We start from the raw sequence: 45744 nt of genomic DNA, 5'->3' as shown, positions 1-45744 counted from the left end.
GTCCCAACTCGCAATGACGGATGGCTGCCATCACGCGCTAATCGGACGAGCCTCCCATTGCCTGCAGCACCGCGGCGCAATGCCGCGCAATCATGAGTTCCTCATCGGTCGCGATGACGAACACATCGACGGCACTGTCGCGGCCATTGATACGATCGTGCGCCGCATCGTTGGCAGCGGCATCGATGCGCACACCGAGCCAGGCGAGACGCTCGCCGATCTCGCTGCGAATCTCCTTGCTGTGCTCGCCGATGCCGCCAGTGAAGACCAGACAATCTATCCCCTGGAGCGTCGTCGCCATCATCGCGACGTCCTGCGCCGCACGGAAGGTGAAGAGATCGATAGCCTCCCGCGCCGCAGCCTCGCCGCTTGCAAGCAGCGTGCGCATGTCGGCGGAGAGGCCGGACACGCCGAGCAGGCCACACTCGCGATAGAGCAGGTGCTGCACCGCCTCGGCCGACATCTTCTCGTGCTGTTGCAGATAGAGCAGAACGCCGGGATCGATCGTGCCGCAGCGCGTGCCCATCACCAGGCCATCGAGCGGGGTGAAACCCATCGTGGTGTCAACGCTGCGGCTGTTGCTCAGCGCGCAGAGGCTCGCGCCATTTCCGAGATGCGCGATAATGGTGCGTCCCGCGGCCAGCTCCGGCGCGATCTCGGCCAGACGTCCTGCGACATATTCGAACGAGAGGCCGTGAAACCCATAGCGCCGGAGGCCGCGCTCCTCATAGCGCCTCGGAATGGCGAAGCGGCTCGCCGGCGGCGCCAGGCCATGATGAAAGGCAGTGTCGAAGCAGGCGATCTGCCTCAACTCCGGCCGGATCGCCCGGATGGTGTGGACCGGCGCCAGGCACCGCGGCTGGTGCAGCGGCGCAAGCGGCGTCAGCGCCTCCAGCTTCGCGCAGACATCCTCCGTCAATTCGGCCGGCCCTGAATAGTCTGGCCCACCGTGAACGATGCGATGGCCTGCGGCACGCAAGTGGCGCTCGCCAAAATGCTCTTCGATAAAGGCGAGCACGTAGGCGAACAGATGATCGCTATCGGTATCTGATCCTGTCCGTTGCTTTTCGAAGAGGTCCTCGCCCGCCGGGTTCTTCACGATGAGCCGGGGCGTCGTCTCGTGCTCGTCGAGCAGCCCCTTGCAGAGCAGGACGGGATCCCGCCCTGACAGCTCGAACAGGCCGAACTTGATGCTCGACGATCCGGAGTTGAGAACGAGAACGGTGTCCGACATGGCTTGATGTCAATCGCCGGCTTCTGCCGGAGTCTTGCCGTCCGCGCTGTTGTGCCAGACCCAGTCGCGAATCTCCGGCATGTCCTCGCCATGCTCGCGCACATAGTGTGAATGCGCGATCAGCGCGTCGCGGAATTGCTGTTTGACCTGCGCGGCCCTGGTCGCGAGCCCAGGGACACGCTCGATCGCCTCGATCGCCAGATGAAAGCGGTCGAGCTCGTTGAGCACGACCATATCGAACGGCGTCGTCGTGGTGCCTTCCTCGGCAAAGCCGCGCACATGCATGCCGGCATGATTGGTGCGGTTATAGGTCAGCCGGTGGATCAGATAGGGATAGCCGTGATAGGCGAAGATCACCGGCTTGTCGCGCGTGAACAGGCTGTCGAAGTCGCGATCGGACAGGCCATGCGGATGCTGCTCCTTCGGTTGCAGCGTCATCAGGTCGACGACGTTGACGACGCGGATCTTCAGCTCGGGCAGCGCCTTGCGCAGCAGGTCGACGGCGGCGAGCGTCTCCAATGTCGGCACGTCGCCGGCGCAGGCCATGACCACGTCGGGCTCGCGAGTTGCGTCTTCCGTGCCCGCCCATGTCCAGATGCCAATGCCGGCATCGCAATGTGTGGCGGCGTCCTGCATGGAGAGCCATTGCGGCGCCGGCTGCTTGCCGGCGACGATGACGTTGATGCGGTTATAGGTGCGAAGGCAGTGATCGGCGATCCAGAGCAGCGTGTTGGCGTCCGGCGGAAAGTAGATGCGGACGATATCGGCCTTCTTGTTGGCGACGAGATCGACGAAGCCGGGGTCCTGATGGCTGAAGCCGTTGTGGTCCTGGCGCCAGACATGCGAGGTCAGGAGATAGTTGAGCGAGGCGATCGGGCGCCGCCACGGCAGATCGCGCGTGACCTTGAGCCATTTGGCGTGCTGGTTGAACATGGAATCCACGATGTGGATGAAGGCCTCGTAGCAGGAGAAGAAGCCGTGCCGGCCGGTGAGCAGATAGCCTTCGAGCCAGCCCTGGCACAGATGCTCGCTCAACACCTCCATCACGCGGCCGTCCTGGGCGAGGTGCACGTCGTAAGGCTCGGTCGGCTCCATCCAGACGCGTTCGGTGGCCTCGAACACCGCCTCGAGCCGGTTTGACGCGGTCTCGTCCGGTCCCATGATGCGGAAGTTGCGCTCCTGCGCGTTGAGGCGGATGACGTCGCGCAGGAACCTGCCGAGCTCGCGCGTCGCTTCGCCGGTGACGCCGCCAGGCCGGGGCACCTCGACCGCGAAGCTGCGGAAGTCCGGCAGCTTCAGCTCTTTCTTCAGCAGCCCGCCATTAGCGTGCGGATTGGCGCCCATGCGGCGGTTGCCTTCGGGAGCCAGCGCCTGCAGCTCGAAGGCGAGCGCGCCGTTCGCGTCGAACAGCTTTTCCGGCTCGTAGCTGCGCATCCAGTCTTCGAGCACTTTGAGATGCGCTGGATTCTCGCGGCAGGAGGAGACGGGCACCTGATGGGCGCGCCAAAAGCCCTCGACCTTGAGCCCATCGACTTCCTTGGGGCCGGTCCAGCCCTTCGGGCTGCGCAGCACGATCATCGGCCAGCGCGGTCGCTCGACCGCCTTGCGGCCGTCGCGGGCGTGCTGCTGGATCGAGCGAATGCTGGCGAGCGCGACGTCCAGCGCATCGGCCATGGTCCGGTGCATCAGCTTGGGATCGTCGCCCTCGACGAACAGCGGCTCGTGGCCGAGCCCGCGAAAGAGCTCGCGGATCTCCGCGTCGCGCATCCGCCCCAGCACGGTGGGATTGGCGATCTTGTAGCCGTTGAGATGCAGGATCGGCAGCACCGCGCCGTCATGCGCCGGGTTCAAGAACTTGTTCGAGTGCCAGCTCGCCGCGAGCGGCCCGGTCTCGGCCTCGCCGTCGCCGACCACGCAGGCCACGATCAGGTCCGGATTGTCGAACGCCGCGCCATAGGCATGGACCAGCGCGTAGCCGAGCTCGCCGCCTTCGTGGATCGAGCCCGGCGTTTCCGGCGCGGCGTGGCTCGGGATGCCGCCGGGGAAGGAGAACTGCCGGAACAGCTTGCGCAATCCGTCCGCGTCGCGCCCGATGTCGGGATAGATCTCGCTGTAGCTGCCTTCGAGATAGGTGTTGGCAACCATGCCCGGGCCGCCATGGCCGGGACCGCAGACATAGATCATGTCGAGGTCCAGCGTGCGGATGACGCGGTTGAGATGGGCGTAGATGAAGTTCAGCCCGGGCGTCGTACCCCAATGGCCGAGCAGACGCGGCTTGATCTGCTCGGGCCGCAACGGCTCGCGCAGCAACGGGTTGTCGAGGAGATAGATCTGGCCGACGGAGAGGTAGTTTGCGGCACGCCAGTAGCGATCGAGGAGATCGAGGTCGCTGCTCGCCGCGGCCGATTGTCGTTGATTTGTCATGTTCCTGCCGACTTTCACCCAGCGATCGTCACCAACCATGTTCCGGCGCGATCGATCCCTGCCGGATCGCCGGACCTGGATGTTGCGTGAGGTCAAAGGCGCGCGCCCGAACATTGGGCAGCGCTACTGTGCATGGGGTTGTTTTCGCGTTTTTTGTTCTCGTTCTTGATTTGTTCCTGCCGCATGCTATCTTGGCTTCATGAGTCGAGCATCCTCTCGTGCCCTCAAGCACCCGCCGGTCACGGCGCCCTCCGAGCCGGCGGGTGCGCCTTCAGATATTCCTGCCGCTTTCCCCGAGCTTGCCGTCGCGATCGACCGCGAGCGCAGGCGAGGGCGGGGCGCGCAATCCAACGCCAGCGGCCGCTTCGAAGCCGAGGCGCGCGTCGCCTTCGACGACGGCTGGCAGAGCCTGGATGAGCTGCCGCCGTTCACGACTACGGTCGGGCTCGACACCTCGCGCAAGGTGATCACCCGCAACGAGTCGCCCGACATCGGCTTCGACCGCTCGATCAATCCTTATCGCGGCTGCGAGCATGGCTGCGTCTATTGCTTCGCACGGCCGACGCACGCCTATCTCGGCCTGTCGCCGGGGCTCGACTTCGAGTCAAAACTGTTTGCCAAGCCGGAGGCGCCGGCGCTGCTCGAGAAGGAGCTCGCCGCGCCCGGCTACGAGCCGCGGATGATCGCGATCGGCACCAACACCGATCCCTATCAGCCGATCGAGCGCGAGCGCAAAATCATGCGCGGCATTCTGGAGGTGCTGGAGCGTGCCGGCCACCCCGTCGGCATCGTCACCAAGTCGGCGCTGGTGACACGCGACATCGACATTCTCGCGCGGATGGCCAAGCGCAGTCTCGCCAAGGTCGCGATCTCAGTGACCTCGCTCGATCCGAAACTGGCGCGCACAATGGAGCCGCGGGCTTCGACGCCGCCGAAGCGTCTGGAAGCACTGAAGCAGCTGTCGGATGCCGGCATTCCGACGACGGTCATGGTCGCGCCCGTGATCCCTGCGCTGAACGATTCCGAGATCGAGCGCATCCTGGATGCAGCGGCCCATGCCGGCGTCAAGGAGGCCTCCTACGTGCTGTTGCGGCTGCCGCTCGAAGTCCGCGATCTCTTCCGCGAATGGCTGATGGCGAACTATCCGGACCGCTACCGCCACGTCTTCACCCTGATCCGCGACATGCGCGGCGGGCGCGACTACGATTCGAAATGGGGCGAGCGGATGAAGGGCACCGGTCCGATGGCCTGGACCATCGGCCGCCGCTTCGAGATCGCCTGCGACAGGCTCGGCCTCAACAAACGGCGCGCGAAGTTGACGACGGATCATTTTGCCAGGCCGAAGCGGAACGGCGACCAGCTCAGCCTGTTCTGATGAGCCGTTGAATAACGGGAATTGTCCGGGGTTCCCTGTTGCGCAGGCCGCACCGCTTGCGCAGGATCCCGGCCATGATTCGGGACAAGTCCGTCAACAAGCCGGCCAAGAAGGCCACGCCCCAGAAGCCTGCGAAGACCACGGTTGGCAAGGCCGAGGCCAGCAAGACCGACGCCAGCAAGGCGACCGAGGTCAGCAAGGCGACCGAGGCCAGCGAGGCCGAGGCCGGCAAGAGCGCAGCCAAGACGGGCATTATCGCCATCGCGCCGCCGAGCTTCCGCCGCGAGCGCGCGCTGATCAAGCGCGGGGTCTGGCCGGTGGCTGGCTGCGACGAGGCCGGCCGCGGGCCGCTCGCCGGGCCGGTGGTCGCGGCCGCCGTGATCCTCGATCCCGCCCGTATCCCGCGCGGCATCGACGATTCCAAGCGGCTGACGGCGGAAGAGCGCGAAAGACTGTTCGACAAGATCTGCGCGACCGCGCAGGTCTCCGTCGTCGTCGCCTCGCGCTCGCGCATCGACCGCGACAATATCTTGCGGGCGTCGCTGTGGGCCTTGAAGCGCGCGGTGGGCGCGCTGCCCGAGGCGCCCCGCCACGTCTTCGTCGACGGCCGCGACCGGCTCGATACGGCGTGCGATTGCGAGGCTGTGATCGGCGGCGACGGCATCGTCCTGTCGATTGCGGCGGCCTCGATCATTGCCAAGGTGACGCGCGACCGGCTGATGTGCGCGCTGGCGCAGGACTGTCCGGGCTACGGTTTTGAGCAGCACAAGGGCTATGCCGTCCCGGAGCATCTCGACGCGCTCGACCGCCTCGGCCCCTCCGTCCACCACCGCAGCTTCTTCGCCCCCGTCGTCGCCGCCCGCGCCAAGCACATGCCCTGGACCGTCGAGCCGATCCCGGACTTGTTCGCGGTGACCGAGGTCGACGCGGAGCTGGAAGCGGACGTCGAAATCGACGCTTCAGCGAGGCTCTAGGGTCTCGTCCCGCAGCTTCCGCATCGTCATGGCCGGGCTTGACCCGGCCATCCACGTCTTTGCCGCCTGCTCCGAAGAACGTGGATGCCCGGGACAAGCCCGGGCATGACGGGCAGACGGTCGTTGCCACGACGCGCAGCGCCCTTTATCAAAACAGTCGTGAGCGATTAGGGCCGGCTGCACGGGTTGGCTGCATCTTTCGGACGTTGCATGCGGTTTACCTCCCTGGTCATCGAGCTCATTCGCGCCCGGCCGCGGCTGATCGTGTGGATCGCCGTGCTGTTGCAGGCTGCGATGTGGCTGTTCGTGGCGCTGGTGTTCTACCGCAGCCCACCCGGCAACCTCGCGACCCTGCTCGCGTTCGGCCGCGAATATCAGGTCGGAACCGATCTCGGCCCGCCTCTGGCAGTCTGGCTCGCCGACATCGCCTATCGCGCTGCCGGCGGCCACATGTTCGGCGTCTATGTGCTGGCCGAGCTCTGCGAGATCGCGACCTTCGTCGCGCTCTATCATCTGGCGCGCGCGGTGGTCGGCGCCCAGCAGGCGGTGCTCGCCGTGCTCTTGACCATGACGCTGCTGGCCTTCTCTTCGTCCGCGCTCGACTTCGGTCCGCTGGTGCTGGCGCGCCCGCTCTGGGCGCTGCTCCTGCTGCATTCCTGGCAACTGATCGGCCAGCGCCGCGGCAATGGCTGGTTCGCCTGGTCGATTGAAGCCGGGCTGTTGCTGCTCACGACGCCCGCGGCGGTCTTTCTCTTGCTGCTGCTCGTCATCTTCGCGCTCGCGACTGCCGGCGGCCGCAGGACGCTGCGGGCGCTCGATCCGTTGTATGCGCTGGTCGTGGTCGCGGTGCTGGTGCTGCCTTATGCCGTCTGGCTGATGCGTGCCGAGACGTTTACCCTGCCGGCCTTGCCGCAGCTCTCGGAATTGAATGGCCGCGCGCTTCACGCGTCGTGGTTGCTCGGCGGCCTCGTGCTGGGCGCGGTGACGATCCCGGTCCTGGCCTTCCTCAACAGCGGCTGGTTCGCCGGCAAGGGCGACGAGGCACCGATCATCTACCGGCCGCGGGTCGAGCCGCTCGCGCGCAACTTCGTCTACTTCTTCGCGCTTGCGCCGGCGCTCGGCGGGATCGTCATCTCCGGTCTGTTCGGGTTCGACGGCGTCGTCGGCGGTGCCGGCGCCGTGCTGCTGATGTCGGGGCTTGCCGTGGTCGTGGCGGCCGGCGATCTCATCCCCATGCGCCGCGCGCGGTTGTTGCGCACGGTGTGGGCTGCCGCCGTGGCGGCGCCGGCTGCCGGCGTCGTGCTGGCATCCCTGCTGCTGCCCTGGACCGGCACCGGCGAGATCGCGACCTCGATGCCGGCCCGCGAAATCTCGGACTTCTTCGACGAGAGCTTTTCCCGCCGTACCAACCATCGCCTGCGCGCGGTCGCAGGCGAGACCCAGCTTGCGAGCCTGATCACGCTGCATTCCGGCCGGCCGCATCTGTTTATCGATGCCGAGCCTGCGCGCACGCCGTGGATGACACCGGCAAGGTTCAGCGAGACCGGCGGCGTCGTGGTCTGGCGCGCCTCCGACACCGCCGGCACCCCGCCACCCGACATCCTCAAGCGCTTTCCCGGCATCGTGCCGGAAGTGCCGCGCGCCTTCGAATGGCTGGTGACCGGACGCCAGCAATTGCTGCGCATCGGCTGGGCCATCGTGCGGCCGAAGGGGACGTAAGTCGGACACCGTAGGGTGGGCAAAGCTAGCGAGGCGCGAGCGCGCTTCGCTGGCGTGCCCACCAGCCACGATCGCGGAGAGATGGTGGGCACGGCGCAAGAGCGCCTTTGCCCACCCTACGAGATTACGATTAATTCGCGCCCGCCATCACCCTCGCGATTGCCCGCAGATCCTGCCAGGCCAGGCGCTTGTAGGACGGCGAGCGCAATAGATAGGCCGGGTGGAACGTCGGCAGCGCGCGGATGGTGCGTGCGCCGGTGTTGTAGTCGAACCAGCGGCCGCGGGTGCGCATGATGCCCTCGCGCGTCGACAGCAGCGTCTGCGTCGAGGGATTGCCGAGCGTCACCAGCACGTCGGGATTCACCAGCTCAATCTGGCGCTGGATGAAGGGCAGACAGATCTGCGTCTCCTGCGGCGTCGGCGTGCGGTTGCCGGGCGGCCGCCACGGGATCACGTTGGCGATGTAGGCCGTGCTGCGGTTGAGCCCGATCGCGCCGATCATGAGGTCGAGCAGCTTTCCGCTGCGTCCGACGAAGGGCAGCCCTTCAATGTCTTCATCGCGGCCCGGCGCCTCGCCCACGAACATGATGCGGGCCTGCGGATTACCGTCGGCGAACACCAGCCGCGTCGCCGTATGTTTCAGCGCGCAGCCCTCGAAGCTCTGCATCAGCTCGCGCAGCGCCTCCAGCGTCGGGGCGGTGCGCGCGGCCTCGCGGGCAGAAGCGATCGCGACCTCTGGTGCGGGCGCAACCTCACCGCGGATCACGGCCGGCGCGGCGACTGGCCGCGGTGCCTCGACCGGGGGCGCTGCGCGCGGGGCCGGCGGCGGGGCGTCCGCCTCGGCCAGCCGGTCGATCGATTCCTCTGCGAGCGCGCAGTCGACACCGGCCTCCAGATAGAAGGCGAGAAGCTCTCGGACGGTGGGTGCGGGTTCGGGGATCATTTGGAAAGTCGGACTTTTATATCAGTTTGGGGCGCCTTGCATCCCAGTGAAACGCATTTCCGAGGTTGTCCTACCCGGAAAAATCGGAAACAAGAGGACGCAAACGACCAAGGAACCGTCTCAAGGGCTGAGATCAGATGAGCACCGAAGAACTTCCCCCGCGCGAATCCATGGAATTCGACGTCGTCATCGTCGGCGCCGGCCCTTCGGGCCTTGCGGCCGCGATCCGGCTGAAGCAGCTCAACGCCGATCTCAACGTCGTCGTGGTGGAGAAGGGCTCCGAGGTCGGTGCGCATATTCTTTCGGGCGCGGTGATCGATCCGGCCGGGCTCGACAAGCTCGTCCCGGACTGGCGCGAGGATTCTGATTGCCCGCTGAAGACGCAGGTGAAGGACGACCGCTTCTACTGGATGACGGGCGGCGGCGCGATCAGGTTGCCGAACTTCATCATGCCGCCGCTGATGGACAATCATCACTGCTATATCGGCTCGCTCGGCAATGTCTGCCGCTGGCTGGCGCGCAAGGCGGAGGCGCTCGGCGTCGAGATCTATCCGGGCTTTGCCGCGACCGAGGTGCTGTATGACGAGCGGGGCGCGGTGAAGGGTATCGCCACTGGCGACATGGGCATCGGCAAGGACGGCAAACCGAAGGACTCCTTTACCCGCGGCATGGAATTGCTCGGCAAGTACACGCTGTTCGCGGAGGGCGCCCGCGGCAGCCTGACCAAGCAGCTGATCAACAAGTTCGCGCTCGACGCAAACAGCGAGCCGTCGAAATTCGGCATCGGCCTCAAGGAGGTCTGGCAGATCGACCCCGCCAAGCATCAGAAGGGTCTGATCCAGCACTCCTTCGGCTGGCCGCTCGACCTGAAGACCGGGGGCGGTTCGTTCCTCTATCATTACGACGACAATCTTGTCGCCGTCGGCTTCGTCGTCCATCTCAACTACAACGATCCGTATCTGTCGCCGTTCGACGAGTTTCAGCGCTTCAAGACCCATCCCTCGATCCGCGGCACCTTCGAAGGCGCCAAGCGGCTTGGTTATGGCGCACGCGCCATCACCGAAGGCGGCTACCAGTCGGTGCCGAAGCTCAGCTTCCCGGGCGGTGCGCTGATTGGCTGCGCGGCCGGCTTCGTCAACGTCCCGCGCATCAAGGGCGTGCACAATGCGATGGGGACCGGCATGCTCGCTGCCGAGCACGTCGCTGCCGCCATCGGCGCCGATCGGGCCAATGACGAGATCGTCGAGTACGAGAATGCCTGGCGCTCGTCGTCCGTGGGCAAGGACCTGTTCCTGGTTCGCAACGTCAAGCCGCTGTGGTCGAAGTTCGGCACCGTGATCGGCGTCGCGCTCGGCGGCTTCGACATGTGGTGCAACACGCTGTTCGGCGGCTCGCTGTTCGGCACCCAGTCGCACGCCAAGCCCGACCGCGCGACACTTGATCCGGCAAAGAACCACGCACCGAGGAGCTATCCGAAGCCGGACGGCAAGATCACGTTCGACAAGCTGTCCTCGGTGTTCCTGTCCAACACCAATCATGAGGAGGACCAGCCGGTCCATCTCAAGGTGACCGACATGAACCTGCAGAAGACGTCCGAGCACGACATCTTCGCCGGTCCCTCGAACCGCTATTGCCCCGCCGGCGTCTATGAGTGGGTCGAGGAGAGCGCAGGCCCGCGCTTTCAAATCAACGCCCAGAACTGCGTGCACTGCAAAACCTGCGACGTGAAGGACCCCAACGGCAACATCACCTGGGTTCCTCCGGAGGGCGGCGGCGGGCCGAATTACGAGGCCATGTAATCGCGAGGCCATGTGAGGTCGAATCTCAGGTCTGCTGACGCGGGCAATCTGACGCACGTTCGCGTGAGGAACGGGGTAGCCGACGGCCGCCGCAGCCACGATACGGCCATAGTAAGAGCGTTTTGGGCGGCTAGGGCCGGTTGTGGCGCGCGGAGGGGATCGCCCGGTCCGAATCCTTGCGGCGAAGCGCCAAAAGCGGCATTGTTCGCCCTGACGGTTCCGGGTCCCGATGCCACCGGCCGCGTTCGCATGCGAGACGGCCTTTTTGCTCCAAACCCTGGCACTACCAACTCAAGGCGAGCCCTGATGTTCTCAAATCGTTTCAACCGCTTGACCGTTGCTGCCATCGCCCTCCTGGGCACAGCGATCGCGACGGTCCCCGGCGGGGTCATGGCGCAGACGCCGGATCATCCGGCCGACACGGCGGCGCAGTTTCCGACCCGAAATGACCTGAAGGCGCTCACGACCTCCGGCAGCTATCTCGCCGCCCGCCACGCCAGCGTCGAGCGCGATGCGGCGTCCGCCGCCGCCTTCTACCGCTCCGCGCTGCGCAGCGATCCCAAGAACAACGAGCTGCTCGACCGTGCCTTCATTTCCTCGGTTGCGGACGGCGACATTGATGAAGCGGTCAAGCTCGCCGAGCGCATCCTCACCATAGACAAGACCAATCGCGTCGCACGTCTCGTCGTCGGCGTGCACGATCTCAAGTTCAAGAAGTACGCGACCGCGCAGAGCAACATCAACCAGTCGATCCGCGGTCCCATCACCGATCTCGTCGCCACTCTGCTGTCGGGCTGGGCCGCCTATGGCGCCGGCGACGCCAAAGGCGGTGTCGCCGCCATCGACAAGCTGACCGGTCCCGAATGGTATCCGCTGTTCAAGGATCTCCACGCCGGCATGATCCTCGAGCTCGCCGGCAAGGAGAAGGACGCGGGCGTCCGCTTCGAGCGCGCCTACAAGCTCGACGATTCCATGCTGCGCATCACCGAAGCCTATGGACGCTGGCTGTCGCGCAACAAGGATTCCGCCGCTGCGACCGCCGTCTATCAGGCCTTCGACAAGAAGCTCGCCCGTCATCCGTTGATTCAGGAAGGCCTGCGCGAGACCAAGGCCGGCAAGAAGATGCCGCCGCTGGCCGATTCCGCGCAAGCCGGTGCGGCCGAAGCTCTCTACGGCATCGGCGCTACCCTGACCCGCCGCGGCGGCGAGGACCTCGCGCTGGTCTATCTCCAGCTCGCGCTCTATCTCCAGCCCAGCCATCCGCTGGCACTGCTGTCGCTCGCCGATCTCTACGAGTCCGTGAAGCGGCCGCAGATGGCCATCAAGGTGTATGAGCGCGTGCCGTCGTCCTCGCCGCTCAAGCGCAACGCGCAGATCCAGCTCGCCGTCGATCTCGATTCCGCCGACCGCACCGACGAGGCGATCAAGATCCTCAAGGGCGTCGTCAGCGAGGATTCAAAGGACCTCGAAGCCATCATGGCGCTCGGCAATCTCGAGCGCGGCCGCAAGAAGTTCGGCGACTGTGGTGCGACCTATTCGCAAGGCATCGACGTGCTGCCGGCCGGCAACGACAAGGCCAACAGCGTCTGGTACTATTACCGCGGCATCTGCGAGGAGCGCTCCAAGCAGTGGGGCAAGGCCGAAGCCGACATGAAGAAGGCGCTCGAGCTCCAGGCCGACCAGCCGCACGTCCTCAATTATCTCGGCTATTCCTGGATCGACCAGGGCGTGAACCTCGACGAAGGTATGAAGATGATCAAGCGCGCCGTCGAGCAGCGCCCCGACGACGGCTACATCGTCGACTCCCTCGGCTGGGCCTATTACCGCATCGGCAATTACGAGGAGGCGGTGAAGAATCTCGAGCGTGCGATCGACCTCAAGCCCGAGGATCCCACCATCAACGATCACCTTGGCGACGCCTATTGGCGCGTCGGCCGAACGCTGGAAGCCAAATTCCAGTGGGCCCACGCCCGCGATCTCAAGCCCGAGCCGGAGGAGCTGCCGAAGATCGAGGCCAAGATCGCCAACGGCATGTCGGACGATAATTCGAACTCTTCGGCGGCGCAGGCCGAGAAGAAAAAGGATGACGGCAAGGGCGGCTGATCTGCGCGCATGATCCGGAATGGCGGGTAATAGCTTTCCGGCAAAATCATGCGAAAGAAGGAAGTAAGGTCTGGGGGCGTGTCGCCGATGCCGGCGTTGGTTGAAGAAGGACGGGCGAAGGTCAATTTGAGCCTTCGCGTCGTCGGCCGTCGCACTGACGGCTATCATGATCTCGAAAGCGTGGTTGCGTTCGCGGACTGTGCCGATCGCCTCACGCTGGAGCCGGGCGGCGAGCTGAAGCTCACCGCTACGGGGCCGCTCGCGGCGGCTTGCGGCGACACTGCTGACAATCTCGTGTTCAAGGCAGCTAAGCTGTTGGCCGAGGCCGTGCCGAACCTGAAGCTGGGTGCCTTCGCGCTCGACAAGGTGCTGCCGGTCGCGGCCGGCATCGGCGGCGGCTCGGCCGATGCGGCTGCGGCGCTGCGGCTGCTCGCGCGCCTCAACAATTTGTCGCTCGATGATCCCCGCTTGCAGAAGGTTGCGCTCGCGACCGGCGCCGACGTGCCGGTGTGCCTGCTTTCGCGCGCCTGCGATATGACCGGTGTCGGCGAGCAATTGCTGCCGCTCGCATTGCCGAGCATGCCCTGCGTCATGGTCAATCCGCGCGTACCGGTCGCGACCAAGGACGTGTTCCAGGCGCTCGGCCTGCGCAACGGCGAGCTGCTGGTCGGCGCCACCTCGGTCTTCGGGGCCGCGGCCTGGCCGGAGGAGGGCGCGTCGATTGCCGATTGGGTCGACGTTCTCGAAACCGTCGCCAACGACCTCGAAGCTCCCGCGATGCGCATCGAGCCCGTGATCGGCGACGTGCTGGAGGCACTGCGCGATTCCGCAGGCGTCAAGCTCGCCCGCATGTCCGGCTCCGGCGCGACATGCTTTGCGATCTTCGGCGAGATCGCTGACGCCCGCACCGCCGCCGAAAAAATCCGGCGCGATCACCCCGGCTGGTGGGTGCATTCGGGGACACTGAGCTAGGATGTTTTCGTAAAGCCCGGGGAGAGTTCCCGCCTTGTCGCGGAACTGGGTGAGACCAGTGCCTTTATCGAGGCCCGGCTGGATCTTCGCCAACGAAAGCACTAGCCTTCATCCGCGCAACCAAATGCCAACGGAGGTTCTCCGTGGAACATCGCGGCATCAGTTTCTCGATTGTCGAAATGAGCTTTCCACACGGCTGGAGATGGACCGTCGGAAAGGGCAAGACAGTTACGGTCGGCGTCTGCGCCACCAAGCAGGATGCGATCCGTCAGGCCCAGACCTTTATCGACGCAGTTGTGGATTGGGCCGTCTAGATTCCCGACTCTAGCCGGGCACGGGCCGCCGCGCCATTGCGAGGGACAAGCCGAGGCCGGCGATGAAGACGCCGGAGCCTTGCGTCAGGCTCCGCATCAGGTGCGGCCTTGCGATCAATTGCCTGCGTGTTGCAGAAGCCATCAGCACCACGACGCCGTCGGCGAGTGTGTTCAGCGCCACCGAGATCGCGCCGAGCGCGATGAATTGCAACGTGGGACTCGATGCTGCCGGATCGAGGAACTGCGGAATGAAGGCGAGGAAGAACGCCGCGGTCTTCGGGTTCAGCGCCTCGACCAGCACGCCGTCTCGGAACGCTCGCTTGTCGCCGACAGCTTCGCTCTCAAGCGACAGAACGCGGCCGGCGCTGCGAAACGTGCGAACGCCGAGCCAGACCAGGTAGAGCGCGCCGACGAACTTCACGACGGCGAACAGTTCGGCACTGGCGAGGATGATCGCGGAGATACCGAGGCTGCCCGCCAGCACATGGACCAGACCGCCCAGAGCTGTGCCCGCGGTCGACGCGAATCCGCTCGTCCGCCCTTCCGACAGCGTTCGGGCCGCCACGTAGAAGATGCCGGGGCCAGGAATTGCGGCAATGACGAGTGCGGCCGCCAAGAATAGCCAGAAATTCGTTGCGCTCATCCTGTTGTCGTAGCGCTGTCTGGTGTGATTGCAAGTGCTCTCGTCTTACCGGCCGGCTACACCCAGGGCCGTTCATGCCGCTTGCGCCGTAGCACCTAATGCGACCGCGCCAGGCAGAACGCCACGACCTGCTCCAGTGCGCTCTTCATCGGCGAGGACGGGAATAGCGCCAGTGCGTCGACCGCCATGGCACCGTAGTGCTGGGCGCGGCTCAGCGTGTCCTCGAGCGTGCGGTGCTTGTTCATCAGGCCTAGGGCGTGGTCAAGATCGCCGTCGCCGATCTCGCCGCGCTCGAGCGCCCGGATCCAGAACGCGCGTTCTGTGTCATTGCCGCGGCGGAAAGCGAGCACGACGGGGAGCGTGATCTTGCCTTCGCGAAAATCGTCGCCGGTGTTCTTGCCGAGCTTGGCGCTCTTGCCGCCATAATCGAGCACGTCGTCGACGAGCTGGAAGGCGATGCCGAGATTCATGCCGACCGAGCGGCAGGCGGTCTGCTCGGCCTTCGGGCGGTTGGCGATCACCGGCCCGACCTCGCAGGCGGCCGCGAACAGCTCGGCGGTCTTGCCGCGGATCACGGCGAGATATTCGTCCTCGGTGGTTGCGGTGTTCTTGGCGGCGGCAAGCTGCATCACCTCGCCCTCGGCGATGGTCGCGGCGGCGGCGGACAGGATGTCGAGCGCGCGGAGCGAGCCGACCTCGACCATCATGCGAAAGGCCTGGCCGAGCAGGAAGTCGCCGACCAGCACGCTCGCCTCGTTGCCCCACAGCATGCGCGCCGAGAGCTTGCCGCGGCGCAATTCGCTCTCGTCGACAACGTCGTCGTGCAGAAGGGTCGCGGTATGCATGAATTCGACGGAGGCGGCGAGCTTGACGTGGCCATCGCCGGTGTAGCCGGCGAGGTTGGCCATGGCGAGCGTCAGCATCGGGCGTAATCGCTTGCCGCCGGAGGAGATCAAATGGTTGGCGACCTCGGGGATCATGGTTACTTCAGAGCCGGTCCGCGACAAAATCGTCGCGTTGACGCGCTCCATGTCAGGAGCAACAAGGGCAACCAGCTCTTCGATCGACGCGCCGGGGGTTTCGAAAGGTACGATGACGGCCACGCCGGTCTCCAATATTTGCCCCGGAGGGGCTATTCTGATGGAAAGACAATAGAAACTGGACGCGGATGCGGCAAGGGCCGCGGAACCATTGACATTGCAGCTTCAACCCCGTCAGGCAGGAGTCCTGTGTTTTGCGAGAACTGGTTCGGACCAACGATATGGTGCTGGTGTCGGCAATCGGCGCGCTGCTCGACGGCGCCAACATCCATCACCTGGTGCTGGACCAGAACATGAGCATCATCGAGGGCTCGCTCGGCATTTTGCCGCGGCGGATCCTGGTCCATGAGGACGATGCGAAGGAGGCCCGGCAGCTTCTGACCGATGCCGGGCTCAGCCACGAATTGCGCGGCGATGAGTGAGACCTTGCCCGACCTCACCGAGGATGCGTTTCTCGGCGGGCAGCTGCGTCTGAAGCAGAAGCGGTCGGGCCACCGCGCGGGACACGACGCTATCCTGCTCGCGGCGGCGACGGAGGCCCGGGCAGGCGACCGCGTGGTCGATCTCGGCGCCGGCGTCGGCACGGCCGGGCTGGCGCTGGCCCGGCGCGTGGCCGGCATCAACCTCCGCCTGGTCGAGATCGATCCAGAGCTGGCAGAGCTCGCGCGTGCCAACGCAGCGGCAAATGCAATTGCCGCCGAGGCGATCGTGCTCGACGTCACGGCCGACGCGCAGGCCTTCGCGGCAAATCGGCTTGTGCCCGACAGTGCCGACATTGTGATGATGAACCCTCCCTTCAACGATTCCACGCGGCATCGCGGTTCGCCGGACGAGGCGCGGCACATCGCGCATGTGGCGACCAAGGAAACGCTGGATGCCTGGGTGCATGCGGCGCGGCGCATCCTCCGGTCGAACGGCGTGCTGACTTTGATCTGGCGCGCGGATGGGATAGCAGAGGTTTTGGCAGCGCTGTCGCGCGGCTTCGGCAGCCTGTCGATCCTGCCGGTTCATGGTGAAGCGGAGCGGCCCGCCAACCGCCTGTTGGTGCGCGCGATCAAAGGCGGCAGGGCGCCGACGCGATTGCTGCCGGGCCTCATGCTGAACGAAGAATCAGGCGTGCCCAAAAAAGAGGTGACGGATATTCTGGAAGGGAGAGCGGCTTTGCCGTTGTCGGAGTCGTGACGGCTTACTGCGGAAGCGATTCCGACTGCTGTTCTTGCGGCGAAGTGAAGCGAATCGCTGTGAAAAGCGCCCCGATCAGCAGTATCAGCAGATAGATTTTCATGTCGCTCTCCGCTGGCGCATTGCAGCCTCCCAACGGGAAATCTGCAAAACACGTTCCAGGCACTTCCAATGACAGTCGCGTGATAAGAAATGGTTAATCAGAGGTAATGGCATGGCCGAACAATTGAACGATCGCGAAGGTTCCGGCCTGCCCGATAAACTGATGCAATATCTGCCTGCGCGCTTCCGTCCCGGCACGGCGGTGGTGCCGGTGGTGCGGCTATCCGGCGTGATCGGCGCGGTGACGCCGCTGCGTCCAGGCATGACGCTCGCAGGCCTCGCGCGGGTGCTGGAGCGCGCCTTCGCGGTCCGCAACGCCAAGGCGGTGGCGCTGGTGATCAACTCGCCCGGCGGCTCGCCGGTGCAGTCGCGCCAGATCTATCTGCGCATCAAGCAGCTCGCGGCCGAGAAGAAGTTGAAGGTTCTGGTTTTCGTCGAGGACGTCGCGGCGTCCGGCGGCTACATGATCGCCTGCGCGGGCGACGAGATCATTTGCGATCCATCCTCGATCCTCGGCTCGATCGGCGTGGTCGGCGGCAGCTTCGGTTTCCAGGAGGCGATCAAGCGGCTCGGCATCGAGCGGCGCCTGTACACCGCCGGCTCGCACAAGGCGATGCTCGATCCGTTCCTGCCCGAAAACCCTGATGACGTGGCGAAGCTGAAGGCGATCCAGCGCGAGATCCACCAGATCTTCATTGCGCTGGTGAAGGAGAGCCGCGGCGCGCGGCTGAAGAGTGCCGACGACACCCTGTTCACCGGAGAATACTGGGCCGGCGAGAGCGCGATTGCTCTAGGGCTCGCCGATGGCATCGGCGATCTCCGCTCAACTCTTCGTGCCCGCTATGGCGAGAAGGTTCTCACCCCCGTGATCGCACAGCCGAGCGGGCTGCTGTCCGGCCTTCTGGGGCGGAAATCGCCCGGCGCAGGCCAGCTTTCGGCCCTGGAATCGATGGCCGGTCTGCCGGACGAGCTGATTTCGGCGGTCGAAACCCGCGCGATTTGGGCAAAATTCGGGTTCTAGCCGGCACCCTGCCGCGCCATTTGGCCTCTCGGTGAGCCAATTGCGGCGCTGCCCGGTCTGCGCAAGAATGCAGATGGGGGCTGAGCATTGAACAAGGATCGACCGATGCCGCCGTTCGTCGCTTTCGCGGGCGTTCTAGGCGGGCTTGCCGTGGTCCGCTGGGCCTACAAGACCGCTATCCGGATCAACCAGGAGCTGGAGGAGATACGCCTGTCGCGCGTCGCCGAGGCCGCCCACATGGGGGAAATCCGGACCCTGAAACAGGACCCGGTGACCGGAGCTTACCGGCCGGGTTAGGTCCCGCACTCGTCATGGCCGGGCTTGTCCCGGCCATGACGGAGAGTTCGCCCGTCCCACGCCCCCTTCGCCTTGATTCCCATCTCCGCCGTCGATACGGTCCCGCGCGATTCACCCCCCCGCGAGAGCCTGATCTGACGATGGACGCCTCATTGCCCGCCCATATGCGCCCGGAACGCTCGTTCCAGGGCTTTATCCTCGCGCTCCAGCGGTTCTGGGCCGAGCAGGGCTGCGTCATCCTGCAGCCTTACGACATGGAGATGGGCGCGGGCACCTTCCATCCGGCCACCACCCTGCGCGCGCTCGGGCCAAAGCCCTGGAACGCCGCCTATGTGCAGCCCTCACGCCGCCCCAAGGATGGCCGCTACGGCGAGAACCCGAACCGGATGCAGCACTACTACCAGTTCCAGGTGATCATGAAGCCGTCGCCGCCGAACCTACAGGAGCTGTACCTGAAATCGCTCGTCGCGATCGGCATCGATTCCGCCGTGCACGACATCCGCTTCGTCGAGGACGACTGGGAGAGCCCGACGCTGGGCGCCTGGGGCCTCGGCTGGGAATGCTGGTGCGACGGCATGGAAGTGAGCCAGTTCACCTATTTCCAGCAGGTCGCGGGCTTCGAATGCGCGCCGGTCGCGGGCGAACTCACCTATGGGCTCGAACGCCTGGCGATGTATGTGCAGGGCGTCGACCGCGTCTATGATCTCAATTTCAACGGCCGCGACGGTGACGCCAAGGTGACCTACGGCGACGTCTTCCTCCAGGCCGAGCGAGAATATTCGCGGCACAATTTCGAAGTCGCCGACATCACAATGCTGTTCGAGCAGTTCAAGATGGCGGAAGCCGCCTGCAAGAAATATCTCGATGCAGGTTGGCAAAAAAATTCTGAGTCGGGCAAGCTCGAGGCGCATTTGATGGCGCTGCCCGCCTATGACCAGTGCATCAAGGCAAGCCACGTGTTCAATCTGCTCGATGCGCGCGGCGTGATCTCGGTGACGGAGCGGCAGAGCTACATCTTCCGCGTGCGCGAACTGGCAAAGGCCTGCGGCGAAGCCTGGATGCACACCGAAGCCGGTGGAGCAGCCTGATGCCCGATCTGTTGCTTGAACTGTTCTCGGAAGAAATCCCCGCCCGCATGCAGGCCAAGGCGGCCGACGATCTGCGCCGCATGGTCACCGACAAGCTCGTCGCCGAAGGTCTCGTTTACGAGGGCGCGAAAGCCTTCGCGACGCCGCGCCGCCTGGCGCTGACCGTGCACGGCATCCCTTCGCGCCAGCCCGATCTGAAGACCGAACGCCGCGGGCCGAAAATGGGCGCGCCCGATGCGGCCGTGCAGGGCTTCCTGAAAGCGACGGGTTTGACATCGCTCGACGAAGCCAAGATCCAACGCGACCCCAAGGGCGATTTCTACATCGCGCTGATCGAGAAGCCGGGCCGCCCGGCGATCGACGTGCTCGCCGAAATCCTCCCCGTCATCATCCGCACCTTCCCCTGGCCAAAATCGATGCGCTGGGGCGCGCGCTCCGGCAAACCAGGCTCGCTGAACTGGGTGCGCCCGCTGCACGCGATCACCGCGACCTTCGGCCTCGAGACCGAAGAGCCTGATGTCGTAAAGTTTTCGGTAGACGGCATCGAGGCCGGCCAGACCACCTATGGCCATCGCTTCATGGCACCGGCTCCAATTCAGGTGCGCCGCTTTGAGGACTACGAAGCCAAGCTGAAGGCCGCGAAGGTCATCCTCGATCCGCAGGCACGCAAGAACATCATCCTCGCTGACGCCAAGGAGCTGGCGTTCGCACAGGGACTTGAGCTGGTCGAGGACCAGGTGCTGCTGGACGAGGTTTCGGGTCTCGTCGAATGGCCGGTCGTCATGATGGGATCGTTCGAGAAGGAGTACCTCGCGATTCCGGACGAGGTGATCCGCGCCACCATCCGCAACAACCAGAAGTGCTTCGTCGTTAGGGATCCCAAGACGGGCAAGCTGACCAACAAATTCGTCCTCACCGCCAATATCGAGGCCGCCGACGGCGGCAAGACCATCGTGGCCGGCAACGAGCGCGTCATCCGCCCGCGGCTGTCCGATGCGAAGTTTTTCTACGAGACGGACCTGAAGACGAAGCTGGAAGAACGGCTGCCGAAGTTCGAGCAGATCGTGTTCCACGAGAAGCTCGGCACGCAGGCGGAGCGGATTGAGCGCATCGAGCGCCTCGCGGCCGAGATCGCGCCGCTGGTGGGCGCCGATGTCAGCAAGGCCAAGCGCGCCGCGCATCTGGCGAAGGCCGATTTGCTGACCGAAGTCGTCGGCGAATTTCCTGAAGTGCAGGGCCTGATGGGCAGGTACTACGCGCTGGCCCAGGGCGAAGACGCCTCAGTCGCCGCGGCCTGCGAGGAGCACTACAAGCCGCAGGGGCCCACTGATCGCGTGCCGACCGATCCGGTGAGCGTCGCAGTGGCGCTCGCCGACAAGATCGATACGCTGGTTGGGTTCTGGGCGATCGACGAGAAGCCGACGGGATCGAAAGATCCCTACGCGTTGCGGAGAGCAGCGCTCGGCGTGATTAGGATCATCGTCGACAACAATCTGCGTCTTCCGCTTTGGAAGCTGCTCAGCCAGCACGCCGTCCAGATAACGTCTATCCTCTACGAGGAAGGAATCGATTTGATCGCTGAGCTGTCCGATTGGATTGGCGACGCGCAATACGCCGAGATTCCGAGCATTTCATTTTCGAACAAGGTTACGGAGTCGGCATACAAGGTGCTGAAGCCCCGCGTTCACGATCTGCTCTCCTTCTTCGCCGATCGCCTCAAGGTCCAGCTCCGCGAGCAGGGCGCGCGGCACGATCTCGTCGACGCCGTGTTCGCGCTCGGCGGTCAGGATGATCTGCTGATGATCGTCCGCCGCGTCGAGGCGCTCGGCAAATTCCTCGATAGCGACGACGGCAAGAATTTGCTCGCCGGCATCAAGCGCGCCAGCAATATTCTTGGCATCGAGGAGAAGAAGGACAAACGCAGCTTCGATGGCGCGCCGGAGCCTGCGCTCTACAGCCTCAGCGAGGAGAAAGCGCTGGCCAAGGCAATCGGTGAGGTGAAGGCGGACGCCAGTGCCGCCGTCGCCAAGGAGGATTTTGCCGCGGCGATGAGCGCGATGGCAAAGCTGCGTCCCCCGGTCGATGCATTCTTCGAGAAAGTTCGTGTCAACGACGACGACCCGAAGGTGCGCGAGAACCGGCTGAAGCTGTTAAATGAAATCCGCAGCGCCACGCGTGCGGTCGCGGATTTCTCGAAGATCCAGGATTAACTGCGCAACAATTTAGCCTGTCATTCCCGGGCGCGCGAAGCGCGAGCCCGGAGTCCATTCATCGTCATGCGCTGTGGCCCGATGGATTCCGGGCCCACGCCTTCGGCATGTCCCGGAATGACGGTGGTGAGCGTAAGGCAAAAAAGCCCCGCCCGGTCATGCGCTGTGGCCCGATGGATTCCGGGCCCACGCCTTCGGCATGTCCCGGAATGACGGTGGTGAGCGTAAGGCAAAAAAGCCCCGCCCGGCGGGGGGAGGACCGGGCAGGGCCTGATGTCCGATTTATACTGCATGCGCCAGTCTCGATCGGCGCGCCGGACATCGAGTTGAACTGAATTAGTCCAGCACCTCGACGATGCGCCGCGAGCGCGGCTCGACCAACACGGTTTCGCCGTTCACGACGGTGTAGCGGTAGGTGGTGGCGCCGAAACGCTGCGGGACGTCATAATAAGTGACGCCGACATCAGGCAAGGTGGCACCGACCACCACGCGACCCGGAATGCTGAAAGCCGGCACACGTTGTTCGACGACATAGTCGCGGAAAGCCGGCCGTTGTTCGACCGCGATGGTCGGGCCGCTGTCGACCACGGCGGGCGCGCGGCCCACCGTGACATCGCTTTGCGCCTGCGCTACGACCGGCGAGCCAATCGCGGCCGCGAGCGCTGCAAGAGCAAGAATCCTGTTCCGCATAGGCAACTCCTTCGACGTGATTTTCGGGAAGCGCCAGTGGCGCGACTAGTTGCCAATGCATGCGTCCAGGCAATGTTCCGGCAAACGCGCGGCCACATTCGAGGCAATTTCAGGCAGTTTTCGCGAAGCGTGGAACCCGCGCCACCCCTAACGCGTCTCTCCCCGCGGAACCCGGTCCGCTATGATCTGCCCCGCGATTCGCCTCACGCTACCCAAGCCACAGAAAGATAATTCATGCACATCACCGTCGCCCACATTTCGCCAATCCTATCGCTGATTGCGGGCGTGCTCATCCTGATCATGCCGCGGCTCCTCAATCTGATCGTCGCGATCTTTCTCATCATAAATGGTGCGATCGGGCTCGGATTATTGAAGTGGCTCCATCTCTAGGCCTTCATTTTCCGGAACTCTTCGACTTGCGCGCGCCCGCCCAAAGTGGTGTAAGCGCGCGATTTCCCATTCCTCTCGCAGGTTGTGTGCAAGCTATGGCCAAAGCCGCCTCGAAGCCCAATAAAACTCCAGCGAAAATGCCAGCGAAATCAAAGTCCTCCGCCAAGGCGAAAGCTGCGCCGCCGGCTCGCAAGGCGCTTCCGAAGAGCGCCTCGAAACCGGTCGCCAAACCAGCTGCGAAGCCCGTTGCCAAGCCGGCTATCAAGCCCGCCGCGAAGTCTGCGACCAAGCCGGCTGTGCCGAAGGTTGCCGCCAAAACCGCGCCCATCAAGCCAGCACCAGGCAAGGCGGCGCCCGTCGCGGTCAAGGCGGGCAAGTGGGTCTATACGTTCGGTGACGGCAAGGCCGAGGGCAGTGCCGAGATGCGCGACCTGCTCGGCGGCAAGGGCGCCAACCTCGCCGAGATGGCCAATCTCGGCCTGCCGGTGCCGCCGGGCTTCACCATCCCGACCTCGGTCTGCACCTACTTCTACGCACACGACAAGAGTTATCCGAAAGAGCTGCAGTCGCAGGTTGAGAAGGCGCTCGACTATGTCGGCAAGTTGACCGGCAAGGTGTTCGGTGACGGCAAGAACCCGCTGCTGGTCTCGGTGCGCTCCGGCGGCCGCGCCTCGATGCCGGGCATGATGGACACCGTGCTCAATCTCGGCCTCAACGACGAGACGGTGGAAGCGCTGTCGGAGCTCTCGGGCGATCGCCGCTTCGCCTATGACAGCTATCGTCGCTTCATCACCATGTATTCCGACGTGGTGCTCGGGTTCGAGCATCATCACTTCGAGGAGATCCTCGATACCTTCAAGGACAGCCAGGGCTACACGCTCGACACCGATCTGTCCGCCGAGGACTGGGTCGAACTGGTCGGCAAGTACAAGGACGCTGTCGCGCGCGAGATCGGCAAGGATTTTCCGCAGGATCCGCACGACCAGCTCTGGGGCGCGATTGGTGCCGTATTCTCCTCCTGGATGAACACGCGCGCGGTGACTTACCGCAAGCTGCACGACATTCCGGAATCCTGGGGCACCGCGGTCAACGTGCAGGCGATGGTGTTCGGCAACATGGGCGAGACGTCGGCCACCGGCGTTGCCTTCACCCGCAATCCCTCGACCGGCGAGAGCAAGCTCTACGGCGAGTTCCTGATCAACGCGCAGGGTGAAGATGTGGTGGCGGGCATCCGCACGCCGCAGGACATCACCGAGGACGCGCGGAAGGAGTCGGGCTCCGACAAGGCGTCGATGGAATCGGCGATGCCGGAGGCCTTCAAGGAGCTGACGCGGATCTACACGCTGCTCGAAAAGCACTACCGCGACATGCAGGACATGGAGTTCACGGTCGAGCAGGGCAAGCTCTGGATGCTGCAGACCCGCGGCGGCAAGCGTACCGCCAAGGCGGCGCTGCGCATCGCCATCGAGCTCGCCAATGAAGGCCTGATCACCAAGAAGGAAGCGGTGACGCGGATCGATCCGGCCTCGCTCGATCAGCTGCTGCATCCGACCATCGATCCCGACGCCAAGCGCGACGTGATCGCGACCGGCCTGCCGGCCTCGCCCGGTGCTGCCTCCGGCGAGATCGTGTTCTCTTCGGATGAAGCGGCAAAGCTTCAGGGCGACGGGCGCAAGGTCATTCTGGTTCGGATCGAGACCAGCCCCGAAGACATCCACGGCATGCACGCCGCTGAAGGCATCTTGACCACCCGCGGCGGGATGACCTCGCACGCGGCGGTGGTCGCGCGCGGCATGGGCAAGCCCTGCGTCTCCGGCTGCGGCACCATCCGCGTCGATTACGGCCGCGGCACCATGAGCATCGGCTCGCGCACCTTCAAGACCGGCGACGTCATCACCATCGACGGCTCGCTCGGCCAGGTGCTTGCCGGCCGCATGCCGATGATCGAGCCGGAGCTCTCCGGCGAGTTCGGCACGCTAATGAACTGGGCCGACCAGGTCCGCAAGATCGGCGTCCGTGTCAATGCCGACACGCCCGAGGACGCCCGCACCGCGATCAAGTTCGGCGCGGAAGGCATCGGTCTGTGCCGCACCGAGCACATGTTCTTCGAGGAGACGCGCATCCGCACGGTGCGCGAGATGATCCTCTCCGAGGACGAGCAGTCGCGCCGTGCCGCACTTGCCAAGCTGCTGCCGATGCAGCGTGCCGACTTCGTCGAGCTGTTCGAGATCATGAAGGGCCTGCCCGTCACGATCCGCTTGCTGGATCCGCCGTTGCACGAGTTCCTGCCGCACACCCATGCCGAGGTCGAGGAAGTGGCGCGCGCCATGAACACCGATCCCAGGCGTTTGGCCGACCGCGCGCGCGAGTTGTCGGAGTTCAATCCGATGCTCGGATTCCGCGGCTGCCGTATCGCGATCGCCTATCCGGAGATCGCCGAGATGCAGGCGCGTGCGATCTTCGAAGCCGCTGTCGAGGCCGAGAAGCGAACCGGCAAGGCCGTGGGCCTCGAGGTGATGGTGCCGCTGATCGCGACCAAGATGGAGCTCGACCTCGTCAAGGCGCGCATCGACGCCACCGCGAAGGCGGTGATGCGCGACACCAACACCAAGCTCGCCTATCAGGTCGGCACCATGATCGAGCTGCCGCGCGCCTGCCTGCTCGCGGCCGAGATCGCGCAGTCGGCGGAGTTCTTCTCCTTCGGCACCAACGATCTGACGCAGACCACCTACGGCATCAGTCGCGACGATGCGGCGAGCTTCCTCGGGACCTATGTGACCAAGGGGATTCTCCCGATCGATCCTTTCGTCGCGCTCGACCAGGAAGGCGTCGGCGAGCTTGTCAAGATCGGCGTTGCACGCGGCCGCAAGACGCGTCCCTCGCTCAAGGTCGGCATTTGCGGCGAGCACGGCGGCGATCCGGCGTCGGTCGCGTTCTGCCACACGATCGGCCTCGACTACGTCTCCTGCTCGCCCTACCGCGTGCCGATCGCACGTCTGGCCGCCGCGCAAGCCGCGCTCGGCAAGGCGGTTGCGAGCCAGGCGTAAGACGAAGAGTTGAAACGTTGAATGCAAAGAGGCGGGTCCAAGCCCGCCTCTTTTCATTTGAGGCGACACTCTCGCCACACCGTCGTTGCGAGCGTAGCGAAGCAATCCAGAATCTCTCCGCGGCAGCAGTCTGGATTGCTTCGTCGCAAGAGCTCCTCGCAATGACGATGTGGACTTCGTGCAACATCGGGAACCGCGCGCGTCCCGTAATGATACGTGCACGCAAGAGTTCCTTCACCATTGGCGTTGACCGCTTGTTTACCGTTTCGCGTCGGCGGAAATTTACCAACGCACGCAATCGCCCCGTGAAAACATCAGCGATCGCTTGAGTGTGCTTCGTGCGCAACGTCGATTAACGCCCCGGCAACCTAAATTAGATACTTACGATAAAGATCGAATTGCACGGATGTACTGCGGCTCGATCCTCTAGCGTAAGCGTAGCGTGAGCGTATCGATGTTTTTGTTGCGTAACCATCCGAAGGGCGCGCGGTTCGCGTCCTTCGGCATCGGTCTCTGCATCTTCGCATTGATGCCGAGGGAGACCGGCTATCAGGACATTGCTTCGCTGCTGGCGCGTCAGCCCGGCGTCGCCGAGCGCTGGCAGAAGCAGGTGTTTTCTGCGGCGTCCTCGATTCAGCTTGCCACCTACAGTTTTTCCCGCCCGATCGGGACCTCGGTTCCGCAGAGCCCGATGGTTCGCCTCGCAAGCCTCGATAGCCGCGATGTCACCGGCTCCATCACGCGCAATCCGGCGCTGCAGGCGCCGCCGCGCTACCAGGCCTCTGACTTTCCCAAGGTCGATCGCTCGATGAAGGGTGACCGCCTTGCCGCGGCGACACCGGCGCCCGGGCCTGCCGAGACGGCCGCGCCGCCCACGCCCGCGCAGCAAGATCCCGCGACCTCCAACAGCTCGGTGTTCGGCGCCAAGACTGCAGCATTGCCGCAGGCGATGTCGCCGGAATCCGCAGCCGCGCTCGATCCCGAGCTCCAGGAAGCGCTGCGCGCGCCGCCACTGCCGCAATATTCCGTTGCGCCAGAGGCCAGTGACACCGCGCGCGCATTCGCGGTTCAGCCACTGGAGGCGCTGAAGCGGACCGCCGCACCGGCCGCGCCGCCGCGCGATCCCTTCAGCGTGAAGACGTCGAACCTGTTCTTCGGCAGCTCCTCGCTCGGCGGCTCGCTCGAGAGCATCGAGAGCTGGCAACCCGGTGCCGAGCCGCTGATCGTGATGCCCGACCCCGACATGAAGGTGACCGCCTCGCTGTCGCCACCGTCGGAGGACATTGCCAAGGAGGCCGAAAGCGGCGAAAGCGTCGCGCCGAAGGGCGAGGTCAACGTCGACAACCAGCGCGCCAGGTCACCGGCGGAACGGCTCGCGCTCGACGAAAAGTCTCGCGCGAAGTCCGAGAAGTGCCTCGCCGAGGCGGTCTATTTCGAATCCCGCGGCGAAGCGGTGCGCGGACAGATGGCGGTCGCCCAAGTGGTGATGAACCGTGTGTTCTCCGGCAAATATCCGGACACCGTGTGCGGCGTGGTCTATCAGAACAAGTATCGCCATTTTGCCTGCCAGTTCACCTTCGCCTGCGACAACAATCCCGACGTGATCCGCGAGCCCGAGATGTGGGGGCGCGCCAAGAAGATTTCGAAGGCGATGTTGGACGGCCAGATCTGGCTGCCCGAAGTCGGCAAATCCACGCACTATCACGCCTATTGGGTGCGTCCGTCCTGGGTCGCCGAGATGAAGAAGATGTACAAGTTCGGCGTCCACACCTTCTATCGGCCGCGCAACTGGGGCGACGGCAGCGAGGAGCCGAGCTGGGGCACCCCGGCGCAGACCGCAGCGCTCTCGGCGGAGCTCGCGCAGGAAGCCAGGAGCTCCGCCGAGATGGGCGCGATAGAGCGGCGGTAGGTTTGCTTCACCTCGCTTGCGGGCGCATTCGGAAGAGGTCGTCATGCCCGGGCTTGTCCCGGGCATCCACGTTCTTCGTGCCGCGCGGCGAGGCGTGGATAGCCGGGACAAGCCCGGCCATGACGGAAAGGGCGGCACCCATCACGCCTCGATATCCAGCGCGCAGTCGAAATTTGGCGCGGAATGCGTCAGCGCGCCGGATGAGGCATAGTCGACGCCGGTCGCCGCGATGGCCGCGATCGACTCCAGCGTGACGCCCCCGGACGCCTCCAGCGCGACGCGGCCCTCGCCAAGCCGCACCGCCTCCCGCAGCGTCGCAAGGTCCATGTTGTCGAGCAGCACGGCGTCGGCCAGCCCGGTGTCGAGCACCTCGCGCAGCTGCGTCAGCGTATCGACCTCGATCTCGATCTTGACGAGATGGCCGGCATGGGCGCGGGCGCGCTCCAGCACGGGGCGGATACCGCCGGCGACGGCGATGTGATTGTCCTTGATCAGGATCGCATCGTCGAGGCCGAAGCGGTGATTGAAGCCGCCGCCGCAGCGCACCGCGTATTTTTCCAGCGCGCGCAATCCCGGGGTCGTCTTGCGCGTGCAGCAGATGCGCATTTTGGTGCCTTCGGTCCGGCGGACATAGTCCGCCGTGAGCGTGGCGACACCCGACAGCCTGCCGACGAAATTCAGCGCAGTGCGCTCCGCGGTGAGAATGGCGCGCGCGGGCCCAGAGATCGTCAGCACCTGCTGCCCGCGGCCAACGCGCGCGGCATCGCGCACATGCGCACGTACCTCGATATCGGGCGACAGCTTTTGCAGCGTAGCTAGTGCCAGCGGCAGTCCGGCGATCACGCCGGACTGGCGCGCAACCAGGATCGCCTGCGCTTTCGTCGCTTCGGGGATCGTCGCCAGCGAGGTGATGTCGCCGGCACGGCCAAGATCCTCATCGAGCGCGCGATGCACGGCATCGTCGATCGCGAGTGGGGACAGGAAGGCGTCGGGATTGAGCAGTGAGACTGGGCTGATCATCGGAGGCTCCGTCAGGCGATCATGGGTTGGGCGATGCGCGGCCGTGCACGATCGGCGAGACTTTCCGCCACTTCGCGTGCCGCCGTAAGCGTGGTCATGGTTCGCTGCGCCAGCGCCGGCGCGTCCGCCGGATGGTCGGAGCGGAAATGCGCGCCGCGGCTCTCGCGCCGCGTCCAGGCCGCGGCGGCAACGAGCAGGGCTGACGTCGCCATGTTGCGGAGTGCAGTGCTTGTTGCCTCCTGTTCGAGCGCAGCAAAGGTGCGCACAGCATCCGCAAGGCCGTCACCGTCGCGAACCACTCCGACGTGAGAACTCATCATGGTTCGCAGCCGCCTCACGCTGGCCGCGTCCGGTGCTCCGCTAGGCGGCGTCACCAGCACGTCGGGAAGACGGGTAGGCGAGGGGATCGCGCGGCCGGCGATGTCATCGGCGATGCGCGCAGCATAGACCACCGCCTCCAGCAGCGAATTGGAAGCGAGCCGGTTGGCGCCGTGCGCGCCGGTGGACGACACCTCGCCGCCGGCCCAGAGCCCGCCGATCGAGCTGCGGCCGTGGTCGTCAACCGCGATGCCGCCCATGTGGTAGTGCGCGGCGGGCGCAATCGGGATGGCTTGCGTGGCGGGATCGATGCCGGCGGCGATGCAGCTTGCATATACGGTCGGAAACTTTTCGGCGAAGCGTGTCCCCAGCGCTTCTCGCGCATCGAGGAACACGCCGCGCCCGGCCGCGATCTCGGCGAACACGCCGCGCGCCACGATGTCGCGCGGGGCAAGCTCGGCGAGCGGGTGGCGGGCCGTCATGAAGCGCTCGCCATTGCCGTTGATCAGCGCCGCGCCTTCGCCGCGCAGCGCTTCGGTCGCAAGCGGCGCCGGGTCACGGCCGACCATGATCGCGGTCGGGTGGAATTGCACGAATTCGGGATCTGCGATGTCAGCGCCGGCGCGTGCCGCAATCGCAAGTCCGGATCCGCTGGCTTCGACCGGATTGGTGGTGACGCCATAGAGATGGCCGATGCCGCCGGTTGCGAGCACCACCGCGCGGGAGGCGATCATCGTCGGTCTTGCTGAGAAATTGCCGGCTTCGCGCAGCTGAAGACCGGTGACGGCGCCGTCCCCGGTCAGGAGCGCTTCGGCGACGAAGCCTTCGATGACGCGGATCGACGGCGTGCGGCGTACCGCTTCGCTCAGCGCGGCGATGATCGCCGCACCTGCGCCGTCGCCGCGCACATGCACGATGCGCCGCGCCGAATGCGCGGCTTCGCGCCCGACGGCAAGCCGGCCTTCGAGATCGCGGTCGAACGGCACGCCATAAGCGAGCAGGTCGTGAATCCGCGAGCCGGCCTCACGCGCAATTCCGAGCGCGACCCTGTCGTCGACGATGCCGCCGCCGACCGCGACGGTGTCGGCGGCATGTCGCTCCGGGCTGTCGCCTTCGGCCACTGCCGCGGCGATGCCGCCTTGCGCCCATGCGGACGAGGCGCCCTGTCCGAGCGGCGCCGCCGCAATCAGCGTCACCGGGCGCGGCGCGAGTTTCAGCGCGCAGAACAATCCGGCAAGCCCGCCGCCGACGATGACCACGTCGTCGGTGGAGCGGGTGAGGTTGTGGATGTTGTCCGTCATGGCTTTCTCCTCATCGTCGTCCTGGCGAAAGCCAGGACCCATAACCCTGACTGCGAGTAGTTGCGGCAGGCTGGGAGCCGCCAGCGTGCCAATACCTGCGTCCCGTGGTTATGGGTCCCGGATCAGCGCTCACTTCGTTCGCTTGTCCGGGACGACAGCTGTATGTTGCGACAAGTGTTGCTAGTTCTTCAGATTGATCATCCGCTCGACCGATCGCCTCGCGCGTTCGGAGATGGCGGGATCGATCGTCACCTCCTCGCCAAGCGTCAGCAGGCTGTCCAGGATGTTGGCGAGCGTGATGCGCTTCATGTGCGGGCAGAGATTGCATGGGCGCAGCATCTCCACTTCGGGCAGCTCGGCGCGAACATTGTCGGCCATCGAGCATTCCGTGATCATGACGAGCCGCCGCGGTCGCCGCGCGCGCACCCAGTTGATCATGTGCGCCGTCGAGCCGGTGAAGTCGGCTTCGGCCAGCACGTCCGGCGGGCATTCGGGATGAGCGATGATCTGCACGGACGGATCGGCCTCGCGAAGCCCGCGCAGTTCGTCGCCTGTGAAGCGCTCATGCACCTCGCAGGCGCCTTTCCAGGCGATGATCTTCACGTCGGTCTTCGAGGCCACGTAGGTCGCAAGATAGCGGTCGGGCAGGAAGATCACGCTCGGCGCGTTCAGGCTCTCGACCACCTGCACCGCATTCGAGGAGGTGCAGCAGATGTCGACTTCGGCCTTCACTTCGGCCGAGGTGTTGACATAGGCGACCACCGGCACACCGGGAAATTTTTCGCGAAGCAGGCGCACGTCGGCGCCGGTGATGCTGGCGGCAAGCGAGCAGCCGGCGCGTGAGTCCGGGATCAGCACGGTCTTGTCCGGGTTGAGCAGCTTCGAGGTCTCCGCCATGAAGTGCACGCCGCACTGCACGATGACATCAGCCTTCACCTTGGTGGCCTCGACCGCGAGCTGCAGCGAGTCGCCGCCGATGTCGGCGACGCCGTGGAAGATCTCCGGCGCCTGGTAGTTGTGGGCGAGGATCACCGCATTGCGCGCCGTCTTCAGCTCGTTGATCGCCTTGATGGTCGGCGCCATCGTTGGCCACTCGATCGGCGGGATCACATGCTTCACGCGCTCGTAAAGCGAGGCGGTGGCCTGTTCGACCTCCGGCGTCCATTCCAGCGACGGCTTCGGCAAGGCGGGTCCGGTTCGTGCCGGCGCGGGGCGAGGAAAGGTGGTCTGACACTTCGGCCGATTGGCAAAGTCATCAGGCCCGTAGATTCCAGTAATCGGCATCGAAGCCTCCCGTGAATGTCATATATACTCAGTCTGAGTATATATGAGGCTTGAGAAATCCGGCCGTGAGGCCGGTTCGGATTTCAGAAGCGCACCAGATATACTCAATCTGAGTAAATCCAAGATAACACGCCCGGGCGAGAGCCGCTAGGTCCTGTGGCACACATTCTCGTCAAAGCAGCTCCGACGTCGTCGGGTGAGGCCCCGTTGAAACGCAATGCTCCCCGGCGAGCCCTTCGTAGAACGCAACCATTTTTGACTTGGGACTTTCATGCATTTGCATTAAACGCCTGGGTTCGCGGTTGCCTGGTCGCAACCCGCCAACGACAGACGAGGTGCTCCATGTCGATCCAAGTGGGCGAACACCGTTCGCGTTCTTCCTGGCGCACGCCGGCCGTCATCATCCTGTGCGGCTGCGCCGTCGGCATGCTCGGCTTCGGCCCGCGCTCGGCGCTCGGCTTCTTCGTGCAGCCGATGAGCCATGAGTTTGCCTGGGGCCGCGATGTGTTTGGCCTGGCGATCGCGTTCCAGAATCTGCTGTGGGGACTGGGTCAGCCGATCGCCGGCGCGGTCGCCGATCGTTTCGGCCTGTTCCGGGTGATGTGCGTCGGCGCTCTGCTCTATGCCGGCGGGCTGCTCTTGATGCGCTATTCGTCGACGCCGCTGTCGCTCAATATCGGCGCTGGCGTGATGATCGGCTTTGGCCTGGCCGGTTGCTCCTTCAATCTGGTGCTGTCGGCGTTCAGCAAGCTGTTGCCGGCCGAGAAGCGCGGCCTTGCACTTGGCGCCGGCACCGCAGCAGGCTCGTTCGGCCAGTTCCTGTTCGCGCCCATTGGCGTCGCGTTGATCGACGATTTCGGCTGGCAACAGGCGCTGACCGTCTTCGGCTTCCTGATGCTGTTGATCATACCGCTGTCGCTGGCGCTCTCGACGCCGCCGGTGGACAGCTCTGCGAGCAAGGCGCCCGCGGACCAGCAATCGTTCACCAAGGCGCTTGCAGAGGCCTTCGGCCATCGCTCCTACGTGTTGCTCGTGCTCGGCTTCTTCACCTGCGGCTTCCAGCTCGCATTCATAACGGTTCACCTGCCGGCCTTCCTGGTCGACAGCGGCATCTCGGCGCAAACCGGCGGCTGGGTCATCGCGGCGATCGGCCTGTTCAACATCGTGGGGTCGCTGAGCGTCGGCTATCTCCAGAACTATTTGCCCAAGCGGTTCATCCTCTCCACGATCTATTTTGCCCGCGCGCTCGCGACGCTCGCCTTCATCTCGTTCCCGATTACGCCGTTCTCGGCGATCGCGTTCGGTGCGATCTCCGGCCTGACCTGGCTGTCGACGGTGCCGCCGACCTCGGCGCTGGTGGCGCTGATGTTCGGCACGCGCTGGCTCTCCACGCTCTACGGCTTCGCCTTCGTCAGCCACCAAGTCGGCGGTTTCCTCGGCGTCTGGCTCGGCGGCATCGTCTTCGAGCGCTTCGGTTCCTACACGCCGATCTGGTGGCTCTCGATCCTGTTCGGCGTGCTGTCGGCCCTGATCAATCTTCCGATCGTGGAGAAACCGGTCGAGCGAGCGGTTGCGCAGCCTGCCTGATCGGCTAAACATCCCCTGAAACAAGTCAGGGAGTTCAGCCGTGGCCACATTCAAGGCGATTCGGATCGACAAGGCCGACAAGGGCACCACTGCGCAGCTCACGCAGTTCGACGAAGCCGAGCTGATGGACGGTGATGTCACCGTCCGCGTGGAATGGTCCACACTGAACTACAAGGACGGCCTCGCGCTGACCGGCAAGGCGCCGGTGGTGCGCCGCTTCCCGATGATTGCCGGCATCGATTTCGCCGGGACTGTCGAGCAGTCCTCGCACCCGCAATGGAAGGCGGGCGACAAGGTCGTCTGCACCGGCTGGGGCATGGGCGAGACCCATCTCGGCGCCTATGCCGAGAAGGCGCGGGTGAAGGGCGACTGGCTGGTCGCATTGCCGCAGGGCCTGTCCGCACGCGATGCCATGGCGATCGGCACCGCGGGCTTCACCGCGATGCTTTCGGTGCTGGCCTTGGAGAAGCACGGCCTGTCGCCGAAGAGCGGCCCCGTGGTGGTCACGGGGGCAGCCGGAGGCGTCGGCTCGGTCGCGACCGCCGTGCTGTCGAAGCTCGGCTACCACGTCATCGCCTCGACCGGCCGCGCGTCGGAATCGGACTACCTGAAGGGGATCGGTGCCGCCGAGGTGATCGATCGCAACGAATTGTCGGGGGCGGCCAAGCCGATCGCAAAGGAGCGCTGGGCCGGCGGCGTCGACAGCGTCGGGTCGACCACGCTCGCCAACCTCTTGTCGATGACGAAGTATGGCGGCGCGATCGCCGCCTGCGGTCTCGCCGGCGGCATGGACCTGCCGTCCTCGGTCGCGCCATTTATTTTGCGCGGGGTGTGCCTTCTCGGCATCGATTCGGTCATGTGCCCGATCGATCCCAGGAAGGCCGCCTGGCAGCACTTGGCGTCCGATTTGGATCGAACGAAACTATCTGAAATCACTCATGAAATTTCGCTCGATCAGGTTTCGGAGTGGGGCGCGAAAATTCTGGCCGGACAGGTTCGCGGCCGTATCGTGGTAAAAATTGTCTAACGGCGTTCAGACTTTACCAACCAAGCTGCTTCAATGTCGCCATGGTTAGTATGGTAAGCAGCGGGTAAAGAGATCAGGCATCGCCCGCTGCATGGGTTCGTCGGAGTAAGAGCATGCTTGCGCGTTTTGTGTTGGGGGCTGTCACCGCGGCAGTGACGTTTGCGCCGGCCATTGCCGGAGGCATGAACGCCGATGAGGCGCGCCGCTTCGTTGCCGGCAAGGTGTTTGCTTTCACCTGTTTCGATGGCACCCGCGGCGCAGGCCGCATCCTCGATGATCTCGGCGCTGCCGGCGCTGTGCAGTTCTCGGGCTCAGGTCCCACGCGCCACCTCCGCCTTCCCGGCAATACGCTCCAGATTCGCGGCCAGAACGTCTGTGCCTCGATCAAGGGCATTCCGTTCGAGCCGTGCTTCAACCTGGAAAAGACCGACGATCGCAGCTTCCGCGGCTCGGTCTCGGGCATGGGCTTCGCTTATTGCGACTTCCACCATCAGGGCGGCAACCAGATGTTAATGGCCCGCGCCGTTGCGCGGCCGCGGTCGCTGCGTACCTCGGAGCACACCGGTTCGGTCGGCGGCTCGAACACCGAGGTCGCTGCACGAGTCGAAACGCCGCGCGTCGAGAGCACCCGGCTCGATCCGGTCAAATCCGAAACCAAGCCGGAGCCCGCCAAGAACGAAGGCCCGCTCGAGCTGCGCCGTTCGACCGATTGAATCCTGGGCCGCGCGTCGCCGACTGCGCGAACCCCCTGTTGACGATTTCCAGCAGCCATCAAGCCGCCGCGCCGTAGTCATACGGACGGCGGCTTTCACGCGCTGGTAGCGAGTAGCGCCTCAGTTTGGGTACGGCCGGGGGGTGCGGCCCGATAAAAGGGTTCGACGATGTCGCTGTACTTCTTCCGCATCAGCACCGGCCACTATTCCGGTGCTGCCGATCAGCCCTACGAGTTCGAGGATCGCGCAGCCGCGTGGACCGAGATGACCGAGATCTGCGCCAACCTGCTCGGCACCATCGCGCGCAACCTGAAACCGAATGCCAAATGGAGCATGGAGCTGCTCGACGAGAACAAGACGCCGGTGTTTCGCATCAGCCTCGTCGGCGAGGCTGGGAGCTGAAGCCAGCGCGACGGTGGGCGGACATTAACGTCACGACGGAAAAGCCGCGAGGTCCTCCTTCGCCGCAGGTGAAAAGTGTGCAAATCCGCTGAACTAAGCAGCGTCGCAGGTGCTGGCAGCCGCACGGTCGCTCTCCAGCGACAGCAATCGGCTGAAGCTCGAAGTCGGCAAGTTCCTGAGCACTGTGCGCGCGGCCTAAGAGGTCGCGCAAGATTCACGAGGCAGTTCGTGAAACGCTGCCTCGTCACGTGAGTCGCCTTCTGTCCTGTTCTCTGCGCGAACGCGATGCGCGAGCCGGCGGCTGCAAAGGCGAACTGTGGCGACCTCAAGCTGAAATTTGCAACTTTTTCGCGAAATCAGCATTCGCGTTTCAATTATTTGGTTCAAAATCTCAGTAGTAGTGCCAAGGCGCCCGTTAATCAGAAAAGGGACTCTGGCCGATAGCTTCTCCGGCAAGGGCGATCAACGTCCATGCAGCCGACAACGACTTGGCTGCGTGTTTCCTATGGGGGAAAACGGACCATGTTGAGCCTCGCCGGGAATCAGCAACTCCGTACCAAAGCCGCCGGCGCTTCGAGCCGGTTTGGACACGTTCGGATCGGTACGATCTTGCCCACCATCATCGCAACGCTGGTGCTGTTGGGGTTGGTATCGGCTGGATTCATAGCCTATGAGGCTATTATCAAGAGGCAAGAATCCGAAGCATTCCTGCGGGTCAATCGAGCTGCCCAACTGCTGTTGCGCAGCGCAGGACATTGGGCGATCGAACGCGGCATGACCAACGCGGCGTTGAAGTCTCCTGATGCCGTGAGCTCCGAGCGCCGCGCCGACATCGAGAAGGCGCGCGCTACGGCGGACGACGCCTTTCGCGAAGCCGTGCTCGACATTCGCTCGATACCCGAAATGACGAGAGAACAAAGGCAGGTTGCGGACGCCGTAGGTAAACTCGAGGCACTGCGCCTGTTGCGCGAGAAGGTCGATGGAAGCCTCTTGCATCCACGCGCCGAACGCGCCCTCGATGTGATCGACGGCTTCGTTCCGACGATTACCGACGTGATCGACGTTGCGAGCAACCGCTTGCGGCTGACGCTCGAAACCCTCACCAGTCCACCTGTGGCAAGGCTGGCGCAACTGATCGGCTTGCGACATCTTGCAGCACAGATGGCCGAGAACGCCGGAAGAGAGCGCGCCTTGCTGGCTGGAGCCGTTGGGGCGCACGCCAAGCTCGGCACGGACGGCTTTGAACGCCTTTCAACGCTGCGGGGAAAAGTGGAGCTCGCGTGGGATACGATATTGCCGGTGCGGCTGCGCTTGGATCTGCCGGCGCAGGTCGGGGATGCGATGACCGAGGTCGAGAAGATCTATTTTGGTACCTATGGTGAGGCGCGCGCCATGACGCTCGCCTCCGGCGAAAGCGGAGACTACAAGATCACCGGCTCCGAATACTTCGCGCGGGCCACTGCCGGCATCAACGCAGTGCTGAAGCTCGGCGAGGCCATTGGCTCCGTCGCCGACCGTGAAGCCGTCGTGCAGGCCGAAGCCAGCGCACGCAATTTCATTCTTACGGTTCTGTTGCTTTGTGCCTCTCTGGTGCTCGCCGGCCTCAGCTTCTGGATCACCTTCGCGCGGATTCTCAAGCCGCTTTCTGCCATTTCGGGTGCGATGGGCCGACTCGCCAACGGCGACTTCGACACCACGGTACCCGGCACCAGCCGAGCTGACGAGGTCGGTGAGATGGCGCGGACGGTCGAAGTCTTCAAGCAGAACGGTCTCCAGGTCGAACACATGCGCAGCGAGCAGGCTGCGGCCGAGATGCGTGCGGCCGCGCAACGCCGGGACGAGATGCACAAGCTCGCGAACGGCTTCGAAGCCGCGGTCGGCGAGATCGTCGACACCGTCTCCTCGGCTGCGACAGAGCTGGAGGCTTCGGCATCGACGCTGACCTCGACGGCGGAGCGTGCGCAGCGGCTTGCGACCGTCGTGGCCTCGGCCTCGGAAGAGGCGTCCACCAACGTGCAGTCGGTGGCGTCCGCGACCGAGGAGCTGTCGTCATCGATCACCGAGATCAGCCGCCAAGTGCAGGAATCCGCGCGAGTGGCGAGCGAGGCGGTCAGCCAGGCACGCACCACGACGAACCGTGTCGGCGAACTGTCCAAGGCGGCGGCGCGGATCGGCGATGTGGTCGAGCTGATCAACACCATCGCCGGACAGACCAATCTGCTGGCGCTCAACGCCACGATCGAGGCGGCACGCGCCGGCGAAGCCGGCCGCGGCTTTGCGGTTGTCGCCTCCGAGGTTAAGGCGCTCGCCGAGCAGACCGCGAAGGCGACCGGCGAGATCGGCCAGCAGATCTCCGGCATCCAGGCAGCGACGCAGGATTCGGTCAGCGCCATCAGCGCCATCAGCGGCACCATCGAAAAGCTGTCCGAGATCTCCTCGACCATTGCGGCCGCGGTCGAGGAGCAGGGCGCGGCGACGCAGGAAATTTCCCGTAACGTCCAGCAGGCCGCGCAGGGTACCCACGACGTCTCGTCCAACATCACCGACGTGCAGCGCGGGGCAGGCGAGACCGGATCGGCATCGTCGCAGGTGCTGGCAGCCGCGCAGTCGCTCTCCAGCGACAGCAATCGGCTGAAGCTCGAAGTCGGCAAGTTCCTGAGCACGGTGCGCGCGGCGTGAGGCGGCAGGTCCCGATAAGTCGATCTGCAACCGCTGCGCGTGGAAGCGCAGCGTTTGCACGCGCGTGTATTGCTACGCGACGACGAAGATCTCGCCTGCTTAACCTTCCGGAAAACCGGCGCAGTCATGATCCCCGCAATATTCCGGGCGCAGAGTCGCCCTCCCTGTATTTGCGTATCGAACATATTGGAGCACATTCATGAGCGGCCCTTCCATCCGTCTGACTCACAAGGTCATGGCGATCGGATTCTTCGGCCTCGTCGGTCTCGTCGCCTTTGGCGCGATCTATGAGATCGGCATGCTCTCTCAGGACGCCTCGCGCATGGTTGCCAACCGTGCCCGTGCCATCGCCGACCTCGACAAGCAGCTCTCGATCGAGATGCTGGAGGCCCGCCGCAACGAGAAGAACTTCCAGCAGCGCCGGACCGAGAGCTACGCCAAGGCGCACGCCGAGCTGGCCGGGCCGATCAATCGCGACTTCGATCAGGTGGAGCGGCTGATGTCGGCCGGAGGCATGAGCGCGCTTTCCGACCGGATGAAGCAGGCCCAGGACGGCTTCAAGCGTTACGCGTCGGATTTCAATGCGCTGGTCGCCGCCGAGATCAAGCTCGGCCTGAACGAAACGCTCGGCCTGTCCGGTTCGCTCCGCAGCGCGGTGCATGACATCGAGACGAAGCTGAAGGAGTTCGACAATCCGCGGCTGACGAGCTGGATGCTGACCATGCGCCGGCACGAGAAAGACTTCATGCTTCGGCGTGATCCCAAATACGTCGCCGAGCTGAAGAAGGCTGCCACCGAATTTTCCAAGGCGGTGGAGGCTGCTGCCGTTCCTGCACCGGTCATGACCGATATCACGGCAAAGCTCCAGAAATACCAGTCCGAATTCGTGGCGTGGGCCGAGGTCGCACAGCAGATCGCCGGTTTTGACGCCAGCATGATGAAGACCTTTCGCGAGGTCGAGCCGGTGATGCTCGACGTGAGCACTGTCGTCGAAGGTTTGTACAAGCAGGCCGACGCTGCGGAAGCCGTCACCCGCGACGCCGTGCGCCTGTGGATGATGATTGCCTTCGCCGTCGCCGTCGTCGTGCTCACTATGGTCGCCTTTCTCCTCGGGCGCTCGATCTCGACGGCGCTGTCCGCGATGATCGATGCGATGACGCGGCTTGCGCGCGGCGAGCTCTCGATCTCCGTTCCCGGCCTCGGGCGAACGGACGAGATCGGCGAGATGGCCGGCGCAGTCGAGGTGTTCAGGAACAACATGGCGGAGGCGGAGCGGCTCCGCGCCGAACAGTCGGAAGCGGACGCGCGCCGCCGCATGCAGCGCAAGGCGGACATGCAGCGGCTCGCCGACAGTTTCGAAGGCGCCATCGGCGAGATCATCGAGACCGTCTCGTCGGCGGCAACCGAGCTCGAAGCCTCCTCCAATACGCTGACCCAGGCGGCCGAGCGCGGAAGCGGGCTCGCCAGCGCCGTCGCGGCGGCCTCGGAAGAAGCGTCCGCGAACGTGCAGTCGGTGTCCTCGGCGAGCGAGGAGATGACCTCGTCGATTTCCGAGATCAGCCGCCAGGTGCAGGAATCGGCGCGGGTGGCCGATGTGGCGGTGGAGCAGGCGCAGCGCACCAATGCGCGCGTCGCCGAGCTGACGAAGGCGGCGGGCCGCATCGGCGATGTCGTCGACCTGATCAACACCATCGCGGGCCAGACCAATCTCCTGGCGCTGAATGCTACGATCGAGGCGGCGCGCGCAGGCGAAGCCGGCAAGGGCTTTGCTGTGGTCGCGACCGAAGTGAAGGCGCTGGCCGAACAGACTGCGAAAGCGACGGGCGAGATCGGCCTGCACATTGGCGCGATCCAGAGAGCGACGATTGATTCCGTCGGCGCCATCAGGGAGATCGGCGATACCATCGCGCGGATGTCGGAGATTTCGTCGACCATCGCCGCCGCCGTCGAAGAGCAGGGCGCCGCGACGCAGGAGATCTCGCGCAACATCCAGCATGCCGCCCAGGGCACCTCGGACGTATCGGCGAATATCGGCGAGGTTCAACGCGGTGCTGGCGAAACCGGGGCCGCGTCGGCGCAGGTGCACTCGGCCGCGCAATCGCTGTCGCAGGAGAGCAACCGGCTGAAGAGCGAGGTCGCGCGGTTTCTGGAGTCGGTGCGGGCGGCGTAGGACATCAGCCGGTACGCTGGTGCGATGCTGCGGGATATCCGCACAGCTGCAAGATATGGTTGCAGTGAAATAACGTCGACCGGGGCCGCGTCCGTAATTTTGCGTAGGCTCCTGTTAACGCCTGTTTGCAACTATGTGCGCAATCTTACCGGATAAGAACCAGCCAGCACCGTTGAGTTGACCTCCGTCTCATCGCCGTCGTGGCGGTCGCGGCGCAGGCGGCTCGTGCGTTGCCAGGTATCATCGGGATTGGGTGTGATGTCGAAGTTGTCGATCGTTTTCAAGCTTCTGACCGTGCTGACGGTCCTCGTGCTCTCGCTTGCCGGCGTCGGCGTGACGGCGATCGGCACCATGCAAAACATCAACGCGCACACCGTCGAGATCGCGGAGAGCTGGCTGCCGAGCGTGCGGGCCCTCGGCTCGCTTCGCGCCGACATCAATGAGCTGCGCGTGGCGCTGCGCTTGCACCTGATGCAGGACACCACTGAGGGCAAGGACGCGGCCGAGAAGCGCCTGGCGTCGCTCCGCGAGCGCATCGAGAAGACCCGCAAGGTCTACGAACCGCTGATCACTGCTGCCGAAGAGCGCTCGCTCTACGAGCAGTGGACCAAAGCCTGGTCCGAATACCTGAACGGCGTGCAGGACGTGATGGCACTGTCGCGCAAGGGCGTTGGCCGTTTCCCGGCCGACGCCAACGAGCTGTTGCAGACCAAGGTCGCGAAGATGGCCCAGGCGGCCGATCCATTGCTCCAGAAGGGCATCGAACTCAACAACCGCGGTGCTGAGCTGGAGACGAAGCAGGCGGCCGACAGCTACGCCACGATCTTCCGCGTGCTGGTTGGCATCATCGTGGTCTCGGTCGTGATCGCGATCGGCGCCGCCTATTATCTCGTGCGCGACGTTTCTCGCGGCATTGCTTCAATCATCCGTCCGATGCAGTCGCTTGGCGAGGGCGACCTTTCGGCCGAGGTGCCGCATCGCGGCGAGAAGACTGAGATCGGCTCGATGGCGAATGCGCTCCAGATCTTCAAGGAGGCGCTGATCGCCAAGAAGGCGGCCGACGAGGCCGCCGCGCGCGATGCCGAAGCCAAGATCGAACGCGCCCGGCGCGTCGACGCCATCACCCGCAATTTCGAGATCATGATCGCCGAGGTGGTCGAGACGGTCTCCGCGGCCTCGACCGAGCTCGAGGCATCCGCGGCCACCTTGACCGGCACCGCGCGACGCGGGCAGGAGCTCGCGACCGTCGTTGCCGCCGCCTCCGAGGAGGCATCCACCAACGTCCAGTCGGTGGCGTCGGCATCAGAAGAGCTGTCGTCGTCCATCACCGAGATCAGCCGCCGCGTGCAGGATTCGGCGCGGATGGCCGCCGAAGCCGTCGAACAGGCGGCGCGGACCAACGAGCGCGTCAATGCGCTGTCGCAGGCCGCTTCTCGCATCGGCGATGTCGTCGAGCTCATCAACACGATTGCAGGCCAGACCAACCTGCTGGCGCTGAACGCAACCATCGAGGCGGCGCGTGCCGGCGAGGCCGGCCGCGGCTTCGCCGTCGTCGCCTCCGAGGTCAAGGCGCTGGCCGAACAGACCGCGAAGGCGACCGGCGAGATCGGGGCGCAAGTCTCCGGCATCCAGGCCGCGACCGGCGAGTCCGTCAGCGCCATCCAGGAGATCGGCGGCACCATCGAGCGGCTGTCCGAGGTGTCCTCCGCCATCGCCGCCGCCGTCGAGGAGCAGGGCGCGGCCACGCAGGAGATTTCGCGCAACGTGCAGCAGGCCTCGCTCGGCACGCAGGAAGTTTCGTCAAACATCACCGACGTGCAGCGCGGCGCGATCGAGACCGGCTCGGCGTCGAGCCAGGTGCTGTCGGCCGCCAAGTCGCTCGCGAGCGACAGCACGCGTCTCAAGGTCGAGGTCGCGCAGTTCCTCGAGTCCGTCCGCGCGGCCTGACCTCTACGCGCTTGTCTGCGGAGCCGGCGGCGGAGTGACCTGCCGCCGGAACAGGATACGCTGGTAAAGCCAGCCGATCGCGACCAGCACGATTCCGAGACACATGAAGGACAGCGCGCGGTAGACGCCGGTCAGCGTCGACATGTCGATGACGAAGGCCTTGAGGATCGTCAGCGCGATCACTGCCGCAGACGCCAGCCGTGCCCGCTCGGAATTGACGAAGATACCGACGCCGAGCAGCACCACGCCGAAGCCGAGCCAGCCGATCGAATAAGTGTATTGCTCCGCGCCCGTGGTCTCGCCGTGCAGCAGGATGGGGCCGTGATAGAAGCGGCGGATCTCCAGCGTGACGTAGGCGAGCGCGAACACCAGCGCCCCGCTTGCGATCGTATTGGCGTAGGTCCTGCCGCGTTCGCCGACAACCGCATAGGACAGCAGCAGCATCAGCACGGCCGGCAGCGCGTAGCCGAGCAGCAACAGGTTGAACACGAGGCCGCCGACATCGGTCCTGCTCCACAGCAACGGGTTCTCCAGGATCAGCAGGCCGAACACGCTGACGAGGCCGGCGATCACGGTGAGAATGACCGCACCGACATTGTGCACGACGCTGTGGCTCCTCAACCTCAGCCGCTCGAGTCCGATCGCCATGGCCAGCGTCACGCAGACCTGGAGCGCGAATTCGAGCAGCGACGGCGGCGATGTCATGCGGCCGCCAGTGGCGAGGTGACGGATTTCCATGAAGGCCAGCAGCGCGGTAAACAGGATCGCGGCGGCCTCCACCATGCGCAGCGGCGCGTCGTCGCCGCGGCGGTGCAGGAAATGGCTCGCCGCCCAGAACGACAGCGCCGGCAGGCCATAGCCCCACAGCAGCCAGTTGAAGATCGGCGTGGTGCCGACGTCCGTGCCGACGATGCGGGGATCATAGCCGATGCGCGCGGTGACGATCGCGGCAAACGCGGCAGCGAGCCAGCGCAGGAACGGGATCGGCCGCTGCATCGAGATCCAGGCGGTGCCGAGCGACATCAGCGCCAGCGCGATGGTGAGCCAGCCCTTTTCCAGCGCAAAGGTCAGCGCCAGCGCCAGCGCGCCGAGCGTGCCGGTCGCGAATAGCGCGGTGGAGATCGCAACGCCCGGCCGGCTTTCGCGGCGGGTGAGGGCTTCGGTCGCAGCGCCGAAGGCGGCGGCGAGCAGGACGGCGAGGACCGCAAAGGGGATCGAGCGGTCGAGATGGGCGATGCGGGCGTAGAGCGCAACAAGGATTGCGATGGGAGTGGCAACCGCGGCCGCCGACCACACCACCGGGATGATCGCCGAGTTCGAGCGTCCCTGCGCCAGGAAGCCTGCGATGCCAAACCCTGCGGCGAAGATCGCGGCCATCACGAGATGCAGCGTCACTGCGCTGTCGATCGCGGCCGGTCCGACACCGGGTAGCGGTCCGCCCGGCAGCACCAGCATGTCGGGATTGGCGCGCACCGCCCATTCGGCGAACACGATGAAGACGGTGGCTGCGGCCGCACCCAGCGCGCCGGTGGCCGCCGGCGCGCGCCAAGCCACCAACAGCGTCGCCGCCACCAGGAGGGTGAAGGCGATCAGCGCCAGATCGGCATGCGCGCTCGACAGCACGATCAGCATCGTGCCGAACAGATAGGCGCCGAGCGAGCTCGACGAGACCGGCTCGATATCGCCGTCCCCGATGGTGGGGCCGAACATGAAGCCGCAGACGACGAGCAGGGCGGCGAGCACGAAACCGGCGATCACATGGAAGGCGTGTGGTGCGACCTGCAGTTCGCCGACGTCGAGCCCGGGGAAGATCCAGAGCACGGCGAACACGATGGTGGTCACCGCCAGCCAGCGCCACAGCCGGATGCGGGAGAGGCCGAAGCTCGCGGCGGTGACAATCGCAAGATAGATGTAGAGAGCCCAGTAATCTGGCTTGCCGCTGGAGACGAGGGCAGGCGTCACGAATGCGCCGACCACGCCGAGGCCGGCCAGCGCGGGACCGTGCAGCAGCGCGGCGGCGAGCGTGCCGAGTGCGACGAGGCCGAGCAGCACGAAGGCGGTAGCGGGAACGAGGAAGCCGTAGAGCGCGTAGGCCGCGTAGATGGTGGCAAACGCCACCGCCGTTCCGGCCGCGGTGAGGATCGCGGGGATGTTGGCGATCGGCAGCGCCGCCATGCTGGAGATGCTCTCCTTGCGCCGGGTCCATTCACCGGCACCTAACAGCGCCAGCGCGAACAGGCCGCCGAGGAACACGCGCACGCCGGGGCCGACAAGGCCGGCCTCGATCGAATAGCGCACCATGAAGAAGCCGCCGAGCGCAAGGGCAAGGCCGCCGATCCACACCACCCAGCGGGTGCCGAGCCGCTCCTCGAAGCCGGGCTCTGCGGCGGGCATGGGAGGCGGCGCGATGTCATCCGGGCTCGTCTCGAGCGGCGGCGGCGTGACAGGATCGGTCAGGAGCGGTGGCGGCGAGGCTTGTTCGGCCTCGGGCGCAAGCGGTGGTGGTGCTGCCTCCGCAGTCGTCGTCGTCAACACCTGTTCCGGCAATGGCATCGGCGGCGGCTGGATCGGCCGCTGTGCCTGCAGCATCGCCTCCAGCGAACTCAGCCGGCGGCGCAGCTCGGTCACCTGGTTGGAGGCCTTGATCGCGACCAGGAAGGCAGCGATGGCAAACAGCGCCGCAAGGACGTCGAACGGGTCGTCGAACATAAGGCCTCCTGGCGATCGGCGCACATGGGCCGGCCGCGCAAATCCTGATCTAGCGCCGGGAGCGCATGCGCAAGCCGGGCGCCGGCCGTTCCTGGAGCACATCGCGGCGGAAGCGATAGAGCGCCGCCGGCCGCCCGCCGGTCTGTGTCGACATCACCCCGGTTGGTTCGACCAGGGCTTCGGCTTCGACCAAGCGCCGGAAATTCTGCTTGTGCAGGTGCCGGCCGGAGATTGCCTCGACCGTGTACTGCAGTTCGGTAAGTGTGAACTCGGCCGGCAAAAGTTCAAAGACGACAGGACGATACTTCAGTTTTGCGCGCAGCCGCGCGATTCCGGTGGCGAGGATTCGCCGGTGGTCGAACCGCATCGAGATGCCGAGCGCAGGTAGCGACTTGCGCGCTAATGCCGCAGGGCGGCCGTCCCGCCGCGCCTCCTCGATCAGGCCTGCTTCGTACAGGAGCTCATAGCGGTCGAGCACGCGCTCCTCATCCCAGGGAGCACCCTCGAGACCGAAATAGAACCGCACGCGATCCCTGCGCGGCAGCGCGCGCGTCGTTTCCGGCGTCTCCTCCTCGGCCCATTTGATCAGCTCCGGGATGATGTCGCGGGCGATGATCGCGGGCGGCGCTTCGCGCCAGTCTTCCCAGGGAAAGAAGCGATACCAGGGCTCGAAGCCCGCGCCCGTCGCAGCAAGCTCGCCGCCAACAGCACGCGTCAGCGCGAGATAGCCGATCGAGACCATATGCGCGCCGGTGTCGCCGGCCTCCGCATGACGGCCGCGATCCCCGAACGTATAGAGCTGCTCGACATAGCCGAGCCGCAGGCCCGCCTGCGCCTCGACCCAGGCGCGCAGGCCGATCTCGAAGGTGCGGTGGCTTGGCGCATCGAACGGACCGAACGGCAGGCCGGCAAGCCCGTCACTGCTGCGCGCGGTGAGGATCAGCGGCTCATGATCCTCGATCGCGACGATCGCCGCGGTCAGGCCGATCTCGATCGGCGTCAGTTTGTCGCTCATGCGGCTAAGGTCGCGGGAGTTGTGACAACCATTTGCCGGTTGATTGAGTCGGCCTTTCCGCGGGCTCGCTGTAACCTCTCCCGCATGCGGGAGAGG

Annotated in this window: 34 protein-coding genes; 23 read left to right on the top strand and 11 right to left on the bottom strand. The window is 65.1% G+C overall.

The genetic code is table 11. The annotated features are described in order from the left end of the window. Nucleotides 1-37: 37 nt before the first annotated feature. Together FXV83_RS29435 and FXV83_RS29430 are read right to left on the bottom strand one after the other, a co-directional pair. Complete coding sequence (locus FXV83_RS29435) at nucleotides 38-1234, bottom strand: acetate/propionate family kinase (protein WP_148743100.1); 1197 nt, start codon at nucleotides 1232-1234, stop codon at nucleotides 38-40. Between the two features lie 9 nt (nucleotides 1235-1243). Further along, nucleotides 1244-3658, bottom strand: a complete 2415-nt coding sequence (locus tag FXV83_RS29430; protein WP_187436247.1) for a phosphoketolase family protein — start codon at nucleotides 3656-3658, stop codon at nucleotides 1244-1246. A gap of 199 nt (nucleotides 3659-3857) precedes the next feature. Between FXV83_RS29430 and FXV83_RS29425 the strand changes: the two genes are divergently transcribed. The 3 genes from FXV83_RS29425 (at nucleotide 3858) to FXV83_RS29415 (ending at nucleotide 7726) form a co-directional block, all read left to right on the top strand. Next, complete coding sequence (locus FXV83_RS29425; protein ID WP_148743099.1) at nucleotides 3858-5033, top strand: PA0069 family radical SAM protein; 1176 nt, start codon at nucleotides 3858-3860, stop codon at nucleotides 5031-5033. 38 nt (nucleotides 5034-5071) lie between these two features. After that, nucleotides 5072-6007, top strand: a complete 936-nt coding sequence (gene rnhB / locus FXV83_RS29420) for a ribonuclease HII (RefSeq protein ID WP_148743098.1) — start codon at nucleotides 5072-5074, stop codon at nucleotides 6005-6007. A 210-nt stretch (nucleotides 6008-6217) separates the two neighbouring features. Then, nucleotides 6218-7726 carry a glycosyltransferase family 39 protein gene (locus tag FXV83_RS29415; protein WP_148743097.1) on the top strand — a complete coding sequence of 503 codons (1509 nt, stop codon included), beginning with the start codon at nucleotides 6218-6220 and terminating at the stop codon, nucleotides 7724-7726. 130 nt (nucleotides 7727-7856) lie between these two features. Here the strand turns inward: FXV83_RS29415 and FXV83_RS29410 are convergent, their stop codons facing one another. After that, on the bottom strand, nucleotides 7857-8669 hold the full coding sequence (locus tag FXV83_RS29410; RefSeq protein ID WP_148743096.1) for a uracil-DNA glycosylase: 813 nt from the start codon (nucleotides 8667-8669) through the stop codon (nucleotides 7857-7859). 137 nt (nucleotides 8670-8806) lie between these two features. On the opposite strand from FXV83_RS29410, the gene FXV83_RS29405 reads away from it, so the two are divergent. The 4 genes from FXV83_RS29405 to FXV83_RS43130 all read left to right on the top strand — a co-directional run bounded on the left by FXV83_RS29405 (nucleotide 8807) and on the right by FXV83_RS43130 (nucleotide 13857). Then, nucleotides 8807-10468 (top strand): electron transfer flavoprotein-ubiquinone oxidoreductase, encoded by a 1662-nt coding sequence (locus tag FXV83_RS29405; protein WP_148743095.1) that lies wholly within the window; start codon nucleotides 8807-8809, stop codon nucleotides 10466-10468. A gap of 306 nt (nucleotides 10469-10774) precedes the next feature. Continuing rightward, nucleotides 10775-12571 (top strand): tetratricopeptide repeat protein, encoded by a 1797-nt coding sequence (locus FXV83_RS29400; protein WP_148743094.1) that lies wholly within the window; start codon nucleotides 10775-10777, stop codon nucleotides 12569-12571. A gap of 87 nt (nucleotides 12572-12658) precedes the next feature. Beyond that, the gene (locus FXV83_RS29395; RefSeq protein ID WP_187436246.1) at nucleotides 12659-13543 is read left to right on the top strand and encodes a 4-(cytidine 5'-diphospho)-2-C-methyl-D-erythritol kinase; all 885 of its coding nucleotides are present in this window, start codon (nucleotides 12659-12661) and stop codon (nucleotides 13541-13543) included. A 143-nt stretch (nucleotides 13544-13686) separates the two neighbouring features. Further along, nucleotides 13687-13857: a hypothetical protein gene (locus FXV83_RS43130; protein WP_187436245.1), complete on the top strand. Its 171-nt coding sequence runs from the start codon at nucleotides 13687-13689 to the stop codon at nucleotides 13855-13857. A 10-nt stretch (nucleotides 13858-13867) separates the two neighbouring features. Here FXV83_RS43130 and FXV83_RS29390 read toward each other — a convergent pair whose 3' ends face one another. Further along, nucleotides 13868-14500, bottom strand: a complete 633-nt coding sequence (locus FXV83_RS29390) for a LysE family translocator (RefSeq protein WP_148743093.1) — start codon at nucleotides 14498-14500, stop codon at nucleotides 13868-13870. A 95-nt stretch (nucleotides 14501-14595) separates the two neighbouring features. Further along, complete coding sequence (locus FXV83_RS29385) at nucleotides 14596-15603, bottom strand: polyprenyl synthetase family protein (RefSeq protein WP_148743092.1); 1008 nt, start codon at nucleotides 15601-15603, stop codon at nucleotides 14596-14598. 131 nt (nucleotides 15604-15734) lie between these two features. Between FXV83_RS29385 and FXV83_RS29380 the strand changes: the two genes are divergently transcribed. The 6 genes from FXV83_RS29380 to glyS all read left to right on the top strand — a co-directional run bounded on the left by FXV83_RS29380 (nucleotide 15735) and on the right by glyS (nucleotide 21440). Next, nucleotides 15735-15962: a putative signal transducing protein gene (locus FXV83_RS29380; RefSeq protein ID WP_148743091.1), complete on the top strand. Its 228-nt coding sequence runs from the start codon at nucleotides 15735-15737 to the stop codon at nucleotides 15960-15962. Then, nucleotides 15955-16722, top strand: coding sequence for a tRNA1(Val) (adenine(37)-N6)-methyltransferase (locus FXV83_RS29375; protein WP_148743090.1), 768 nt, complete (start codon nucleotides 15955-15957; stop codon nucleotides 16720-16722). The genes FXV83_RS29380 and FXV83_RS29375 overlap by 8 nt, the downstream gene beginning before the upstream one ends. Before the next feature lie 214 nt (nucleotides 16723-16936). Continuing rightward, nucleotides 16937-17845 carry a S49 family peptidase gene (locus FXV83_RS29370; protein ID WP_148743089.1) on the top strand — a complete coding sequence of 303 codons (909 nt, stop codon included), beginning with the start codon at nucleotides 16937-16939 and terminating at the stop codon, nucleotides 17843-17845. A 105-nt stretch (nucleotides 17846-17950) separates the two neighbouring features. After that, entirely contained in the window at nucleotides 17951-18142 is a 192-nt protein-coding gene (locus tag FXV83_RS29365; protein WP_148743101.1) for a hypothetical protein, read from the top strand. 140 nt (nucleotides 18143-18282) lie between these two features. Next, nucleotides 18283-19230 (top strand): glycine--tRNA ligase subunit alpha, encoded by a 948-nt coding sequence (locus tag FXV83_RS29360; RefSeq protein WP_148743088.1) that lies wholly within the window; start codon nucleotides 18283-18285, stop codon nucleotides 19228-19230. Then, complete coding sequence (glyS, locus tag FXV83_RS29355; RefSeq protein ID WP_148743087.1) at nucleotides 19230-21440, top strand: glycine--tRNA ligase subunit beta; 2211 nt, start codon at nucleotides 19230-19232, stop codon at nucleotides 21438-21440. Before FXV83_RS29360 ends, glyS begins: the two co-directional genes overlap by 1 nt. Nucleotides 21441-21776: 336 nt before the next feature. On the opposite strand, the gene FXV83_RS29350 is transcribed toward glyS, so the two are convergent. Further along, nucleotides 21777-22130: a DUF1236 domain-containing protein gene (locus FXV83_RS29350; RefSeq protein ID WP_148743086.1), complete on the bottom strand. Its 354-nt coding sequence runs from the start codon at nucleotides 22128-22130 to the stop codon at nucleotides 21777-21779. 234 nt (nucleotides 22131-22364) lie between these two features. Here FXV83_RS29350 and FXV83_RS29345 point away from each other — a divergent pair, with 234 nt between their 5' ends. The 3 genes from FXV83_RS29345 (at nucleotide 22365) to FXV83_RS29335 (ending at nucleotide 27476) form a co-directional block, all read left to right on the top strand. After that, nucleotides 22365-22520 (top strand): DUF3096 domain-containing protein, encoded by a 156-nt coding sequence (locus tag FXV83_RS29345; RefSeq protein ID WP_074077234.1) that lies wholly within the window; start codon nucleotides 22365-22367, stop codon nucleotides 22518-22520. A 95-nt stretch (nucleotides 22521-22615) separates the two neighbouring features. Next, entirely contained in the window at nucleotides 22616-25567 is a 2952-nt protein-coding gene (ppdK, locus tag FXV83_RS29340) for a pyruvate, phosphate dikinase (protein WP_187436244.1), read from the top strand. Nucleotides 25568-26021: 454 nt separating this feature from the next. Continuing rightward, entirely contained in the window at nucleotides 26022-27476 is a 1455-nt protein-coding gene (locus tag FXV83_RS29335; RefSeq protein WP_187436243.1) for a cell wall hydrolase, read from the top strand. Nucleotides 27477-27617: 141 nt separating this feature from the next. On the opposite strand, the gene nadC is transcribed toward FXV83_RS29335, so the two are convergent. The 3 genes from nadC to nadA all read right to left on the bottom strand — a co-directional run bounded on the left by nadC (nucleotide 27618) and on the right by nadA (nucleotide 31399). After that, entirely contained in the window at nucleotides 27618-28496 is an 879-nt protein-coding gene (nadC, locus tag FXV83_RS29330) for a carboxylating nicotinate-nucleotide diphosphorylase (RefSeq protein ID WP_148743083.1), read from the bottom strand. Nucleotides 28497-28507: 11 nt separating this feature from the next. Then, the gene (locus FXV83_RS29325; RefSeq protein ID WP_148743082.1) at nucleotides 28508-30115 is read right to left on the bottom strand and encodes an L-aspartate oxidase; all 1608 of its coding nucleotides are present in this window, start codon (nucleotides 30113-30115) and stop codon (nucleotides 28508-28510) included. A 180-nt stretch (nucleotides 30116-30295) separates the two neighbouring features. Continuing rightward, nucleotides 30296-31399, bottom strand: a complete 1104-nt coding sequence (gene nadA, locus FXV83_RS29320) for a quinolinate synthase NadA (RefSeq protein WP_148743081.1) — start codon at nucleotides 31397-31399, stop codon at nucleotides 30296-30298. Nucleotides 31400-31741: 342 nt separating this feature from the next. Between nadA and FXV83_RS29315 the strand changes: the two genes are divergently transcribed. The 7 genes from FXV83_RS29315 (at nucleotide 31742) to FXV83_RS29285 (ending at nucleotide 41924) form a co-directional block, all read left to right on the top strand. Next, nucleotides 31742-32986, top strand: a complete 1245-nt coding sequence (locus FXV83_RS29315) for an MFS transporter (protein ID WP_148743080.1) — start codon at nucleotides 31742-31744, stop codon at nucleotides 32984-32986. A gap of 40 nt (nucleotides 32987-33026) precedes the next feature. Next, nucleotides 33027-34013 (top strand): acrylyl-CoA reductase (NADPH), encoded by a 987-nt coding sequence (gene acuI, locus FXV83_RS29310; RefSeq protein ID WP_148743079.1) that lies wholly within the window; start codon nucleotides 33027-33029, stop codon nucleotides 34011-34013. Nucleotides 34014-34126: 113 nt separating this feature from the next. Continuing rightward, nucleotides 34127-34726 carry a hypothetical protein gene (locus tag FXV83_RS29305; RefSeq protein WP_148743078.1) on the top strand — a complete coding sequence of 200 codons (600 nt, stop codon included), beginning with the start codon at nucleotides 34127-34129 and terminating at the stop codon, nucleotides 34724-34726. Between the two features lie 168 nt (nucleotides 34727-34894). After that, on the top strand, nucleotides 34895-35128 hold the full coding sequence (locus FXV83_RS29300) for a DUF6894 family protein (RefSeq protein ID WP_148743077.1): 234 nt from the start codon (nucleotides 34895-34897) through the stop codon (nucleotides 35126-35128). Nucleotides 35129-35650: 522 nt separating this feature from the next. Further along, the gene (locus FXV83_RS29295; RefSeq protein WP_148743076.1) at nucleotides 35651-37807 is read left to right on the top strand and encodes a methyl-accepting chemotaxis protein; all 2157 of its coding nucleotides are present in this window, start codon (nucleotides 35651-35653) and stop codon (nucleotides 37805-37807) included. 199 nt (nucleotides 37808-38006) lie between these two features. Continuing rightward, the gene (locus FXV83_RS29290) at nucleotides 38007-39977 is read left to right on the top strand and encodes a methyl-accepting chemotaxis protein (protein ID WP_148743075.1); all 1971 of its coding nucleotides are present in this window, start codon (nucleotides 38007-38009) and stop codon (nucleotides 39975-39977) included. Nucleotides 39978-40235: 258 nt separating this feature from the next. Then, a complete protein-coding gene (locus FXV83_RS29285; RefSeq protein WP_187436242.1) occupies nucleotides 40236-41924 on the top strand; it encodes a methyl-accepting chemotaxis protein in 1689 nt (562 codons plus the stop codon). Nucleotides 41925-41927: 3 nt separating this feature from the next. On the opposite strand, the gene FXV83_RS29280 is transcribed toward FXV83_RS29285, so the two are convergent. Both FXV83_RS29280 and FXV83_RS29275 read right to left on the bottom strand, forming a co-directional pair. Then, nucleotides 41928-44633, bottom strand: a complete 2706-nt coding sequence (locus FXV83_RS29280) for a DUF2339 domain-containing protein (RefSeq protein ID WP_148743073.1) — start codon at nucleotides 44631-44633, stop codon at nucleotides 41928-41930. A 49-nt stretch (nucleotides 44634-44682) separates the two neighbouring features. Further along, complete coding sequence (locus FXV83_RS29275) at nucleotides 44683-45648, bottom strand: NUDIX hydrolase (protein WP_148743072.1); 966 nt, start codon at nucleotides 45646-45648, stop codon at nucleotides 44683-44685. Nucleotides 45649-45744: the final 96 nt, after the last annotated feature.

The organism is Bradyrhizobium hipponense (assembly GCF_008123965.1).
Classification (GTDB): Bacteria; Pseudomonadota; Alphaproteobacteria; order Rhizobiales; family Xanthobacteraceae; genus Bradyrhizobium; species Bradyrhizobium hipponense.
This window is presented reverse-complemented; position numbering and strand designations above follow the sequence as displayed.

Coding starts and splice junctions, on each gene's coding strand:
- glyS (WP_148743087.1), top strand. CDS start 19,230: ATGCCCGATCTGTTGCTTGAACTGTTCTCGGAAGAAATCCCCGCCCGC.
- FXV83_RS29325 (WP_148743082.1), bottom strand. CDS start 30,115: ATGACGGACAACATCCACAACCTCACCCGCTCCACCGACGACGTGGTC.
- ppdK (WP_187436244.1), top strand. CDS start 22,616: ATGGCCAAAGCCGCCTCGAAGCCCAATAAAACTCCAGCGAAAATGCCA.
- FXV83_RS29400 (WP_148743094.1), top strand. CDS start 10,775: ATGTTCTCAAATCGTTTCAACCGCTTGACCGTTGCTGCCATCGCCCTC.
- FXV83_RS29335 (WP_187436243.1), top strand. CDS start 26,022: ATGTTTTTGTTGCGTAACCATCCGAAGGGCGCGCGGTTCGCGTCCTTC.
- FXV83_RS29425 (WP_148743099.1), top strand. CDS start 3,858: ATGAGTCGAGCATCCTCTCGTGCCCTCAAGCACCCGCCGGTCACGGCG.
- FXV83_RS29275 (WP_148743072.1), bottom strand. CDS start 45,648: ATGAGCGACAAACTGACGCCGATCGAGATCGGCCTGACCGCGGCGATC.
- FXV83_RS29295 (WP_148743076.1), top strand. CDS start 35,651: ATGTTGAGCCTCGCCGGGAATCAGCAACTCCGTACCAAAGCCGCCGGC.
- FXV83_RS29430 (WP_187436247.1), bottom strand. CDS start 3,658: ATGACAAATCAACGACAATCGGCCGCGGCGAGCAGCGACCTCGATCTC.
- FXV83_RS29345 (WP_074077234.1), top strand. CDS start 22,365: ATGCACATCACCGTCGCCCACATTTCGCCAATCCTATCGCTGATTGCG.
- FXV83_RS29290 (WP_148743075.1), top strand. CDS start 38,007: ATGAGCGGCCCTTCCATCCGTCTGACTCACAAGGTCATGGCGATCGGA.
- FXV83_RS29390 (WP_148743093.1), bottom strand. CDS start 14,500: ATGAGCGCAACGAATTTCTGGCTATTCTTGGCGGCCGCACTCGTCATT.
- FXV83_RS29365 (WP_148743101.1), top strand. CDS start 17,951: ATGCCGCCGTTCGTCGCTTTCGCGGGCGTTCTAGGCGGGCTTGCCGTG.
- nadC (WP_148743083.1), bottom strand. CDS start 28,496: ATGATCAGCCCAGTCTCACTGCTCAATCCCGACGCCTTCCTGTCCCCA.
- FXV83_RS29410 (WP_148743096.1), bottom strand. CDS start 8,669: ATGATCCCCGAACCCGCACCCACCGTCCGAGAGCTTCTCGCCTTCTAT.
- FXV83_RS29405 (WP_148743095.1), top strand. CDS start 8,807: ATGAGCACCGAAGAACTTCCCCCGCGCGAATCCATGGAATTCGACGTC.
- FXV83_RS29300 (WP_148743077.1), top strand. CDS start 34,895: ATGTCGCTGTACTTCTTCCGCATCAGCACCGGCCACTATTCCGGTGCT.
- FXV83_RS29305 (WP_148743078.1), top strand. CDS start 34,127: ATGCTTGCGCGTTTTGTGTTGGGGGCTGTCACCGCGGCAGTGACGTTT.
- FXV83_RS29375 (WP_148743090.1), top strand. CDS start 15,955: ATGAGTGAGACCTTGCCCGACCTCACCGAGGATGCGTTTCTCGGCGGG.
- FXV83_RS29370 (WP_148743089.1), top strand. CDS start 16,937: ATGGCCGAACAATTGAACGATCGCGAAGGTTCCGGCCTGCCCGATAAA.
- FXV83_RS29315 (WP_148743080.1), top strand. CDS start 31,742: ATGTCGATCCAAGTGGGCGAACACCGTTCGCGTTCTTCCTGGCGCACG.
- nadA (WP_148743081.1), bottom strand. CDS start 31,399: ATGCCGATTACTGGAATCTACGGGCCTGATGACTTTGCCAATCGGCCG.
- FXV83_RS29350 (WP_148743086.1), bottom strand. CDS start 22,130: ATGCGGAACAGGATTCTTGCTCTTGCAGCGCTCGCGGCCGCGATTGGC.
- FXV83_RS29395 (WP_187436246.1), top strand. CDS start 12,659: ATGCCGGCGTTGGTTGAAGAAGGACGGGCGAAGGTCAATTTGAGCCTT.
- FXV83_RS29415 (WP_148743097.1), top strand. CDS start 6,218: ATGCGGTTTACCTCCCTGGTCATCGAGCTCATTCGCGCCCGGCCGCGG.
- FXV83_RS29435 (WP_148743100.1), bottom strand. CDS start 1,234: ATGTCGGACACCGTTCTCGTTCTCAACTCCGGATCGTCGAGCATCAAG.
- FXV83_RS29280 (WP_148743073.1), bottom strand. CDS start 44,633: ATGTTCGACGACCCGTTCGACGTCCTTGCGGCGCTGTTTGCCATCGCT.
- FXV83_RS29285 (WP_187436242.1), top strand. CDS start 40,236: ATGTCGAAGTTGTCGATCGTTTTCAAGCTTCTGACCGTGCTGACGGTC.
- FXV83_RS29360 (WP_148743088.1), top strand. CDS start 18,283: ATGGACGCCTCATTGCCCGCCCATATGCGCCCGGAACGCTCGTTCCAG.